48 protein-coding genes and 1 pseudogene (1 of these 49 cut by a window edge) are annotated in these 56,614 nt (G+C 73.5%); 26 read left to right on the forward strand and 23 right to left on the reverse strand.

Annotated elements, in window-relative coordinates:
- The 4 genes from AB0L45_RS32725 to AB0L45_RS32740 form a co-directional block, all read left to right on the forward strand.
- Positions 1 to 573 (forward strand): NAD-binding protein (locus tag AB0L45_RS32725; protein ID WP_365846485.1); only part of this gene is annotated, 573 nt, incomplete at its 5' end.
- Positions 570 to 1,061, forward strand: coding sequence for a hypothetical protein (locus AB0L45_RS32730; RefSeq protein WP_365846488.1), 492 nt, complete (start codon positions 570 to 572; stop codon positions 1,059 to 1,061). The genes AB0L45_RS32725 and AB0L45_RS32730, both read left to right, overlap by 4 nt.
- Before the next feature lie 213 nt (positions 1,062 to 1,274).
- Positions 1,275 to 2,744 (forward strand): catalase, encoded by a 1,470-nt coding sequence (locus tag AB0L45_RS32735; RefSeq protein ID WP_365846490.1) that lies wholly within the window; start codon positions 1,275 to 1,277, stop codon positions 2,742 to 2,744.
- Between the two features lie 501 nt (positions 2,745 to 3,245).
- Positions 3,246 to 3,980 (forward strand): hypothetical protein, encoded by a 735-nt coding sequence (locus AB0L45_RS32740; protein WP_365846492.1) that lies wholly within the window; start codon positions 3,246 to 3,248, stop codon positions 3,978 to 3,980.
- Between the two features lie 157 nt (positions 3,981 to 4,137).
- On the opposite strand, the gene AB0L45_RS32745 is transcribed toward AB0L45_RS32740, so the two are convergent.
- The 6 genes from AB0L45_RS32745 to AB0L45_RS32770 all read right to left on the reverse strand — a co-directional run bounded on the left by AB0L45_RS32745 (position 4,138) and on the right by AB0L45_RS32770 (position 9,124).
- Positions 4,138 to 4,362 carry a ferredoxin gene (locus AB0L45_RS32745; protein ID WP_365846494.1) on the reverse strand — a complete coding sequence of 75 codons (225 nt, stop codon included), beginning with the start codon at positions 4,360 to 4,362 and terminating at the stop codon, positions 4,138 to 4,140.
- Between the two features lie 4 nt (positions 4,363 to 4,366).
- On the reverse strand, positions 4,367 to 5,614 hold the full coding sequence (locus AB0L45_RS32750) for a cytochrome P450 (protein WP_365846496.1): 1,248 nt from the start codon (positions 5,612 to 5,614) through the stop codon (positions 4,367 to 4,369).
- Between the two features lie 86 nt (positions 5,615 to 5,700).
- Positions 5,701 to 6,492 carry an ABC transporter permease gene (locus AB0L45_RS32755; protein WP_365846498.1) on the reverse strand — a complete coding sequence of 264 codons (792 nt, stop codon included), beginning with the start codon at positions 6,490 to 6,492 and terminating at the stop codon, positions 5,701 to 5,703.
- Entirely contained in the window at positions 6,492 to 7,496 is a 1,005-nt protein-coding gene (locus AB0L45_RS32760) for an ATP-binding cassette domain-containing protein (RefSeq protein WP_365846500.1), read from the reverse strand. The genes AB0L45_RS32755 and AB0L45_RS32760 overlap by 1 nt, the downstream gene beginning before the upstream one ends.
- Positions 7,497 to 7,537: 41 nt before the next feature.
- The gene (locus AB0L45_RS32765) at positions 7,538 to 8,428 is read right to left on the reverse strand and encodes a DUF4097 family beta strand repeat-containing protein (RefSeq protein WP_365846502.1); all 891 of its coding nucleotides are present in this window, start codon (positions 8,426 to 8,428) and stop codon (positions 7,538 to 7,540) included.
- A gap of 165 nt (positions 8,429 to 8,593) precedes the next feature.
- A complete protein-coding gene (locus AB0L45_RS32770; protein ID WP_365846504.1) occupies positions 8,594 to 9,124 on the reverse strand; it encodes a toxin-antitoxin system HicB family antitoxin in 531 nt (176 codons plus the stop codon).
- Positions 9,125 to 9,434: 310 nt separating this feature from the next.
- On the opposite strand from AB0L45_RS32770, the gene AB0L45_RS32775 reads away from it, so the two are divergent.
- The 4 genes from AB0L45_RS32775 to AB0L45_RS32790 all read left to right on the forward strand — a co-directional run bounded on the left by AB0L45_RS32775 (position 9,435) and on the right by AB0L45_RS32790 (position 13,042).
- Positions 9,435 to 10,139 (forward strand): ABC transporter ATP-binding protein, encoded by a 705-nt coding sequence (locus AB0L45_RS32775; RefSeq protein WP_365846506.1) that lies wholly within the window; start codon positions 9,435 to 9,437, stop codon positions 10,137 to 10,139.
- Positions 10,136 to 11,881: a hypothetical protein gene (locus AB0L45_RS32780; RefSeq protein WP_365846508.1), complete on the forward strand. Its 1,746-nt coding sequence runs from the start codon at positions 10,136 to 10,138 to the stop codon at positions 11,879 to 11,881. The genes AB0L45_RS32775 and AB0L45_RS32780 overlap by 4 nt, the downstream gene beginning before the upstream one ends.
- 80 nt (positions 11,882 to 11,961) lie before the next feature.
- Entirely contained in the window at positions 11,962 to 12,489 is a 528-nt protein-coding gene (locus AB0L45_RS32785) for a GNAT family N-acetyltransferase (RefSeq protein WP_365846510.1), read from the forward strand.
- Positions 12,490 to 12,667: 178 nt separating this feature from the next.
- Positions 12,668 to 13,042: an MmcQ/YjbR family DNA-binding protein gene (locus tag AB0L45_RS32790; protein ID WP_365846512.1), complete on the forward strand. Its 375-nt coding sequence runs from the start codon at positions 12,668 to 12,670 to the stop codon at positions 13,040 to 13,042.
- A 40-nt stretch (positions 13,043 to 13,082) separates the two neighbouring features.
- On the opposite strand, the gene AB0L45_RS32795 is transcribed toward AB0L45_RS32790, so the two are convergent.
- Entirely contained in the window at positions 13,083 to 14,831 is a 1,749-nt protein-coding gene (locus AB0L45_RS32795; protein WP_365846514.1) for an AMP-binding protein, read from the reverse strand.
- Positions 14,828 to 16,573, reverse strand: coding sequence for an AMP-binding protein (locus AB0L45_RS32800; RefSeq protein ID WP_365846658.1), 1,746 nt, complete (start codon positions 16,571 to 16,573; stop codon positions 14,828 to 14,830). Before AB0L45_RS32800 ends, AB0L45_RS32795 begins: the two co-directional genes overlap by 4 nt.
- A 189-nt stretch (positions 16,574 to 16,762) precedes the next feature.
- Here AB0L45_RS32800 and AB0L45_RS32805 point away from each other — a divergent pair, with 189 nt between their 5' ends.
- The gene (locus AB0L45_RS32805) at positions 16,763 to 17,605 is read left to right on the forward strand and encodes a LuxR C-terminal-related transcriptional regulator (protein ID WP_365846516.1); all 843 of its coding nucleotides are present in this window, start codon (positions 16,763 to 16,765) and stop codon (positions 17,603 to 17,605) included.
- Positions 17,606 to 17,648: 43 nt separating this feature from the next.
- The gene (locus AB0L45_RS32810; RefSeq protein ID WP_365846518.1) at positions 17,649 to 18,110 is read left to right on the forward strand and encodes a MarR family transcriptional regulator; all 462 of its coding nucleotides are present in this window, start codon (positions 17,649 to 17,651) and stop codon (positions 18,108 to 18,110) included.
- A gap of 76 nt (positions 18,111 to 18,186) precedes the next feature.
- Here AB0L45_RS32810 and AB0L45_RS32815 read toward each other — a convergent pair whose 3' ends face one another.
- The 3 genes from AB0L45_RS32815 to AB0L45_RS32825 all read right to left on the reverse strand — a co-directional run bounded on the left by AB0L45_RS32815 (position 18,187) and on the right by AB0L45_RS32825 (position 20,796).
- Positions 18,187 to 18,534 carry a PRC-barrel domain-containing protein gene (locus AB0L45_RS32815; RefSeq protein ID WP_365846520.1) on the reverse strand — a complete coding sequence of 116 codons (348 nt, stop codon included), beginning with the start codon at positions 18,532 to 18,534 and terminating at the stop codon, positions 18,187 to 18,189.
- Between the two features lie 126 nt (positions 18,535 to 18,660).
- Positions 18,661 to 19,872, reverse strand: coding sequence for a GNAT family N-acetyltransferase (locus AB0L45_RS32820; protein WP_365846522.1), 1,212 nt, complete (start codon positions 19,870 to 19,872; stop codon positions 18,661 to 18,663).
- A gap of 33 nt (positions 19,873 to 19,905) precedes the next feature.
- A complete protein-coding gene (locus AB0L45_RS32825; protein ID WP_365846524.1) occupies positions 19,906 to 20,796 on the reverse strand; it encodes an MgtC/SapB family protein in 891 nt (296 codons plus the stop codon).
- A gap of 590 nt (positions 20,797 to 21,386) precedes the next feature.
- Here AB0L45_RS32825 and AB0L45_RS32830 point away from each other — a divergent pair.
- Complete coding sequence (locus AB0L45_RS32830; protein ID WP_365846526.1) at positions 21,387 to 22,388, forward strand: endonuclease/exonuclease/phosphatase family protein; 1,002 nt, start codon at positions 21,387 to 21,389, stop codon at positions 22,386 to 22,388.
- Between the two features lie 13 nt (positions 22,389 to 22,401).
- Here the strand turns inward: AB0L45_RS32830 and AB0L45_RS32835 are convergent, their stop codons facing one another.
- From AB0L45_RS32835 to AB0L45_RS32855, 5 genes are all read right to left on the reverse strand, one after another.
- Positions 22,402 to 23,601, reverse strand: coding sequence for an XdhC/CoxI family protein (locus AB0L45_RS32835; protein ID WP_365846528.1), 1,200 nt, complete (start codon positions 23,599 to 23,601; stop codon positions 22,402 to 22,404).
- 34 nt (positions 23,602 to 23,635) lie between these two features.
- Positions 23,636 to 25,093, reverse strand: a complete 1,458-nt coding sequence (locus tag AB0L45_RS32840) for an NCS2 family permease (protein WP_365846530.1) — start codon at positions 25,091 to 25,093, stop codon at positions 23,636 to 23,638.
- 165 nt (positions 25,094 to 25,258) lie between these two features.
- Entirely contained in the window at positions 25,259 to 27,643 is a 2,385-nt protein-coding gene (locus tag AB0L45_RS32845) for a molybdopterin cofactor-binding domain-containing protein (protein ID WP_365846532.1), read from the reverse strand.
- A gap of 2 nt (positions 27,644 to 27,645) precedes the next feature.
- A complete protein-coding gene (locus AB0L45_RS32850) occupies positions 27,646 to 28,263 on the reverse strand; it encodes a (2Fe-2S)-binding protein (RefSeq protein WP_365846534.1) in 618 nt (205 codons plus the stop codon).
- Positions 28,254 to 29,141 carry a xanthine dehydrogenase family protein subunit M gene (locus AB0L45_RS32855; protein ID WP_365846536.1) on the reverse strand — a complete coding sequence of 296 codons (888 nt, stop codon included), beginning with the start codon at positions 29,139 to 29,141 and terminating at the stop codon, positions 28,254 to 28,256. The genes AB0L45_RS32850 and AB0L45_RS32855 overlap by 10 nt, the downstream gene beginning before the upstream one ends.
- Before the next feature lie 318 nt (positions 29,142 to 29,459).
- Here AB0L45_RS32855 and AB0L45_RS32860 point away from each other — a divergent pair, with 318 nt between their 5' ends.
- The 3 genes from AB0L45_RS32860 (at position 29,460) to AB0L45_RS32870 (ending at position 33,474) form a co-directional block, all read left to right on the forward strand.
- Positions 29,460 to 31,139, forward strand: coding sequence for a PucR family transcriptional regulator ligand-binding domain-containing protein (locus AB0L45_RS32860; RefSeq protein ID WP_365846538.1), 1,680 nt, complete (start codon positions 29,460 to 29,462; stop codon positions 31,137 to 31,139).
- A 389-nt stretch (positions 31,140 to 31,528) separates the two neighbouring features.
- Complete coding sequence (locus AB0L45_RS32865; RefSeq protein ID WP_365846540.1) at positions 31,529 to 32,377, forward strand: hypothetical protein; 849 nt, start codon at positions 31,529 to 31,531, stop codon at positions 32,375 to 32,377.
- Positions 32,378 to 32,598: 221 nt separating this feature from the next.
- On the forward strand, positions 32,599 to 33,474 hold the full coding sequence (locus AB0L45_RS32870; protein ID WP_365846542.1) for a hypothetical protein: 876 nt from the start codon (positions 32,599 to 32,601) through the stop codon (positions 33,472 to 33,474).
- Between the two features lie 72 nt (positions 33,475 to 33,546).
- Here AB0L45_RS32870 and AB0L45_RS32875 read toward each other — a convergent pair whose 3' ends face one another.
- Positions 33,547 to 34,524, reverse strand: a complete 978-nt coding sequence (locus AB0L45_RS32875) for a GntR family transcriptional regulator (protein ID WP_365846544.1) — start codon at positions 34,522 to 34,524, stop codon at positions 33,547 to 33,549.
- Between the two features lie 130 nt (positions 34,525 to 34,654).
- Here AB0L45_RS32875 and AB0L45_RS32880 point away from each other — a divergent pair, with 130 nt between their 5' ends.
- Both AB0L45_RS32880 and AB0L45_RS32885 read left to right on the forward strand, forming a co-directional pair.
- Entirely contained in the window at positions 34,655 to 35,494 is an 840-nt protein-coding gene (locus AB0L45_RS32880; protein ID WP_365846546.1) for a (2Fe-2S)-binding protein, read from the forward strand.
- Between the two features lie 196 nt (positions 35,495 to 35,690).
- Positions 35,691 to 36,812 (forward strand): DUF2637 domain-containing protein, encoded by a 1,122-nt coding sequence (locus AB0L45_RS32885; RefSeq protein WP_365846548.1) that lies wholly within the window; start codon positions 35,691 to 35,693, stop codon positions 36,810 to 36,812.
- 94 nt (positions 36,813 to 36,906) lie between these two features.
- Here AB0L45_RS32885 and AB0L45_RS32890 read toward each other — a convergent pair whose 3' ends face one another.
- From AB0L45_RS32890 to AB0L45_RS32900, 3 genes are all read right to left on the reverse strand, one after another.
- Positions 36,907 to 37,365, reverse strand: coding sequence for an ATP-binding protein (locus AB0L45_RS32890; protein ID WP_365846550.1), 459 nt, complete (start codon positions 37,363 to 37,365; stop codon positions 36,907 to 36,909).
- A gap of 164 nt (positions 37,366 to 37,529) precedes the next feature.
- Complete coding sequence (locus tag AB0L45_RS32895; protein WP_365846552.1) at positions 37,530 to 39,272, reverse strand: pyruvate dehydrogenase; 1,743 nt, start codon at positions 39,270 to 39,272, stop codon at positions 37,530 to 37,532.
- A gap of 136 nt (positions 39,273 to 39,408) precedes the next feature.
- Entirely contained in the window at positions 39,409 to 40,929 is a 1,521-nt protein-coding gene (locus tag AB0L45_RS32900; RefSeq protein WP_365846554.1) for a protein phosphatase 2C domain-containing protein, read from the reverse strand.
- Positions 40,930 to 41,148: 219 nt separating this feature from the next.
- Here AB0L45_RS32900 and AB0L45_RS32905 point away from each other — a divergent pair.
- A pseudogene (locus AB0L45_RS32905) lies at positions 41,149 to 41,622 on the forward strand (DUF456 domain-containing protein); the annotation flags it as partial.
- Here the strand turns inward: AB0L45_RS32905 and AB0L45_RS32910 are convergent.
- A complete protein-coding gene (locus AB0L45_RS32910) occupies positions 41,508 to 43,100 on the reverse strand; it encodes an AlkA N-terminal domain-containing protein (RefSeq protein WP_365846556.1) in 1,593 nt (530 codons plus the stop codon). The pseudogene AB0L45_RS32905 and the gene AB0L45_RS32910 overlap by 115 nt on opposite strands.
- A gap of 462 nt (positions 43,101 to 43,562) precedes the next feature.
- Positions 43,563 to 44,657 (reverse strand): ribosome small subunit-dependent GTPase A, encoded by a 1,095-nt coding sequence (rsgA, locus tag AB0L45_RS32915; protein ID WP_365846660.1) that lies wholly within the window; start codon positions 44,655 to 44,657, stop codon positions 43,563 to 43,565.
- A gap of 666 nt (positions 44,658 to 45,323) precedes the next feature.
- Here rsgA and AB0L45_RS32920 point away from each other — a divergent pair.
- Entirely contained in the window at positions 45,324 to 45,728 is a 405-nt protein-coding gene (locus tag AB0L45_RS32920; protein WP_365846558.1) for an STAS domain-containing protein, read from the forward strand.
- Positions 45,725 to 46,111, forward strand: coding sequence for an ANTAR domain-containing protein (locus AB0L45_RS32925; protein ID WP_365846560.1), 387 nt, complete (start codon positions 45,725 to 45,727; stop codon positions 46,109 to 46,111). Before AB0L45_RS32920 ends, AB0L45_RS32925 begins: the two co-directional genes overlap by 4 nt.
- An 82-nt stretch (positions 46,112 to 46,193) precedes the next feature.
- Here AB0L45_RS32925 and AB0L45_RS32930 read toward each other — a convergent pair whose 3' ends face one another.
- Positions 46,194 to 47,150 (reverse strand): LLM class F420-dependent oxidoreductase, encoded by a 957-nt coding sequence (locus AB0L45_RS32930; protein ID WP_365846562.1) that lies wholly within the window; start codon positions 47,148 to 47,150, stop codon positions 46,194 to 46,196.
- 358 nt (positions 47,151 to 47,508) lie between these two features.
- Between AB0L45_RS32930 and AB0L45_RS32935 the strand changes: the two genes are divergently transcribed.
- From AB0L45_RS32935 to AB0L45_RS32965, 7 genes are all read left to right on the forward strand, one after another.
- Positions 47,509 to 48,699, forward strand: coding sequence for a zinc-dependent alcohol dehydrogenase (locus AB0L45_RS32935; RefSeq protein WP_365846564.1), 1,191 nt, complete (start codon positions 47,509 to 47,511; stop codon positions 48,697 to 48,699).
- Between the two features lie 55 nt (positions 48,700 to 48,754).
- Positions 48,755 to 49,750, forward strand: a complete 996-nt coding sequence (locus AB0L45_RS32940; RefSeq protein ID WP_365846566.1) for an SDR family NAD(P)-dependent oxidoreductase — start codon at positions 48,755 to 48,757, stop codon at positions 49,748 to 49,750.
- A 64-nt stretch (positions 49,751 to 49,814) separates the two neighbouring features.
- Positions 49,815 to 50,498, forward strand: coding sequence for an HAD family hydrolase (locus AB0L45_RS32945; RefSeq protein WP_365846568.1), 684 nt, complete (start codon positions 49,815 to 49,817; stop codon positions 50,496 to 50,498).
- Between the two features lie 160 nt (positions 50,499 to 50,658).
- Positions 50,659 to 53,763 (forward strand): FAD-linked oxidase C-terminal domain-containing protein, encoded by a 3,105-nt coding sequence (locus AB0L45_RS32950; RefSeq protein ID WP_365846570.1) that lies wholly within the window; start codon positions 50,659 to 50,661, stop codon positions 53,761 to 53,763.
- Between the two features lie 124 nt (positions 53,764 to 53,887).
- Positions 53,888 to 55,693: a thiamine pyrophosphate-requiring protein gene (locus AB0L45_RS32955; protein WP_365846572.1), complete on the forward strand. Its 1,806-nt coding sequence runs from the start codon at positions 53,888 to 53,890 to the stop codon at positions 55,691 to 55,693.
- Positions 55,694 to 55,774: 81 nt separating this feature from the next.
- Positions 55,775 to 56,407 carry a diguanylate cyclase gene (locus tag AB0L45_RS32960; RefSeq protein ID WP_365846574.1) on the forward strand — a complete coding sequence of 211 codons (633 nt, stop codon included), beginning with the start codon at positions 55,775 to 55,777 and terminating at the stop codon, positions 56,405 to 56,407.
- A gap of 180 nt (positions 56,408 to 56,587) precedes the next feature.
- Positions 56,588 to 56,614, forward strand: the beginning of a protein-coding gene (locus AB0L45_RS32965; protein WP_365846576.1) for a plasmid stabilization protein. The gene runs 306 nt beyond the window's last position; 27 of the gene's 333 nt are visible here — the first part of the coding sequence; it begins with the start codon at positions 56,588 to 56,590; its stop codon lies off the right edge, out of view.

A 56,614-nucleotide genomic window follows, 5' to 3' on the forward strand; every position in this document is an offset into this window, starting at 1 on the left:
CTGGCCGCCGCCGCGGCCGAGCGGGGCATCAGGGTGCTGGACGCGCCGGTCTCCGGCGGCGAGGCCGGTGCGATCGAGGCGGTGCTGTCCATCATGGCCGGCGGCGCCCAGGAGGACTTCGACGCCGCGTACCCGCTCTTCGAGGCCCTGGGCACGACCATCGTGCGCTGCGGTCCGCACGGCGCCGGGCAGACCGTCAAGGCCGCCAACCAGCTCATCGTCGCCGTCAACCTCCAGGCCTGCGCCGAAGCGGTGGTCTTCCTGGAGAAGTCCGGCGTGGACCTCGCGGCCGCCCTGGACGTCCTGAGCGGCGGGCTGGCCGGCTCGACCGTCCTGACCCGCAAGAAGGAAAATTTCCTCACTCGCAAGTTCACGCCCGGCTTCCGCATCGACCTGCACCACAAGGACATGGGCATCGTCACCGACGCCGCCCGCGCCGTCGGCGCCGCCCTGCCCGTCGGCACCCTGGTCGCCTCCCTGGTCGCCGCCCTGCGCGCCCAGGGCGACGGCGGCCTGGACCACTCCGCCCTCCTGCGCGGCGTCGAACGCCTCTCCGGCCACACCACCGTTTGACGGCCTGTCAGGTCATCGACGAGGCCGTCGGCGCGGACGCGCGTATCGTCACCGATGCCGGACTCCGCCGGCTGTGCGGCTTCCCGCACCGGTCTTCGTGGCACCACGCACACCGCTATGTGGTGTGCGGCCGGAACGGGCCGCCCGGCCGGCACGTGCCGGTCACGATCGGCGTACGGGTGGCGCTGGACGCCCTGGGCTGCCGGGACACCGCGGTCGTCACACTCGTACGTACCCATGAACTCCCGCATGCGGCCGACGCGTTGACCGTCGCCGTGCGCCACGAGACGCCGTTCGTGCTGGCCGCGATCGGCTCCGGCGGCCGGAGCGGTGAGCAGGCTCTGGACCTGATGCGGGCGTACGGTTGCTCGGCGCACCGGGTGAACGATCCCGACGAGCTGCGCTCGGCGACCGTCTGGGCCCGCAAGGAAGCCGTGACCACCGCACGACCGGTCCTGCTGCTGGCCATCACGCACCCCGAGGCGTGAACCCCCGCACCTCCCCCAGGCTTCCCGGCGGCGGCGCCGACACCTGTCCTGTCGCGCCCAGGCGCCGCCGCCGGGAACACCCTCCGAGCGGGCCGAACGCCGCTCCTCAGCACCGCCCCGCAACTTTTCAACAAAGTGTTGACGATGGTGGGGGTGCTCCCTACGCTCCAACATGCGGAAGCCGACTTCCGCGTTCTCGTACGGAAGGTCACCATGCCGAAGCCCACGACGACGCGCCGTCTCACCACGGAGGCCGGCGCTCCGATCGCCGACAACCAGAACTCCGCCACCGCCGGCGTCGGTGGCCCGCTGCTCCTCCAGGACCAGCACCTCCTGGAGAAGCTCGCCCGCTTCAACCGCGAGCGCATCCCGGAGCGCGTCGTGCACGCCCGCGGCTCCGGCGCGTACGGGTACTTCGAAGTGACCGACGACGTCACCGGGTTCACCCGCGCCGACTTCCTGAGCGCGGTCGGCCGGCGTACCGACCTGTTCATCCGCTTCTCGACCGTGGCCGACAACCTCGGCGGCCCGGACGCCGCCCGCGACCCGCGCGGCTTCGCCGTCAAGTTCTACACCGAGGAGGGCAATTACGACCTCGTCGGCAACAACACCCCGGTCTTCTTCATCAAGGACCCACTGAAGTTCCCGGACTTCATCCACTCGCAGAAGCGCGACCCGTTCACCGGCAAGCAGGAGCCGGACAACGTCTGGGACTTCTGGGCCCACTCCCCCGAGGCCACCCACCAGATCACCTGGCTGATGGGCGACCGCGGCATCCCCGCCTCGTACCGGCACATGAACGGGTACGGCTCGCACACGTACCAGTGGACGAACGCCGCCGGCGAGGCCTTCTTCGTCAAGTACCACTTCAAGACCAACCAGGGCATCCGCTGCCTGAGCAGCGACCAGGCCGCCGAGCTGTCCGGCAAGGACCCCAACAGCCACCAGACCGACCTGCTGCAGTCCATCGAGCGCGGGGTGTACCCCTCCTGGACGCTGTACGTGCAGGTCATGCCGGCGGCCCAGGCGGCGGACTACCGCTTCAACCCGTTCGACCTGACCAAGGTGTGGCCGCACGCCGACTACCCGCTCCAGCGCGTCGGCCGCCTCGTCCTGGACCGCAACCCGGACAACGTCTTCGCCGAGGTCGAGCAGTCCGCGTTCTCGCCGAACAACTTCGTGCCCGGCATCGGCCCGTCCCCGGACAAGATGCTCCAGGGCCGGCTGTTCGCCTACGCCGACGCGCACCGCTACCGCCTGGGCGTCAACCACACCCAGCTGCCGGTCAACGCCCCGAAGGCGACCGTGGCGGACAACTACGGCCGGGACGGCCTGATGGCGTCCAACGCCTACGACCGGCACGCCAAGAACTACGAGCCCAACTCCTACGGCGGCCCGGTCCAGTCGGACCAGCCGCTGTCCGCGCCGCTCGCGCTCACCGGCCACACCGGCACCCACGCCGCCCCGGCGCACGCCAAGGACGACGACTTCTTCCAGGCCGGCGAGCTGTACCGGCTGATGTCCGAGGACGAGAAGAACCGCCTGGTGGCGAACATCGCCGGGGGCCTGGCCCAGGTCTCCCGCGACGACGTGGTCGAGAAGAACCTCGCCCACTTCCACGCCGCCGACCCGGAGTACGGCAAGCGCGTCGAGGCCGCGGTGCACGAGCTGCGCGAGGACTGAAAGCCTGTGTCATGACCCAGGTCAGCGCGAGGGCCCGACGGGAGGTCCGGTCCTCGCGCGTCCGCGCCGGCCGGTCCGCTGAGGGGTGGCCGGCCGGCGCGGACAGGCGGCGCCGGGCTCCGCGGCGCACGGTCACGGGAGTCCGCGGCCGGTGCGGCCCGGCCTCCCGGGAGACACCAGTGCGGTGGCCGTGACCGTCCGCGGGAAGGACGGTCCGTCTCCCCGGAAGCGCCACGGAGCCCGCGTCCCGCCTTCTTCCTCCGCACCCCTCCCCCGAACCCGCCCGGCGGTGCGAATGTCCTGTCGCGCCCATCTCCCGTGCCGCCGGGCGGCACCACCGCACACGGGCCCGGCTCTCCGGGCCGATCCCCGGAAAGCCGGGTCCGCGCGCATATGTCTGCGGTAATGTCGGCACCGCACTGTGAATGTCCCCCCACGCGAGCCGCTGGAGGGGACCATGGACGGCAGCACTGCCCGCCGACCTACCTGCCAGGAGCCGCCATGGCCGACAGCGTGCCGGTGCGCTGCCCGACCTGCCGCCGTGAGAACGCCTTCACCCCGCCCACCTTCCCGTGCGCGTGCGGTGCCCCGTTGACCATGCCGGTGCTGCGCGGCGGCATACCGGTGGAGATCGTGCACCGTACCTGGCAGAGCTCCTGGGTCGAGGTGCGCTGCGACACCTGCGGACGGCTCGACGAATGGCCGGCGCCGGAGTCCGGCTGCGCGTGCGGAACGGTGGTACGCGTCCCCGTCGTCCCCGTACCGACCCCGCCGCCGCCCAACCCGCCGGCGCCCGGCAGCCCCGCCGCGGCACCGGCCGGCGGACCGCCGCGCCGCCCGCCGGTACTGCGTCCCGCCTTCCGCCCCGTCACCATCCGTACGGCCGACGACTGTGTCACCGCGGCGGCCCAGTACCTGAAGTGGCTGGGCTTCACCGACGTCGCGCGGGCGCCCGAGCTCACCGCGTCCGGTGTGGACCTGCGCGGCAGCGGCGTGGTGGCGCAGGTCGACCCGACGACCCGGGCGACGAAGCTGCGCGAGGTCGAGTGCCTGTGGCTCAACGCGCTCAACGACTCCGCGGTCGCCGTCTGCTTCTCCCTGGCGGGCTACTCCCGCGACGCCCGCGCCCGCGCCGACGAACTCCACCTCCCCCTGTTCGTCATGGACCTCACGGGCACCCCGCAACCGGTCAACGACCCGGCCGACGAACTGATCAGGGACGGTACGGAGCGCTGAGGCGCCGGACGGCTGCCGCGCAGGCGTACAGCCTCGGCAACCGTTGCGTGGCCCGGCACGCGAGAGCCCCCCACCGGCGCGCGGTGCGGGGGTCTCGGTCCTGGGTGGGCCACGCGGCGCTCTGTGTCGCGTGGCCTCCGGGAAGGGGCGGTGGAGGCTACTGGCCCGGCGGGTCGAGGGTGATGGCTCCGGCGGGGCAGAGGCCGGCGGCCATCCGGGCCGCGGCCCGCCGTTCGGGGGCCGGTGCCGGGTCCAGGAGTGTCACCAGGCCCTCCTCGTCGTCCTGGTCGAAGACTCCGGGTGCCGTCAGGGCGCACATGCCGGCGCCGACACAGCGGTCACGGTCGACGCCGATCCGCAGCGGTTCTCGTTCGTCGCTCATCGGGTCACTCCTTGTCCCAGGTGACGGGCAGACTGATCACGCCGTAGATGTTGGCACGGTCGCGCAGCGGTACCTCCTGCGGCGGCACCGCGAGGCGCAGGGTGGGGAAGCGGGCGAAGAGCGCCGGGAACGCGACGGTCATCTCGACGCGGGCGAGCTGCTGGCCGATGCACTGGTGGGGGCCGTGGCCGAAGGAGACGTGCCCGGTGGCCTTGCGGTGGATGTCGAACCGGTCGGGGTCGGGGAACTTGAGCGGGTCGCGGTTGGCGGCCTGGACGGACACCGTCACCGTCTCACCCGCCTTGATCAACTGGCCTTCGATCTCGACGTCTTCCAGGGCGGCGCGCGGGATGGGGTCGGCCACGCTGAGGTAGCGCAGCAGCTCCTCGACGGTCTGCTCGGCGAGGCCCGGATCGGCCCGCAGGGCGTCCAGCTGGCCGGGGTTGCTGAGCAGGGCGAAGGTGCCGAGGCCGAGCATGTTCGCGGTGGTGTCGAGCCCGGCGGCCAGCAGCACCCCGCCGACTCCGATCAGTTCCTCCTCGGTGAGGTCGGAGCTGGTCAGGTCGCTGAGCAGGTCGTCGGTGGGCTCGGCGCGCTTGGCGGCCACGAGTTCGCCGATGAACTGTCCGACGGCGGCGAACGCCGCGCCCCTCGCCTCCGCGTCCGAGGTCTGGTCGAAGACGGTCGCCACATGCTCCTGGAAGCGGTCCCGGTCGGCGTACGGCACGCCGAGCAGCTCGCAGATCATCAGCGCGGGCACCGGCCGCGCGAACGCCTCCACCAGGTCGACGGTGGGTCCGGCCTGCTCCATGGCGTCCAGGCACGCGGTCGTGAACTGCTCCACCCGCTCGGCGAGCTGACGCATCCGCCGGACCGTGAACTTGCCGGTGAGCAGCCGCCGGAAGCGGGTGTGATCCGGTGCGTCGAGACCGAGGAAGTCGCCGGGCATCGCCGGCGGCACCTCCGTCATCCCCTCCATGCCCGGCATCGGTACCGGCAGGTGCAGGAGTTCGTAGCGGGAGCTGAAGCGCGGGTCGGACAGCACCGCGCGGGCCGCGGCGTGTCCGGTGACCAGCCAGCCTATGTGGCCGTCGGCGTAGCGCATGCGGCGCAGCGGCCGGTCGCTCAGCGCGGTGAGTTCGGCGGGCGGGTCGAAGGGGCAGCCGGTGCGCCGGTCGGTGGGCAGGGTGGGCAGCTCGTCGGCGCCCACGTCGGCGGTGCGGGCCCCGGAGGTCGTCGGGTCGTGCGTCATGGGGTTCTCCAGTGATCGTCGTTGCTGGTGAACGTGCGTACGGCCAAGGCGGGTCGCCGCTCAGAGCCGGTGGTGCGGGGGCGGCGTCACCGCTTGGCCCCGGTCTTGAAGGTGCGGCGCGCCCATACGTAGCCGACCAGGCTGAGGCCGAGGCACCAGGCGAGGGCGATGACCGCGCTGGAACCGATCTCGGTGCCGAGCCACAGACCGCGCAGGGTCTCGATGACCGGTGTGAACGGCTGGTACTCGGCGAACCAGCGCAGGCCGGCGGGCATCGACTCGGTCGGCACGATGGCGCTGCCGAGGAACGGCAGGAAGGTCAGCGGCATCGGGATGTTGCTGGCCGTCTCGACGTTCTTGGCGACCAGGCCGATACCGGCGCAGATCCAGGTCAGCGCCAGGGTGAGCAGGGTCAGCAGGCCGATCGCGGCGAGCCATTCGAGAAGCGTGGCGTCGGGCCGGAAGCCCACCAGGAGCGCGACGCCGACGACGAGCGCGACGCTGGTCATCGTCTGGATCACGCTGCCGACGACATGGCCGGTCAGGAACGAGGACCGGGAGACGGGCATCGTACGGAAGCGGTTGACGATGCCCTCGGTCTTGTCGGCGCAGACGCTGATCGCGGTGGTCAGGGAGCCGGACGTGGCGGCCATCAGGATGATGCCGGGCGCGAGGTAGTCGATGTACTCGCCGCTGCCGGTGGGCGTGCCGCTGATGCCGGTGCCCAGGGCGCTGCCGAAGACGTAGTTGAACAGCAGCAGCATCATGATCGGCATGATGACGACGGTGAGGGTCAGGGACGGGTAGCGCAGGGCCTTCTTGAGGTTGCGCCGCAGCATCGTCCGGGAGTCCTTGGCGGCGTAGGACACGGTGGCCATCAGGCGTTCTCCTTGGTCGGTGCGGCGGTGCCGGCGGGGCGGGGCTGACCGGTGAGGGTCAGGAAGACGTCGTCGAGGTCGGGGGTGTGCACGGTCAGCGACTCGGCCTGGGCTCCGGTGCTCTCCAGGGTGTCCAGGACGGCCCGCAGGGTGGGCAGGGAGCCGTCGCTGGGGATCTGCAGGGTGAGGGAGTCCTCGTCGCGGGTGGCGGTGCCGAAGATGCCGGCCGCGGCGCCCAGGGCCCCGGCGTCGGCGAACCGCACCCGGATGTGACCGCCGGGGATGCGCTGCTTCAGCTCGTCGGCGGTGCCTTCGGCGATCAGCCTGCCGTGGTCCAGTACGGCGATACGGTCCGCGAGTTGGTCGGCCTCTTCGAGGTACTGGGTGGTCAGGAAGATGGTCACGCCGTCGTTGGCGACGAGATCCCGGATGATCTCCCACATGGTGCGCCGACTGCGCGGGTCGAGTCCGGTGGTGGGCTCGTCGAGGAAGATGATCCGCGGGTTGCCGACCAGGGTCATCGCGAGGTCGAGCTTGCGCCGCATGCCGCCGGAGAAGGCGACGGCGCTCTTGCGCGCGACCTCGGACAGGTCGAAGCGGCGCAGCAGGTCCCTGGCCCGCCGCTTGCCCTCGCGCCGGTCGAGGTGGTGCAGGTCCGTCATCAGGAGCAGGTTCTCCTCGGCGGTCAGCAGGTTGTCGACGGCCGAGAACTGGCCGGTGACGCCGATCGCGGCGCGTACCGCGTCGGCGGACCGGGTCAGGTGGCGGCCCGCGACCCAGGCCTCGCCCGCGTCGGCGTCGATGAGCGTGGAGAGAATTTCCACGGTGGTGGTCTTACCGGCGCCGTTCGGCCCGAGCAGCGCGAAGACGGTGCCTTCGGCGATGCTCAGGTCGACGCCGTCGAGTACGAGCTTGTCGCCGTAGGACTTGCGCAGTCCGGTGGCGGTGATCGCCTGCGCCGTCGCGGGTGCGGCGGTCGGCGCGGACGTCCGGGTGGCGGTCATGCCGCTGTCCTTTCGAGTGCGGTGCGTCGGGGTACGTCGGGTCAGGCGCGGTGGATGATGATGTCGCCGGTCGCGGTACGGGCGTGCACCTCGACGGTCTCGTCGGAGTCCGCGGGTCCGTCCGCGGTGCCGAGCGAGTTGCGTACGGTGCCGAACTTGGTGTGCGTGTCGAGCCAGGCGGCGGTGCCCTGGTGGATGCCGACTTCGAGGTCGCCGACGGAGGTGCGCAGGTCGATACGGCCGCGGGTGACGTCGCCGACGCGGATGCCGCCGCTGGCGGAGGAGGCGTCGACCCCGGCGTGGGCGACGGCGATCACGGTGCGGCCGTTGGCGCACTTGGCGCTGACGTCGCCGTGCGCGATGCCGACGGAGATGTCGCCGTTGGCCGCGTTGGCCTTCAGTTCGCCGGTGACCTCGCCGATGTCGGTGGCGCCGTTGCTGTTCTTGACGCGCGCCGTGCCGGTGACGGTGCCGATCTCGATCCGGCCTGAGCCGACGGCTTCGAGGTCCCCGGTCGAGCGGGCCAGCCGGATGTCGCCGTGGTCGGTCCGGAGGTCGGCGCCGGCCGCCTCGTCGACCTGGAGGTCGCCGAGCGAGGTCTTGAGGGTGACGTCCCCGAAGCGGCCCTCGCAGAAGAAGCCGCCCAGCGCCGAGGAGCCCCGGACGTCCGAGCCTGCGGGCAGTTCGATGCTCACCTCGATGGCGCCCGGCTTGCCGAACAGGGACCGCTTCCTGGGCGTCTTGACCGCGAGGCGGCCGCCCGAGCAGGTGACCTGGGTCTGCTGTACGGCCTGGACGTCCCTGTCGTCGGCTCCGTTGCGCGGCAGCACCTCGACGACGGTGTCGGTGCGCTTGCCGGCGGTGATGCGGGCGGTGCCGCACTCCAGTTCGAGGGTGGCGATGATCGGTTCGGGGGTCTCGTAAGCAGGCATGGGTGTCCCGTCCTCGTGGCTTGGGTGAGTGGTCCCGCCGGTGCGGCGGGTGATGCATGGTGGCGGCGGGACCGCGATGCGGGCGGTCCGCCGGTGTGGGGTGGGCCGGTGGCCCTGGGCCCGGCCGCCGGGCTCCCGGTGTACGTACGGAGTCCGACGGCGTGCTCAGCGGGTCCAGCCGGTGAAGCCCTGGTCTCCCTGGGCCGCGGCGCGGCCCGGTGGGCTCGCGCGCTCACCGCCGTCGAGGGCGGTGGCCGCGGCCCGGACCAGCCAGGCGTTGACCGACAGCCCCTCCGCCGCCGCGGCGTGCTCGGCGCGGGCCTTGAGGTGGGCGGGGAGGCGGAAGTTGATCCGTGCCGTGGCGCCGTCGTCGGTGTCCGTGAGCGGCGGTGGCGGGGCGGCCACGGCGGGTTCGGTGACCGGCGCGCGCCCCGCTCGGAACGGCTCGGGTGCGGGCGGCGCGGTCACCATGAACTCCGGGTCGAGTCCGCGCAGCCGTACGTCGACCGAGCCCGGTGCCAGCTCTCGCGTGACCTCGCCCATGGCGGCGGACAGCGCGTTCAGGAGGGTCAGGCGGACGGCGGACTCCAGCGGCGCGGTGAGCCGCTCGGCGAGGGCGCGGGCGTCGTCACCGCCGGCGTCCGCGGCGGCAGCCAGTTCGCGCCGAAGGTCTTCGACGTAGGGCGTCAGGTCCATGGCGTCATCATGGCACTTCTTTGGCGCCTTGGCGAGCCAGTTTGGCATTGAATTGGCGCGCACGCCTCTGACCTGCGACTTTCCTGGAAAATTGCCGATGTCCAACCCCCCGGCGCCACCACTGCGGCCCGCAGTGGCACCGCAGTGACGCCACGGCGGCACCACTCGGATCGCGCGGAATCGCGGCGGATCGCAGGGCTGTGCGCCACCGCGCTGCCGGTCTGGCGCCACGGCCCGGGCGTCGGTCAGGCCCCGTACCCAGGGCCTTAAGGTCGGGAGCGACCCATCCGGCGTACGGAAAGCACTCCCCATGAAGGCCAGGACCAGCGCGAACGCGCTGCTGCAACTGCGCGGCGTCAGCCGCCGTTACGGCGACCGGCAGGCACTGCACCCGATCGACCTCGACCTGGCCGCCGGCAGCTGCACGGCCCTGTTCGGCCACAACGGGTCCGGCAAGTCCACGCTGCTGCGCATCGCGTGCGGCCGGGACGCGCCGACCACCGGTACGGCCCGGTTCGCCGGCCGCAAGGTCGCGGAGGACGACCCGGAGGTACGGGCGCGGGTCGCGGTGGTCGGCGACAGCGTCGCCTGTTACCCCGACCTGACCGTCCGCGAGCACCTGGAACTGGTCACCGTGGCCCATGCCGTGGACGACGCCCAGGCCTGGATCGACCAGGTGCTCGCCGACCGGCGGCTGGCCGGGCACGCGCACGCGCTGCCGGGCTCGCTGTCCTCCGGCCAGTTGCAGTCACTGTTGCTGGCCGCCGCGCTGGTACGGCCGCGTGACCTGCTCGTCCTCGACGAACCCGAGCAGCGGCTCGACCCCGACGCCCGCGCGCGCCTGGCCGCCCTCCTGGTCGCCGAGAAGGCGGACGGCGTGGCCGTCCTGCTCGCCACCCACCAGGCGGAACTGGCCCTGGAGGTCGCCGACCGCATGATCGCGCTGGAGGACGGCCGGGTCGTCGAGCAGGGCAGCCCGGCGGAGGTGCTGGAGAAGCTGGGCGTGCGCTCATGACCGCACGCGACACGGAACGCGGTGCGGAGGAGGGCTCCCCTGCCGAGGACGGCTCCCCGGCGGCCGCCGGCTCGCCGTACGAGGCCGAGGAGGAGGCTGCCGTCTGGACCGAGGCCGACGACGACCGCACCCCCGAAACACTGCGCTGGCTGCGCGCCAAGCGCCGCGCCCACCACCGGCAGCGCCGCCGCGACCAGGCCGTCCTCGTGTACTGCGTCGTCCTCGCGGCCCTCGGGTACGGCAGCGGCTACGCCCACCGCTTCCTGAGCGAACTCAAGCTCGGCGCGGACCACGGCACCCTCGGCGCCGACCTCCAGCGCGCCCTGCCGGCCGCCTTCGTCGCCGGCACCCTCGGCCTGGCCGTCCTCGCCGCCCGGGACGCGCTGTGGCGCGGGCCGGTCGTGGTGTCCGGGCCCGCCGCCGGCTGGCTCCTCGCCCAGCCCGTACGGCGCGGGGCGGTGCTGCGGCCCGCCTTCCGGGTCTCGGCCGGGCTGGCCGTGGCCGCCGGGCTGCTGGTGGCGGTGGCCGCGGCCGTGATCCTCCAGGTCACCGGCCTGGCGTCGTTCGGCGGCGGACTGGCGGCCCTGCTGCCGGCGGCGCTCTGCCTGCCGCTGCTGGCCGTGTCGCTCGGCATGGTGGTGGAGCGCAGACCGCACCTGGCGCGCTCCGTACGGCGATCGACCGCGCCGGTCACCCTGCTGCTGGCCCTGAGCGCCGGGCAGGCCGCCCTGGCCGGCACCGGTCACCGCTGGGCGCCGCTGGAACTGGCCGAACTGTGGTCCGGTCCCTGGGGCTGGGCAGCGCAGCCGGTCGTGGCCGCGACAGGCGGACCGGCGCCGGCCTGGCCCGCCGCGACCGCGCTCCTGGTGGCCGGCACCGTGGCGGCCGTCCTGTACGCCCACCGGGACGCCGGGTACGTACCCAACGCGCAGCTGCGCAGCCGTGCGGCGACGGCCACGGCCGTCACGTCCGGGGTGTTCGCCCTGGAACTGCGGGCCGCGAAACTGGCCGTCATGGAGGCGGGCGGTGACGCGCCGAAGCGCCGGTTCCGTCTGCCGCCGCCGCGTCACCGGTACCTGGTCGTCGTCCGGCGCGACCTGCTGGCCCTGTTGCGCTCGCCGGGCCGGCTGGGCCGCGCCGTCACCTGGACGGCCGCTGCCGCCGCGGCGGCGGGGCTCGGCGCGGCGACGGCGGGCGAGAAGCGCGTACTGGGCCTGGCCGTGGGGCTGTTGTGCGGGTACGCGGCGGTCGGCGCCCTCGCCGAACCGGCCCGCCTGGAGACCGACGACGTACGGCGGGCGGCCTGGTCCCCGTTCCGGCTGCGGACGCTGATGCTCCAGCACGCGGTCGTGCCCGCGGTCCTCGGCGTGCTGCTCGGACTGCTCGCGGCCGTGCCGTACGCGCTGGCCGGCGCGGGGTGGACGCTCCTGCTGATGCCGCTGTGCGCGGTGCCGTTCGCGGCGGCGGCGGTCTTCGGCGCGTGCCGCGGACCGGCGCGCACGGACCTGCTGTTCGCCGGTGGCGCCACGCCGATGGGCGGCCCCGGACCGTTCCTGTTCGCCGCGTGGTACGCCGCCGGCCCCCTGGTCTCGGTCACCGGGCTCACCCTCGTACTGAACGCGGCCCTCGCGCACGGCCCCGACGCGCGGTCCGTGGCCCACGTGGCCGTCATGGCGGCGCTGCTCACCGCCGGCCTGCTGTTCTTCGTGACCCGCTCGGCGGACCGCCTCCTCAGACACTGACCCCGCGAGGGACGGCCCGGCCCCGGCAGACCACCCGAAATTCGGCTGCCGGGCGCCGGCCGGCCTGCGACGGTGCTTCCATGAACGCAACTGAGCCCCGCCCCGTCATCCGTGCGGCCGTACCCCGCGACCTGCCCGTGTTGCAGGACATCGAGCGGGCGGCCGGGGAGGCGTTCCGGGCGGTGGGGATGGACCGGATCGCGGACGACGAGCCGCCGTCGCTCGCGGAGTTGACGCGCTACCAGGAGGCGGGCCGGGCCCTGGTCGCCTGCTCCGGGGCGGCGCCGGATGCCGCGCCGCTCGCGTATCTGCTCTGGGAGCCGGTCGACGGCTGCGCGCACATCGAGCAGGTCTCCGTGCATCCGGACGGCGCGCGGCGCGGGCTCGGCCGGGCGCTCATCGAGCGGGCCCGGCAGGACAGCGGGCTGCCGTCGGTCACGCTCACCACCTTCGCTGGCGTGCCGTGGAACGCCCCGTACTACGCCCGGCTCGGCTTCCGGGTCCTGGCCGACGCCGAGATCACCCAGGGCCTGCGCGGGATCCGCCGCCGGGAGGCGGAGCTGGGGCTGGACCGGTGGGAGCGGGTGTGCATGCGGCGGGACGGCTGATCCGGCGCTCCGGTGGGCGGTTCGGGTGGCCTGCGGGCGCTCCTCGCTTGCCCGGGGCCGGGGCCACCGCTGCGGGGCTGCCCCGGGGCTGGCCGGTGCGTGCGGCATGGGTGGGAGTGACCGCGGCCGTGGGCCAGTTGCTGCTGGTGGCGGGTTCCGGCCGCGCGATAATGGCCGTATGTTCGACGCGAAACGGCTGCGGGCCGTCTGCCTGGACTTCAACGGGGCGACCGAGGAGTTCCCGTTCCCCGGCCACCGTGAGGTGTGCACGTTCAAGGTCGGCGGGAAGATCTTCGCGTTGAGCAGTCTGGACGCCGAGCCGCTGAGCGTGAGCCTGAAGTGCGACCCCGACCTGGCGGAGCGGCTGCGGGCCGCGCATCCCGAGATCGTGCCGGGCTACCACCTCAACAAGCGGCACTGGAACACCGTCTCGCTGGCGGGGGCGCTGGACGACCGGCTGGTCCTGGACCTGATCGAGGATTCGTACGACCTGATCGTGGCCCGGCTGCCGCGGGCGCAGCAGCTCGCGCTGGACTGGCCGGGCCGCGCCTGACCTCACGGCGCGCGGCCCGGCCGTACCGCTCCCGGCGGCGCTACGCCTGGGCCGCCTCGACCGGGCCCGCTGCGCCCGCGTCCGCCGGCCGTGCCGGCTCCAGCGCCGCTTCCGCCGCCAGCCGGGCCGCCAGCCGCTCCCGCAGCTCGACCTTCCTGACCTTGCCGCTGACCGTCATCGGGAAGGTGTCGAGGACGTGGACGTACCGCGGCACCTTGTAGTGCGCGAGGCGCGAGCGGCAGAAGCGGGTCAGTTCGTCGCGGGTGAGTCCGTCCGCGGTGTCGCGCAGGATGACGCAGGCGGCGATCTCCTCGCCGTACTTGGCGTCCGGGACGCCGACCACCTGGACGTCCGCGATCTTCGGGTGGGTGTGGAGGAACTCCTCGATCTCGCGCGGGTAGACGTTCTCCCCGCCCCGGATGATCATGTCCTTGATGCGGCCGACGATCCGCAGGTAGCCGTCGTCGTTCATCACCGCGAGGTCGCCGGTGTGCATCCAGCGCTCCGCGTCGATCGCCTCGTCGGTGCGCTCCGGCTCCTCCCAGTAGCCCAGCATCACGCTGTAGCCGCGGGTGCACAGTTCGCCCGGTTCACCGCGCCGTACGGTCGCGCCGGTCGCCGGGTCCACCACCTTGACCTCGATGTGCGGCAGTACCCGGCCCACCGTGCCGGTGCGGTGCGCCAGGTCGTCGTCGCGCCGCGTCTGGGTGGAGACCGGTGAGGTCTCGGTCATGCCGTAGCAGATGGAGACCTCGGCCATGTGCATCTCGGAGACGACCCGCCGCATCACCTCCTCCGGGCACGGCGAGCCCGCCATGATCCCGGTGCGCAGCGACGACAGGTCGTACGTGGCGAAGTCCGGGTGGTCGAGTTCGGCGATGAACATCGTCGGTACGCCGTACAGGGAGGTGCAGCGCTCGTCCTGGACGGCGCGCAGGGTGGCCGCCGCGTCGAAGGCGGGCGCCGGGATGACGATGCAGGCGCCGTGCGAGGTGGCGCCGAGGTTGCCCATGACCATGCCGAAGCAGTGGTAGAAGGGCACCGGCAGGCAGACCCGGTCGTGCTCGGTGTAGCCGACCGTCTCGCCCACCCAGAAGCCGTTGTTGAGGATGTTGTGGTGGGAGAGGGTGGCGCCCTTGGGGAAGCCGGTGGTGCCGGAGGTGTACTGGATGTTGACCGGGTCGTGCGGCGACAGCTCCTTCGCGCAGGCCGCCAGCCGCTCGTGCGGCACCCCGGCGCCCGCGGCCAGCAGCCCGTCCCAGGTCGGGTCGTCGATGTAGACCACGTCGCGCAGGGCCCGGCTCTCGGCCCGGACCTGTTCGATCATCCGCCGGTAGTCGCTGGACTTGTGGGCGACGGCGGAGACCAGCACGCTCATCCCGGCCTGCTTGAGCACGTACGCCAATTCGTGCACGCGGTACGCGGGGTTGATGTTGACCATCACGGCGCCGATGCGGGCGGTGGCGTACTGCACCAGCACCCACTCGGGGCAGTTGGGCGCCCAGATGCCGACCCGGTCGCCCTTGCGCACGCCCTTGGCGAGCAGGCCGAGCGCGACCTCGTCCACCGCCCGGCCCAGCTCGGCGTACGTCCAGCGGCGCCCGCCCGCCACGTCGACCAGCGCCTCGCGGTCGCCGAACCGGCCGATGGCGCGTTCCAGGTCGGCGCCGATGGTGCGGTCGAGCAGCGGCCGGTCGGTCTCCCCCCGCGCGTACGCCTCCCGGGGGTGCTCCGCGCCGCTCTCCAGGGGGCCCGGTGGGTGGCTCGGTGACCTGCTCATGTCGGTCATCGGTGGTCTTCCTCTCGGTACTCGGCGGAGCCACCGCCCGCTGCGGCGGTGCGCTCACGCAGTTCCACACGGCGGATCTTGCCCGAGACCGTCTTGGGCAGGTCCGCGAACTCCAGCCGCCGCACCCGCTTGTACGGGGCGAGCACCGCACGGGAGTGCGCGAAGAGCACCGCCGCGGTCTCCGGCCCAGGCTCCCAGCCGGCCGCCAGCACCACGTACGCCTTGGGCACGGCCAGCCGTACGGGGTCGGGCGCGGGGACGACGGCGGCCTCGGCGACCGCCTCGTGCTCCAGGAGTGCGCTCTCCAGCTCGAAGGGTGAGATCTTGTAGTCGGACGCCTTGAAGACATCGTCCGCGCGCCCCACGTAGGTGAGGTAGCCGTCGCCGTCGCGCGCGCCGATGTCGCCGGTGCGGTAGTAACCGCCGGCCATCGCCTCGGCGGTGCGCTCCGGGTCGCCGTGGTAGCCGGTGGTCAGGCCGACCGGACGGGACGACAGGTCGAGGGCGATCTCACCCTCCTCGGCGGGCTCGCCGGTCACCGGGTCCAGCAGGACGACGTCGAAGCCGGGCAGGGGGCGGCCCATGGAGCCTGGCTTGAGGGGCTGACCAGGGGTGTTGGCCACCTGGACGGCGGTCTCGGTCTGTCCGAAGCCGTCCCGGACGGTGACGCCCCAGGCCTCCCGCACCCGCTCGATGATCTCCGGGTTGAGCGGTTCACCGGCCGCGACGATCTCCCGCGGCGGGTTCTTCAGGGCCGTCAGGTCGGCCTGGATGAGCATCCGCCACACGGTCGGCGGGGCGCAGAAGCTGGTGACGCCCGCCCGGTCCATCTCGGTCATCAGCCGGGCCGCGTCGAAGCGGGTGTAGTTGTGGATGAAGACGGTGGCTTCGGCGTTCCAGGGGGCGAAGAGGTTGGACCAGGCGTGCTTGGCCCAGCCGGGCGAGGAGATGTTCAGGTGCACGTCGCCGGGGCGCAGGCCGATCCAGTACATCGTCGCCAAGTGGCCGACGGGGTAGGAGGTGTGGGTGTGCTCGACGAGCTTGGGGCGGGCCGTGGTGCCGGAGGTGAAGTAGAGCATCAGGGGGTCGTCAGCCCAGGTGGGGCCGGTGGGCTCGTACGTCTCCGAGGCGGTGTACGCGTCCTCGTAGGTGAGCCAGCCGGTGGCGGCCGTCCCCGCGTCGCCGCCGACCGCGATCCGGGTGTAGTCACCGGGGACGTCCGCGAACTTGCCGGTGTCCGCGGCGCGTACGAGCACGTGCCGGGCCCGGCCGCGGGCGACGCGGTCGGCGAGGTCGAGCGGGCCCAGCAGGGGCGTGGCGGGGATGACGACGGCGCGCAGCTTCATCGCGGCCAGCGCGGTCTCCCACAGCTCCACCTGGTTGCCCAGCATGACCACGATCCGGTCACCGTCCCGGACGCCCTGCGCGGCCAGCCAGTTGGCGGCCTGGTTCGAACGGCGGCGCAGCTCGTCGAAGGTGCGGCGGGTGTGGGTGCCGTCCTCCTCGACGATGTGCAGGGCGGTGCGCCCGTTGCCGTCGGCGATGCGGTCGAACCAGTCCAGCGCCCAGTTGAAGTGCGCGGGGCGGGGCCAGGTGAAGCCCGCGCGGGCACCGGCGTAGTCCGCACGGTGGCGGAGGAGGAAGTCACGCGCCGCGCGGAACTCCGCGGTCGGGTCGGCGGCCGCGGCGCCGGTGCCGGTCGTGGGTTCCGCCCCGTTCGCGGCGGCCTCCGTCGCGTCCACAGCGTTCACCGCTCCTCCCGCCGCTTCCGGAACAGGGACAACCTCCCTCATACCGTCCGTACCACCCGTCGCACCTGTCGTATCCGTGTCCGCCATGTGTCCTCCTCATTGCCGCACCGCCTACCGCCATCGTGTAATCAGTGACGCAGGTCTCACCACCCCCGAACGGGGGGAAGCGGAGGTTTCGGCGTGCGGGTCGAATCGGAGTGCGGCGGATCGGTCGACGTACGGGCGGCACTGTCGCGGCTGCGGCGGGCGAGCGGACTGCCGGTGGCGTTCGGCGGTTTGCGGTACGGCACCGGCCGCTACCGCATCAGCGAGCTGACGGGCGCCAGGTCCGCCGCGCTGCACGGGCTCGCCGTCCGGCACGGCAACGGCCTCGGCGGCAAGGCGGCCGTGCTCACCCGGCCCTTCGCGGTGACGGATTACCACTCCTCCGCCGTCATCAGCCACGAGTACGACGCCGCCGTGGCGGCCGAGGGCCTGTTCTCCGTACTCGCGGTGCCGGTCGTCGTCCGCCGGCGGGTGCGCGGAGTCCTGTACGGGGCCCTGCGCCACCCCGTGCAGCTCGGCGACCGCCCGCTGTCCGCCGCCATGCAGGCCGCCCGGGAGCTGGAGCAGGCGCTGCTCCTCCAGGACGAGGCCCAGCGGCTCCTGTCGGTCGCCCGGCAGCCGACCGCCGCCGGCCCGGCGGCCTGGGAGGAGGTACGGGAGGCCCACGGCGACCTGCGGGCCCTGGCGCAGCGCATCGCGGACCCGGTGCTGCGCCACGAGATGCTGGCGGTGTGCGGCCGGCTGGCGGCGGCGTCCGCTCCCGGGTACGTCCGGGCGGACGGCGCGGTGCTGGCGCCGCGCGAGGTGGACGTCCTGGCGTGCGTGGCCACCGGCGCGACCAACGCGGTGGCCGCGGACCGGCTGGGGCTGCGCCCGGAGACGGTCAAGAGCTATCTGCGCTCGGCCATGCGCAAGCTGGGGGTCCACTCCCGGCTCCAGGCGGTGGTGGCCGCGCGCCGGGCGGGGCTGCTGCCGTGAGGGGCGGGCGCCGGGCCGCCCGCGCATGTGTCAGCATGCTGACATGATGGAGAGCACGCCGGCCGAACCGCCGCACCCCGCGGAGGACGTCACCCACCACGTGGGGTACCTGCTCAAGCGCGCCCAGGCGGCCCTGCGTGGCGCCATGGACAAGGTCCTGCGCGAGCACGGGCTGACCGTGCCGCAGTACGCCACTCTCGAACTCCTGGCGCTGCGCCCCGGCATGTCCAACGCCGACCTGGCCCGGGCCACCTTCGTCACCCGGCAGTCCGGGAACGTCGTCCTGCGGGGCCTCCAGGAGGCGGGGCTGATCACCCGCCCCGCCACCGCCGACCACGGCCGCGCCCGGCCCGCGCACCTGACCGAGGAGGGCCACGCACGCCTCGCCACCGTCCAGGCCGCCGTCTACGCCGTCGAACAGCGCATGGTGGAGGCGGTCCCGCCGCACCGTATGCCGGCGCTCCTCGCCGACCTGGACCGCATCGCGGCAGCCCTGGAGGAGTGACCCGCCGGCCCGTCGGGCGTACGACGAGGGCGGGGCCCGGAGGCCCCGCCTCAGGAAGCCGGCCGCTGAGGGCCCGTCACTTGTGATGCGGCTGGTAGTACGACCCCAGCTGCTGGTGGTAGTCCGGGTTGCCGAGGTGCTTCTCCTTGTCGAACTCCGGGGAGTTCTTGATCTCTTCCTTGGTGCGGGAGACGTAGATCTTGCGCTCGGCGGTGTCGACGGACGTGACGACACCGGCCGGCAGCAGGACGTGCTTGCCGAAGATCCACACACCGGTGTCGACCACGATCCAGGCGGAGCCCACCTCGTCGGAGTGCTTGTCGACCTTGCCGATGCTGCCGTCCGTGGCCTCGACCTTGAAACCCGTGAGGTCCGTGCCGGCCGTGTGGCCGGCGGCGGCCGGGTAACCCCAGATGTCGGTCATGGAACGCTCCTTCGCACGATCGGGACTCGGAACACGGCGGCGGGTGCCCGGCCGCACCGCGCCCAAACGGTGCGGTGCGGCACGGTGCACCGCTTCCGGCCACCGCGCGGCCCCGCAGCGGTCCGCTCAGAAGTCGTCGCCGGCGAACGGCAGGTACTCCGTCTCCAGCGCGGCATCCAGCGACCGGGCCGCACCCGGCGTACGTTCCTCGGCCAGCCCGGCGCGCACCAGCCGCCGCAGCGGCACGCCGCCGAGGTAGCAGGCCGCCAGCTCCCGTACGTCCAGGGCCAGGTCGGCCGGGTCGCCCGAGGGCTCGTACGTGGCGCCGGACGGGTCCGCGGTCAGCCGGAAGCGGCCGGCGTTGGCGGGCAGGGCGGCGTCGCGCACCTCCAGGACGAGATCGGCGGGTACGGCCCAGGAGCGGGCGGTCAGCGCCCGGGCCACGTCCACCAGCCGGAGCCACAGCGCGGGCAGCCGGCCGGTGACGCGTACCTGGTCGCGGTCGGCGGCGAAGTGCAGCAGCGGGTCGTCGGGGGCGACCGCCCAGGCCCGCACCTTGCGGGTCAGGTCGATGGCGGCGAGATAGGACCACAGCGCCGCGGCGGCCGGCGCGTCGGGCGCCTCCATCTCCCCGACGGTGACGACGCCCTTCTCCCCCACCCGGTACACGACGTATCCGGCGGCGGGTGCGCCCTTGTCGCCGAGGACGACGATGCGCGACGGGCCGTCCTTGCCGTCGTCACCGTCCTCGTCGCCGGAGAGCAGCGCGCGCCGCCACCACGCCTCGTCGCGGGAGAGCCGTCCGCCGCGCCGCGCCCGGCCCGCCTCGTACAGCGGCGCGAGGACGCCGACGGCGTCCGCCGGGGCGAGCAGCCGCAGCGGACGCCGGTCGGGCGTGATGCGCAGGCCCAGGGGGCGGGTGGTGTCGATCTCGACGCTGTACGCCTCGGTGGCGGGGGCGAAGCCGAAGCGGCCGTAGATCGCGTCCTCCGACGCCCACAGGCAGGCCAGCGGCCGGCCGTCGGCGGCGCAGCGGCGCCACATCCCGGCCATCATGCCGGTCAGTACGCCGCGCCGCCGGTGGGTGGGGGCGACGGAGACGAAGTCCAGTTCGGCGACGGGCAGTTCGCCGCCCGGGACGGAGAGGCCCAGGCGGTGCGCCGCGGCGAAGCCGACGATCTCCCCGTCGTCGTACGCGCCCACCCGCTCGCAGCGCAGCAGCGCTTCGCGGTGGCGCTTGCGGGTGGCGTCGCCGGTCTTCTCGTGGAACGCGAGATAGGCGAGATCGAGGGCCCGGTCCACATGCGCTTCAGGGATGTCACGTATGTCCGTGCTCACAGGGAAGACGCTAGCCGCGGGGTCCGCGCGCCGTCACCCGGTTTTACGTGACGGGCCGCCGGAGCCGCGGGGGCCGCCGCCGGAGCCGCCCGGTCCCGAGAAGAAGTCCCGCACCCGGTGGCGGCGCCGGTTCCGCGCACGGTCGTCGTAGTCCTCGCCGTACGGCTCGCCGTAGTCCCTCTCCCCGCCGTCCGGGTTGTTCAGCACCGTCCAGCTCACGGCCGACACCGCCGGCTCCAGCGACAGCCTGCTGACCGCCTCTTCGAGCAGGCTGTCGTCGCGCCGCTCGGTGGTCAGCTCGGCGGCGACGGTGACCTTCGGCGGCGTACCGTCGTCCTGCCGCGCGGCGCCGTCGTCGCGGCTGTGCACCGCCCGCAGCCGGAAGCCGGGGCGGCTGACGGCCTGGACGACGAGCGTCCTGATGTGCGCTTCCTCGGGCTCGGTGCACACCGCCTCGAAGTAGTAATCGGTCGCCACCTCCGCGCCGCCGCCGGGCTCCCGGTCCAGCCGCCGGCCGAGCGGCCGCAGCACCAGGTTCGCGCCGACCACACCGGCCGTGCCGAGCGCCGCGACGACGTACAGGCCGGTGCCGGCCAGGGCACCGACCGCGGCCGAGCACCACAGGGTGGCCGCGGTGTTCAGGCCGCGTACGTTCAGCCCGTCCCGCATGATGACGCCGGCGCCGAGGAAGCCGATGCCGGAGACGATCTGCGCGGCGACCCGCGACCCGTCGTAGCCCGTGGTGCTGGTCGCGGCCGCGAAGCCGTACTGCGACAGCAGCACGAACAGTGCGGCTCCGGCGGCGACCAGCGCGTTGGTGCGCAGCCCCGCCATCCGGGCACGCCACTGCCGTTCCAGGCCGATGACCGCGCCGAAGCCGAGGCCGGCGGCGATGTTGCCGGCCAGCTGCCACTCGTTCACCATGATCCGCGCTCCTCTTCCATCCGTCGGTGCGGGGCCGCCCGCGGGCGGCCCCCTTGTGTTCGACAGGTTCGACAGCGCCCCCGGATACGGGGAATTCGACGCGCGACGAGTGAAATCGATCGCGAGTGACCGGCGATTACGCTATTACCGGACGTGCGGGAATGCACGCATGCCGAAATGCGCCGTGGTACGGCCGCGCGTTTTCCCACGCACGGGACCAGGCGTACGGCACACGAAAAGGCCACACGAAATGGAGGGAGCACCGGACCCATCGGGCCCGGCCGGTCGGAACACGGCGAATTCCGCGGTCAGCACACCGCGACGCTGCGGCAAGGACTTCCTTCGGGACTCATCCCGATCACCTCCTCGCTCGCGCGGACACACACCGGACGCCGCTCGTTCCGGCATCCTCGTCAACCGGATGCCGCACGTTCCGGCACCTTCATCAACCGGATGCCGTACGTCCGGCACCCACATCTCCGCATAATGCCACACCCACCCCGCCGCCCCCTCCCCCATTCGGCCAAGAATTCCCCAAGCACCCGCGCGAAACGCCTCGCACCCGGCCATCGGCAGGGCACCATCGTCCTATGGCGACGGGGAATGCATCGGCCGCCGCGACCGGTGCGGCACCACGGCGGCGCAGGCGGGCGGCCCCGGTCGCGGCGGCCGTGCTGCTGCTCGTCGCCACCGTCCCCCTGCTCTTCCGCGCCGCCGGTTCGGACGGCGTGACGCCCGTACCCCAGCTGCTCGCCTTCCTGCCCTGGCTGCTGGTCCCCGCCGGTCTCGGCCTGGCTCTCTCCCTGGCCGCCCGCTGGCGTCCCGGCCTGTTCTGGGCCGCCGCCGCCCTGATCGGCACGGCCGCGTTCCTCCCCGCGTACGGCACCGACCCACAGCCGCCGCGCGGCCCGGCCGTCGCCCGGCTCCGCGTCCTGAGCGCGAACCTCGAATTCGGCCGGGCGACCGACGGGCTGCTGGCCACGCTGCGCCGGGAGCGGCCCGGTCTCGTCGCGGTCCAGGAGTGCGACCCGGACCGCTGCGCCGCGGCCCTGGACTCCCCCGCCGTCCGCGCGGCCTACCCGTACCGTCTGCTCGCCGGGCACGGCGCGTCCGAAGGCTCCGCCGTACTGAGCCGGTACCCCCTCACCCAGGACGGCGAGGTCACGGGCGAACTCGCCATGCCCCGCGCGGCCGTCACCCTCTCGGACCGGCGCATCCGCTTCCAGGTGGCCCACCCCATGCCCCCGCTGCCCGCCTCCCTGCCCGCCTGGCGCGCCGAACTCGGCCGCCTCCGCGACCTGGCGGCAGCCCGCGGCCCCGACCCGCTGGTCATCGCGGGCGACTTCAACTCCTCCCAGGACCACGCCGCGTTCCGGTCCGTCCTCGCCACCGGCCTACGCGACAGCGCGGCCCTGGCCGGCCGCCCCCGCACGCCGTCGTGGCCGTCCCGCACCACCCCCGTACTGGGCGCCCAGATCGACCACATCCTGATCAGCGCAACGCTGTGGCCCCGCACGGCACGCTTCCTCGACCTGCCCGGCACGGACCACCGGGCACTCCTCGTGGACCTGGAGCTGTACGCGGGGCGTTGAGGCCCGCTCCCCCTCAGGCCACCGAAGCCGGCCCGATCCGGTCCAGGGAGGCGGGGCCGTCGTGATGGATGGGCGTGTGGGCGCCGGTGAGGGGGGTGCCGGTGCCGCCGTGGCGGTTGGCGACGATTTCGGCGGCGATGGACAGGGCGGTCTCCTCGGGGGTGCGGGCGCCGAGGTCGAGGCCGATGGGTGAGCGCAGGCGGTTGAGTTCGAGTTCGGTCAGGCCGGTGTCGCGCAGGCGGGCGAGGCGGTCGAGGTGGGTGCGGCGGGAGCCCATGGCGCCTACGTAGGCGACGGGCAGGCGCAGGGCGCGTTCCAGGAGGGGGACGTCGAACTTGGCGTCGTGGGTCAGGACGCACAGGGCGGTGCGGGCGTCGAGGTCCTGGGTCTCCAGGTAACGGTGCGGCCAGTCGACGACGATCTCGTCCGCGTCGGGGAAGCGGGCGCGGGTGGCGAAGACGGGGCGGGCGTCGCAGACGGTGACGTGGTAGCCGAGGAACTTGCCGGCGCGTACGAGGGCGGCGGCGAAGTCGATGGCACCGAAGACGATCATGCGGGGGGCGGGGACGGCGGACTCGACGAGGAGGACGACGGGTTCGCCGCAGCGGGAGCCGTCCGCGCCGATCTCGACGGTGGCGGTACGGCCCGCCTCCAGGAGGGCGCGGGTCTCGTGGGCGGCGGTGCGGTCCAGGTCCGGGTGGCCGCCGAGGGTGCCGGTGACGGTCCCCTCGGGGCGTACGAGCAGGGCGCCGCCCAGGAGGCGGGCCGGGCCGCTGACGACCCGGGCCACCGCCGCCGCCTCGCCGGAGGCCGCGGCGGCCAGGGCGGCGGTGAGGGTGGCGGCACGGTCCGTGTCGTCCCGCGTGCGGGTGCCGTCGTCCTCCGGTGCGTCCGGGCCGTCCGGCCGTACCGGAGTGATGAGGATGTCGATGACGCCGCCGCAGGTCAGGCCGACCGCGAAGGCGTCCTCGTCGCTGTAGCCGAAGCGTTCGAGGAGGGTTTCACCGGTCCGGAGCGCTTCCTGGCAGAGTGCGTAGACCGCCCCTTCCACGCACCCGCCGGAGACCGACCCGATCGCCGTGCCGTCGCGGTCGACGGCCAGTGCGGCGCCCGGCCGGCGGGGCGCGCTGCCGCTGGTGGCCACGACGGTGGCCACCGCGAAGGGGCGGCGCTGCCGGGCCCACCGGTGCAGCTCGTCGGCGATGTCCAGCATGTCGGTCTCCTTACGGGTGGGAGCGGGGCAGGTGTTACTTGACGCCCAGCCAGTTCTCGATCGGGTGCAGCGAGAAGTAGACGAGGAAGATCACAGCGAGTACCCACATGAAGGCGCCGACCTCCCGCCACTTTCCCTGGGCGGCCTTGATCGCGGTGTAGGCGATGACGCCCGCGCCGACGCCCGCGGTGATGTTGTACGTGAAGGGCATCAGCGCCACGGTGAGGAACACCGGGATGGACACCGACCGGTCGCTCCAGTCCACGTGCTTGGCGGCGCTCATCATCATCGAGCCGATGACGACGAGGGCGGCCGCGGCGACCTGGGCGGGCACGAGCTGGGTGAGCGGGGTGAAGAAGAGGCAGGCGGCGAAGAACAGGCCGGTGACGACCGAGGACAGGCCGGTGCGGGCGCCTTCGCCGACGCCGCTGGCCGACTCGATGAACACGGTCTGGCCGGACGCGCCCGCGACGCCGCCGATGGCACCGCCCGCGCCGTCCACGAACAGCGCCTTGGACAGGCCGGGCATCCGACCCTTGTCGTCGGCGAGCTTCGCCTCCGTGCCGACGCCGATGATGGTCGCCATGGCGTCGAAGAACCCGGCCAGCACCAGGGTGAAGACGATCACGCCGACGGTGATCGCGCCGATCTGGTCCCAGCCGCCGAGCTCCACGTGCCCGAAGAGCCCGAAGTCGGGCATGGCGACGGCGCTGCCGTGCAGTTCGGGCGAGGTGCCGCCCCAGTCCTTGTCGGTGAGGCCGCCGAGGGTGGTGGCGAGCACGGACAGGACGGTGCCGATGACGATGCCGATGAGGATGGCGCCGGGGACGTTGCGGGCCTGCAGCATGAAGATCAGCAGCAGGGTGACGGCGAAGAAGAGCACCGGCCAGCCGGAGAGTTCGCCGGTCAGACCGAGCTGTACGGGGCCGCCGGCGCCCTTGCCGACGAAGCCGGCCTTCACCAGGCCGAGCAGGGCGACGAACATCCCGATGCCCATGGTGATGGCGTGCTTGAGGGCGAGCGGGATGGCGTTCATGATCATCTCGCGTAGGCCGGTGACCACCAGGAGCATGATCACCACGCCGTACAGCACGCACATGCCCATCGCCTGCGGCCAGCTCATGTACGGCACGACCTGCGAGGTCAGCGCCGCCGAGACGTTCAGCCCGGCGGCCAGGGCCAGCGGCACCTTGCCGACGAAGCCCATGAGCAGGGTGCAGGCCGCCGCGCCGAACGCCGTGGCGGTGACCACGCCGGCGCTGGACAGGGTGTGCTTCCCGGCGTCCGGGACGGACAGGATGAGGGGGTTGAGCAGGAGGATGTAACACATCGCCATGAAGGTCGTGATGCCGCCGCGCACCTCGCGCGCGACCGTCGACCCTCTGTCGGATATGTGGAAGTACCGGTCGAGCCAGGACCGGCCGGCGGGCTGCCGCGTGCCTGCGCCCGCGTCTTCCGCCGTGGTCTGCGGCTCCAGGAACTGCTGGGTCATGGTGCCTTACTCCCAAGGTTCATAGGGGCCCTCGCGTCACGCGCGCACCGCGCCGCGAGATTTGGGATGGAACATCGGCCGCACGACCCGGGGGACGGCCCAGGTGCCGGCGGCGGTCCGGCCGTACGGGGGTGGGGCCCGCGTACGGCCGTACCGCCGGTACGGTCAGGTGCCGGTGAGGTGCTCCGGACGGACCGGAGTCTTGTTCAGTTCGAGCCCGGTCGCGTTCCGGATCGCCGCGAGGACGGCCGGGGTGGACGACAGGGTGGGGGCCTCGCCGATGCCGCGCAGCCCGTACGGGGCGTGCTCGTCGGCGAGTTCGAGCACGTCGACCGGGATGGTCGGCGTGTCGAGGATGGTGGGGATCAGGTAGTCCGTGAAGGAGGGGTTGCGCACCTTCGCGGTCTTCGGGTCGACGATGATCTCCTCCATCACCGCGACACCGAGGCCCTGTGTCGTACCGCCCTGGATCTGGCCGACGACGGAGAGCGGGTTGAGCGCCTTGCCGACGTCCTGGGCGCAGGCCAGTTCGATGACCTTGACCAGGCCGAGCCCGGTGTCCACCTCGACGACGGCGCGGTGCGCGGCGAAGGAGTACTGGACGTGGCCGTTGCCCTGGCCGGTGCGCAGGTCGAACGGTTCAGTGGGGCGGTGGCGCCACTCCAGCTCCAGGTCGACCGCCTCGCCCTCCAGGACGTCCACGAGGTCGGCGAGCACCTCGCCGCCGTCGGTGACCACCTTGCCGCCCTCCAGCAGGAGTTCGGCGGTGGCCCACGCCGGGTGGTGGGTGCCGAACTTGCGCCGGCCCAGCTCCAGCACCTTCTCGCGGACGTGCTCGCAGGTGTTCTTCACCGCGCCGCCGGTGACATAGGTCTGCCGGGAGGCGGAGGTGGAGCCCGCCGAGCCGACCTGGGTGTCCGCGGGGTGGATGGTGACCTGCTCGACGCCCAGCTCCGTACGGGCGATCTGGGCGTGGACGGTGACGCCGCCCTGGCCGACCTCCGCCATCGCCGTGTGCACGGTCGCGACCGGCAGGCCGCCGACGACCTCCATCCGGACCCGGGCGGTGGAGTAATCGTCGAAGCCCTCGGAGAAGCCGACGTTCTTGATGCCGACGGCGTAGCCGATGCCGCGGACGACGTCCTCGCCGTGGGTGGTGTTGGACAGCCCGCCGGGCAGCGCCCGGACGTCGGCGCCCTCGGTGGTCTCCCACTGGTTCTCCGGCGGCAGCGGCATCGCCTTGACGCGGCGCAGCAGCTCGGCGACCGGCGCCGGGGAGTCGACCACCTGCCCGGTCGGCAGCAGGGTGCCCTGCTCCATGGCGTTCAGCTGCCGGAACTCGACCGGATCCATGCCCAGCTTCTTGGCCAGCTTGTCCATCTGCGCCTCGTACGCGAAGCACGCCTGGACGGCACCGAAGCCGCGCATGGCGCCGCAGGGCGGGTTGTTCGAGTACAGGGCGATGGCCTCGATGTCCACGTTCTCGACCACGTACGGGCCGACGGACAGGGAGGAGGCGTTGCCGACGACGGCCGGGGAGGCGGACGCGTAGGCGCCGCCGTCCAGCACGATGCGGCACTTCATGTGGGTGAGCTTGCCGTCCTTGGTGGCACCGTGCTCGTACCAGAGCTTGGCGGGGTGCCGGTGGACGTGCCCGAAGAACGACTCGAACCGGTTGTAGACGATCTTGACGGGCTTGCCGGTGCGCAGCGCCAGCAGACAGGCGTGGATCTGCATCGACAGGTCCTCGCGGCCGCCGAAGGCGCCGCCGACGCCGGACAGCGTCATCCGGACCTTGTCCTCGGGCAGGCCGAGGACGGGCGCGATCTGGCGCAGGTCGGAGTGGAGCCACTGGGTGGCCACGTACAGGTCGACACCGCCGTCCTCGCCGGGCACCGCGAGACCGGACTCCGGGCCCAGGAACGCCTGGTCCTGCATGCCGAAGACGTACTCGCCGGAGACGATCACGTCGGCGCGGCGGGCCGCGGCCTCGGCGTCGCCGCGCACGATCGGCTGGCGGTGCACGATGTTCGGGTGCGGTACGTGTCCGGCGTGGTGGTCGTCGCGGTGTTCGTGGACCAGTGGGGCACCCTCGCGGGTCGCCGACTCCTCGTCGGTGACCAGCGGCAGCTCGCGGTACTCGATTCTGATCCTGGCGGCGGCGCGGCGGGCGGTCTCCGGGTGGTCGGCGGCGACCAGCGCGACCGGCTCGCCGTGGTGACGGACCTTGCCGTGCGCCAGGACGGGCGTGTCCTGGATCTCCAGGCCGTAGTGCTTCACGTCCGTGGGCAGGTCGTCGTAGGTGAGGACCGCGTAGACGCCGGACTGGGCGAGCGCCTCGGAGGTGTCGATGGAGACGATCTCGGCGTGCGCGACGGTGGAGCGCAGCGTGAAGCCCCACAGCATGTCCTCGTGCCACAGGTCCGAGGAGTACGCGAACTCGCCGGTCACCTTCAGGGTGCCGTCCGGGCGCAGCGTGGAGGCGCCGATGCCCGCGTCGGTCGTGCCGCCCTGGGTGAGGTGGGCGGGTGTGCGGGTGACTCCGCTCATGGTCAGGCCCCCGTTCCGGTGGTCCGCGCGGCGCCGCGGGCGGCGGCGAGCCGGACCGCGTCGAGGATCTTCTCGTAGCCCGTGCAGCGGCACAGGTTGCCGGACAGCGCCTCGCGGATGTCCGCGTCGGACGGCTGGGCGTTGCGCTCCAGCAGTTCGTCGGCGGCGACCAGCAGTCCTGGCGTGCAGAAGCCGCACTGGACGGCGCCCGCGTCGACGAAGGCCTGCTGGATCGGCGACAGCCTGACCTGTTCACCCGTCCGGCCGTCGGCGCCCGCCGGCTCGGCCTGCCAGCGCCGGGCCGCGTCCAGGCTCGTACCGGACGCCGAACCGCAGGCGCCGGTGCCGCAGCCGCCGCGCTGGGCGCGCTGCTCGGCGAAGTCCGCGAGCCCCTCGACGGTGACCACCTCGCGGCCCTCGGCCTGCCCGGCCGCGACCAGGCAGGAGCACACCGGCACGCCGTCCAGGCGGACCGTGCAGGAGCCGCATTCGCCCTGCTCACAGGCGTTCTTCGAGCCGGGCAGGCCCATCCGCTCGCGGAGTACGTACAGCAGGCTCTCGCCTTCCCATACGTCGTCGGCCTGCTGTTCGCGGCCGTTGACGGTGAACTTCACGCGCACTGGGCGCTCCTCTCGTTGCCGCGGTAGGACTCCCAGGTCCAGCCGAGGGTGCGGCGCGCCATGATCCCTACCGCGTGGCGCCGGTACTTCGCGCTGCCGCGCACATCGTCGATCGGGTTGCAGGCGCCCGCCGCCAGCTCGGCGAACTGCTTCGCCACGGACGGCGGAACGGGCCGCCCCGATTCCCAGTACCCGCCCTCCTCCAGGGCCGCCGTCAAGAACTCCTCGGCGGCCTTGGCCCGTACGGGGGTGGGGGCGGCCGAGCCGATGCCGGTCCGTACCGTGCGGGTGCGCGGGTGCAGCGCGAGGCCGAAGGCGCACACCGCGATGACCATCGCGTTGCGGGTGCCGACCTTGGAGAACTGCTGCGGCCCGTCCGCCGTGGGCAGGTGCACGGCGCGGATCAGCTCGTCCGGCTCCAGCGCGTTGCGCTTGACGCCCAGGTAGAAGTCGTCGATGGGAATCATGCGGCGGCCGCGCACCGACTCGGCCTCGACCTCGCCGCCGGAGGCGAGCAGCGCCGGGTGCGCGTCGCCCGCCGGGGAGGCGGTGCCCAGGTTGCCGCCGACGCCGCCGCGGTTGCGGATCTGCGGGGAGGCGACGGTGTGCGAGGCGAGCGCCAGGCCGGGCAGCTCGGTGCGCAGGTGCTCCATGATCTGCGTGTACGGCACGGACGCGCCCAGCCGTACGGTCTCCTCGCCCACCTCCCACTCCCGCAGGTCATCGATGCGGTTCAGGTCGAGCAGGTACTCCGGGCGGCGGTGGTCGAAGTTGATCTCGACCATCACGTCGGTGCCGCCCGCGATCGGCACAGCGGTGGGGTGCTCGGCCTTGGCGGCGAGCGCCTCCTCCCAGCTGGCGGGGCGAAGGAAGTCCATCCGGGGCTCTCTTCCACGTCTCTTCGGCGCGCGTCGCGGCGCCGGGCCGGCCGGGCGCCGGCACCACTCGCGCATTCGGGTCGTCCGTTCCCCGCGGCCGGGACCTGTGGCCCTGGACCCGCGGAGCTGTTCCTGTCCTGTCAACGCGGTGGGGCCCAGTGAACGCGCCCGGCGCCCACCGGGTGCAGTCACCGAAACCATGAAGCGGTTGGCTGGCCACGGCGCCTGTCTTGTAGATTCGAACGAAAGGCGAGGCGCAGAAACCTCGCGGCATTCCACCGGCAACACCAGACAGAAAAGAACGGCGGGCGAGAGACCATGCGGCTCCGCGCACTCCTGGACACCGGCACTCTCGGCCTGCGGCTGCTGGGCGGCGAGGAGGAACTGGACCGTACCGTGCGCGGCGTGATGACCACCGACCTGCGCGACCCCAGCCGCTATCTGTCCGGCGGTGAGCTGGTGCTCACCGGGCTGGCCTGGCGCCGCGAGCCGGAGGACTCCGAACGCTTCGTCCGCATCCTGGCCGCGGCCGGGGTCGCCGGGCTGGCGGCCGGCGAGGCGGAGCTGGGCTCGGTCCCCGAGGACCTGGTCGCGGCCTGCGCCCGGCACCGCCTGCCGCTGTTCTCCGTCGTCGAGGCCGTCTCCTTCGCGTCGATCACCGAGTACGTCGTACGGCAGGTCTCCGGCGAGCGGGCGGGCGACCTGGCCGCCGTGGTGGACCGGCACCGCCGCCTGATGACGTCCGGGCCGGCCGGCGGCGGCCCCGAGGTCGTCCTGGACCTGCTCGGCTCCGACCTGGACCTGCGCGCCTGGGTACTGTCCCCCACCGGCCGGCAGATCGCCGGGTCCACGCTGGCCGGATCAGGCCCCGAGCTGCCCGCCGAGGTGGGCGCCCGGCTGGCGGGCGAGCACCTGGCCGCGTCCCGCGGCGGCCGCCGCGGCCCCTACCGGCTCCCGCTCGGCGGCACCACGTACTCCCTCTTCCCCATCCGCGGCACCGGCCGGGACCTGCGCGAGACCGTGCTGTCCGACTGGCTGCTGGCCGTCGAGGCGGACGCGGGCGACTGGGCCGAGGAGCGCCTGGACCTGCTGCACGGCGTCACCCAGCTGATCGCCGTCGAACGGGACCGCCGCGACGCGGCCCGTACGGTCCGCAGACGCCTCGCGCAGGAAGTCCTCGAACTGGTCCAGACGGGCGCCGCGCCCGCCGAGATCGCGGCCCGGCTGCGGGTGGCCGCGCCGGTGCTGCTGCCCGGGCTGGGCACCGCCCCGCACTGGCAGGTGGTCGTCGCCCGCGTCGAGTGGGAGGGCGGCGACGTGCCCGGCGGGCCGGTCGCCCAGACGCTCCTGGAAGAGGTGCTGGTCGACCCCGGTACGTTCGGGCCCGACCCGTCCGACCGGATCGCCGTCGCGCACACCGGTGACGAGGCGGTGGCCCTGGTGCCGCTGCCGGCCGTGCCGGAGGACGGTGACGCGCGGGACGGCCGGGACGCGTCCGCCGCCGGCCTCCAGGCCGACGCCCTGCTCTCCGTCGTCCAGGAGCCGCTGACCCGCGGCCTGGCCGACGACGGGCGCCTGACCCTCGGCGTCAGCGCCTCCGTCCACTCGGCGGAGGGTCTGCGCGGCGCCCTGGAGGAGGCCCGGCACGCCCGCCGGGTGGCCGCCGCCCGCCCCGGCCGGGTCTGCGCGGCGGGCCACGAGGAGCTGGCCTCGCACGTCCTGCTGCTGCCCTTCGTCCCGGACGACGTACGCCGCGCCTTCACGGCCCGCCTGCTGGACCCGCTGCGCGACTACGACCGCCGGCACCGCGCCGAACTGATCCCCACCCTGGAGGCGTTCCTCGACTGCGACGGCTCCTGGACGCGCTGCGCCACCCGCCTGCACCTGCACGTCAACACCCTCCGCTACCGGGTCGGCCGCATCGAGCAGCTGACGGGGCGGGACCTGGCGCGCCTGGAGGACAAGCTGGACTTCTTCCTGGCGCTCCGGATGAGCTGAGAGTCCGTGTCATGGCCCGGCCGGCTGCCGGACGGCAGGGCACGCATCCGGCCATGCCGGAATGGCGCGTACTCGCCGGTCCGGTGGCCGACACGCAACTGATCGCGACTGCCGCTCAGTTGACTTCGCGTCAGGAGGGGGCGGTGCGGGCTGCGGCGGCGTCACCCGTTCGGAGGTTTCCCGGCAGCTCCGCCGTACCGTGCCCGTGGCACGCCGCTCCCCCGGCGCACCGCGCCCTGCCCGTTTTCCCGGCGCGCCGTCAACCCCGCGAGGCGTCCAAGAGATTGTGAAATCATTCACCTTCCCCCTTGGCCGGGCGCCGGAATCCGTGCTGAGATGCGCCCACTGCTTCTCAGAACCAGCTCGACGGTGCGCTCGGGGAGGGCAATGTGGCGGACACCGCCATGTCAGGAGCCGCGGAGTCCGCGGGAACCGCGGAACCCGTGGAATCGGTGCCGGAGATCCCGGCGGCGAGATCGGCGGCCGGGGCGGACGCCCTGGACCGTGCCGTGTGGCGGCTGCGCTCACGGGGCTGCTGGGACGACGCGGCGGCACTGCTGGAACCACACGCGGCGGGGTTCCCCCCGTACGCGATCCGCCGCGCCGCACTCCTGGTGGAGCGCTGCATGTTCACCGCCACCGGATGGGCCGCGGCCGAGGACGCGCTGCGCGCCGCCGAGGCACTGGCGGGCGACGACGACGAGCGGGGCGCCGCGGCCTGCGAGCGCGGCCAGCTGGCGTACGCGGCCACCGTTCTGGGCGTACGGGACCGCGCCGACGAGGCCCGCTCCGCGCTCGGCCGGGCGGCGGCGCTGCTGGCACCGGCGGCGCCCGGCCGCCCGCTGCTGGACTTCCGGCGCGGCCTGATGGCCGAACACATCGCCGACAGCCCGGAGGCCGCCCGCGCCGCCTACCGGCGTGCCCACGCGGGCGCGACCACGCACGGCGACACCCTGCTGCTGTCCTTCACCTGGCGCCACCTCGCCGGGCTGGCCCTGCGCGACGGCGAACTGGCGGAGGCCCGGCACGGCTTCGCCGAGTCGCTGCGGATCCGCGAGGAACTGGGCTTCCTGGTCGGTACGGCGCCGGCGCTGGTCGCCCTCGCCGACGCGGCGCCGCCGGAGGAGGCGGAGGGACTGCGGACCGAGGCCGCCCGGCTCTTCCGCCTCATGGGCGGTGTGCCGACCTGGCTGGCCGAGCACCTGGCCGACGTGCCGGTGGCGCCCGCGCCTTCGTAGGGCACGGCCGTCCGGCGGCCCGCGGGCGGGCCGCCGGAGGGCGGGGGCGGGTGGCGGCCCGGAGCCGCCGCCGGCCGGGCGCGCGACGGGGCATGGGCGGCTCCGCGGGCCCCACAGGCCCCGAATTTGGCCTCAAGTCGCACTGTCCGTACGGGACTTGGCCCTGGATGCTGGTGCGGTCGACTCCCGACCTACGGCAGCGCCTTCTAGGAGGCCACACCTTGGCAGCAGGAGCACCGCACTCATCGGCCGGCCCGGACTGGGGAAAGGCGGACTTCGAGGCCATCTACGACTGCCCCGACCCCCGCACCTACTTCCGCACGCTGCACCCGCTCGACTACCAGATACCGCACCACGGCCAGGCCGTCTTCCGCACCCTGACCGAGTCGCTGCAACGGCGCCACCCCGGGCGGCCGCCGCTCCAGGTCGTCGACCTGTGCTGTTCCTACGGGGTCAACGCGGCGCTGCTGAACCACAAGCTGGGCCTCGCCGACCTGTACGACCGGTACACCGACGCGCAGGAGACCGGCGGCCTGGCACCCGGCCGGCTGGCCGAGGAGGACCGGGCGTTCTTCGACGAGCTGCGCCGGCCGGAAGCGGTACGGATCATCGGCATCGACGCGGCCCGCCGCGCGGTCGGCTACGCCGAGCGCGTGGGCCTGCTGGACGCCGGGTTCGCCGAGAACCTGGAGGCCGCGGAGCCCACCGCCCGGCTGCGCGCGGCCCTGGCGGGCACCGGCCTGATCACCGTGACGGGCGGCGTGGGCTACATCACCGCCACCACCTTCGGCCGGCTGCTCGCCTGTACGCCCGCCCCGCCCTGGATCGCCGCCTTCGTGCTGCGGACCGTCTCGTACGAGCCGGTCGCCGCGCTGCTCGCCGACGCGGGCCTGGTGACCGAGCGGCTGCCCGCCCGCACCTTCCGCCAGCGCCGGTTCGCCGACCTCGCGGAGCGCCGGGCCGCCTTCGCCGCACTCCAGGCCCGGGGCCTGGGCACCGCGGGCAAGGAGTCGGACGGCTTCTACCACGCGGACCTCTACCTCTCCCGGCCCGCGGCGGACGTGGCGGCGCTGCCCTTGGAGCGGCTGCTTCCCTGAAGACGGCGCCATGTGCCCGGTGCCGGCGGAGGGCGCGCCTCCGGCGGCAGGCGCGCCCCGGCGGGGCGCGCGCTAGCGGCGGGCCGGTGCCAGGTGTTCGCGGGCGATCCGCTCGACGACCGCGTACTCCCGGGCCATCAAGGCGTCCAGCAGCGCCGTGTGCTCGGACGCGGCGGCGAGCAGGTCGGCCGTGCGGGGCCCGGGCGCGCCGGGCACCGGCCACTGCGTACGGCGGTGCAGGTCGTCGGCGACCAGGAGGAGCTGGCGGTTGCCGGTGAGCGCGAGCAGCGCGTGATGGAAGGCGTGGTCGGCCTCCGCGTACCCCGCGCGGTCGCCGCGGGCGGCGGCGGCGACGCCGGCGGCGGCCAGCGGGCGCAGCTCCTCCCACCGCCCGGCCGGCAGCGCCCGCGCCAGCCGCAGCAGCGCCGGCACCTCCAGCATCGCGCGCACTTCGGCCAGCTCCGCGAGGTCGCGGTGGGTGCGCCGGGCGACGCGGAAGCCGCGGTTCGGGGCGACTTCGACCGCGCCCTCACCGGCGAGGGTCTGCATGGCCTCCCGTACGGGCGTGGCGGAGACGCCGTAGCGGACGGCGAGCGCGGGGGCCGAATACACCTCGCCGGGGAGCAGTTCGCCGGATATCAGGGCTTCGCGGAGGGCGGCGAGCACCTGTCCCCGTACGGAGTGCCGCTGCGGCTGCTTGCGCGGCACCGCACCGGCCACACCCTCGGCAACCTCATGGGCATCGTCCTCGGCATCGACAGCGGCAGCGGGCGCGGGCGCCGGAACCGCTCCGCCTCGTACACCGCCGGGCACCGCCCCGGGGACGGGCCCGAACGGGGACAGGGGCGCGGGCACGAACGCCGTGGCGGGGTCGGGCACGCCGGGACGGTGCTCGTACGCGGCGTCCGGCGCGCCGGGGCCGGCGTGCGCGGCGGGGCGCCCCGCGGGCACGTCATGACGGGTGTGCTCGCCCCGCACGGGCTGCGAGCCGCCCTGCGCGGGCACCTGTGCGCGCAGGCGCGGCGCCGGTTCCGCTCTGCCCTGCTCCATGCGGGTTCCTCCTCACGTTCTCCAGCACCATAGGCGCCCCCTGTGACAGTGCAAACCCGGCTCAAAACCACCGAAGATCGGGTAAGGTAAGCCTTACCTGCTAACGACCGCGACATCGGTGGTGTCCCGCATGGCCCCTCTGCTCGCCGACCGGCCGCGTACCGAGCCCCTCGCCGGGGCGTACGCCCGGCTGACCGAGGTGTTCCCCGGACTGACGGTGTCCGCCTGGGAGACGACGGCCCCGCGGGGCGAGGGCTGGGTGACGGCCGCCGAGCTGGCCACCGACCCGGCGGCCCTGGACGCGTTCCTGGCCTGGGACGACGCGCAGGTCGTCCGGGACTACGGGCAGCGGGCCCGCCCCGACGTCGTCGCCGCCTTCGCCCTGCACCGCTACGCCTGGCCCGCCTGCCTGCTGATCACCATTCCCTGGTTCCTGCACCGCCGGGTGCCGCGGCTGCCCGTCGAGGCCGTCGCCCACCACCGCGAGCAGGGCCGGATGGCCGTACGCGTGCGCTCGTTCGCGTGCCTGCCCGGCGACCCGGCGGCCGGGCTGCCCGGCGCCCGCGTCGTACCGGACGAGGAGGCGCTGCGCGCCGAGGTGCGGGAGGCCGTCGCCGAGCACCTCGGACCGGTCCTGGAGGGCTTCCGGCCGCGGCTGCGGCGCGGGCCCCGGGCCCTGTGGGGCATGGTGTCGGACGAGATCGCCGAGGGACTGTGGCACCTGGGCCACCTGCTGGGCGAGGAGCCGCGCGCGGTGGCCGAACTGAAGCGGCTGCTGCCGGGCGGCACGGCCCCGTATCCGGGCGGCGCCGCCTTCCGCGAGCTGACCGGCCCGGACGGCGCGGCACTGCCCACCCGGGACCGGGCGAGCTGCTGCATGTTCTACACGCTGCGCCCCGAGGACACCTGTGTGACCTGCCCGCGTACGTGCGACGCGGATCGCATCAAGCGCCTCACCGCAACCACCTGACACCCACACCACCCGATCGAGTTCCCGGATTCGAACCCAACCCCACTGTTCCCTACGGGAGTTCGGATCGAACACACCTATCCGTAGGCCCCCGCACCTCCCTTGCGGTCCTCTTGCCCGGAAACCCCCGGCGGAGCGGACGGATTCCGCCAGGATGTCGCGCGAAACCGCGTTCGCCGAAGCAAGGGAACCCAGGATGAGAATGACCGATATATCGCTCAATTGGCTGGCTCCGGGGGTCCTGCTGCTCGTCGGCATCCTCTCCACCGTGTTCGTGATCCTGCGCGGCAAGCGCTCGGCCGACGCGGCGGCGGGCGGCGAGGACTCCTGGGAGCGCAGCGAGGAACGCCGGCGCCGGAAGGAGGCCGTCTACGGCACGGCCTCGTACCTGCTGCTGTTCTGCTGCGCCGCGGTGGCGGCGGCCCTCTCCTTCCACGGGCTGGTCGGCTTCGGCGTCACCAACCTCAACCTCTCCGGAGGCTGGGAGTACCTGGTGCCCTTCGGGCTCGACGGGGCGGCGATGTTCTGCTCCGTACTCGCCGTGCGCGAGGCCAGCCACGGTGACGCGGCACTCGGCTCGCGGCTGCTCGTCTGGCTGTTCGCGGGCGCCGCCGCCTGGTTCAACTGGGTGCACGCGCCCAGGGGCTTCGGCCACGACGGCGCGCCGCAGTTCTTCGCCGGGATGTCGCTGTCGGCGGCGGTCCTCTTCGACCGGGCGCTCAAGCAGACCCGGCGGGCCGCGCTGCGCGAGCAGGGCCTGGTACCGCGTCCGCTGCCGCAGATCCGCGTCGTACGGTGGCTGCGCGCCCCCCGGGAGACCTTCGGCGCCTGGTCGCTGATGCTGCTGGAAGGCGTGCGGACCCTGGACGAAGCGGTCGAAGAGGTACGTGAGGACCGGCGGCAGAAGGAGCAGAACCGTCACCGCAGGCGGGAGCGGGACAAGCTGGACCGTGCCCGCATCAAGGCGATCAACCGCCAGCACCGGCACTGGAGCCGCGGCCGCGGCGGCCGGCAGGTACCGCTGACGGCGGGCGTGCCCACCGCACACGGCTCCCCCACCGCCGCGCAGCAGGCCGGCGCGGAACCTGCGATAGCCGGCGGCCCGGAACCCCTGCCGCCCGGACCGCTCCCCGCGGGGTCCGACCCCCTGCAGCCGGCCTCCCGCCCGGCGCTGAAGGCCGTGCACGGCCCCGGCGCCGATCCCGCGGGCCCGTACCAGCGGACCGTGGACCTGACCGCCGAGGACGACACCCAGGCGCTGCCCCGGCTGGACTCCCTGGAGGAGAAACTGGCCCAGATCGAGAAGCAGTTCGGCTGACCCGCGGCGGACCGTGCCCGCACCCCCGGCCTTTTCGTCAGGCCGGTCCGCCGCCCAGCTCGCATCGTCAGGCTGGTCTCCCCGGCCGGACCCGTCAGGCGGCCCCGCCGCCCAGCTCGAACCAGACGCACTTGCCCACGCCGTGCGCCGTGACCCCCCACGCGTCCGCGAGGGAGTGCACCAGCATCAGCCCCCTCCCCGAGGTGCCGTCCGTCGTCGGCGGGCGCAGCCTGGGCCGTCGCCCGACGAAGTCCCGTACCTCCACGCGCAGCCGGTCGGTGACCGTGGCGGTCACGACGGCTCCCCCGTTCGTGTGCACGAGGGCGTTGGTGACCAGCTCGCTGATGAGCAGTTCCGCTATGTCGGCGTCCTGGGACTCCCCCCACTGGCGCAGCAGCTGACGCAGTTCGGCGCGTACGCCCGCCACCGCCGTCAGGTCCGCACGCCGCAGTGTGCGCTCAATCTTCCCCGGCAGCCGGACCCCGTACCGGACGTCACCGCGTCCGTCCACCACTCCGGCTCTGTCCTCGCGCCGCACAGACTGACGCTTCATCCTCCCCGCCCTGTACGCTTTCCGTGCCGTAGCCTCGAACAGCTTCACGGTCATGCATGCCCATCCGCCCCGGCGCCATGCTTCGGCCCGCGAGACGGCGCGACAGCAGACCGCAGGCATGTGCCTGCGGCTCACCTCGGAGAACGCCCGTCAGACGCGGGGTTTCAAGGTCGCGGGATGTTGCGGAGGTTGGAGCGCGCCATCTGGAGCATCCGGCCGACACCACCGTCCAGCACGATCTTGCCGGCCGAGAGCGCGAAGCCCTGCACCATGTCCTTGCTGATCTTCGGCGGCATGGACAGCGCGTTGGGGTCGGTGACGATGTCGACCAGGGCCGGGCCCTTGTGCTTGAAGGCGTCACGCAGCGCGCCGCGCAGTTCCTTGGGCTTCTCCACCCGTACGCCGTGTGCCCCGGCCGCCCGGGCGATGGCGGCGAAGTCCGGGTTGTGGTTGTCCGTCCCGTACGCGGGCAGCCCGGCGACCATCATCTCCAGCTCGACCATGCCCAGCGAGGAGTTGTTGAAGAGGACCACCTTCACCGGCAGGTCGTACTGGACGAGGGTGAGGAAGTCGCCCATCAGCATGGAGAAGCCGCCGTCGCCGGACATCGAGACGACCTGGCGGCGGCGGTCGGTGAACTGCGCGCCGATCGCCTGCGGCAGGGCGTTGGCCATCGATCCGTGGGTGAAGGAACCGATCACGCGGCGGCGGCCGTTGGGGCTGATGTAGCGCGCCGCCCAGACGTTGCACATCCCCGTGTCGACGGTGAAGATCGCGTCCGCCGCCGCCTCCTCGTCCAGCACGGACGCGACGTACTCCGGGTGGATCGGCGTGTGCTTGTCGACCTTGCGGGTGTAGGCCTTGACGACGCCCTCCAGCGCGTCGGCGTGCTTCTTCAGCATCCGGTCGAGGAACGTGCGGCTCTTCTTGGGCGTGATACGCGGATTCAGGCAGCGCAGCGTCTCGCGCACGTCGCCCCAGACCGCGAGGTCCAGCCTGGAGCGGCGGCCCAGCCGCTCCGGCCGCACGTCGACCTGCACGATCTTCACGTCGTCCGGCAGGAAGGCGTTGTACGGGAAGTCCGTGCCCAGCAGGATCAGCAGGTCGCACTCGTGCGTGGCCTCGTAGGCGGCCCCGTACCCGAGCAGGCCACTCATCCCGACATCGAACGGATTGTCGTACTGGATCCATTCCTTCCCGCGCAGCGCGTGCCCCACCGGGGCCTTGAGGCGCTCCGCGCACTCCATCACCTCGGCGTGCGCCCCCGCCGTGCCGCTGCCGCAGAACAGCGTGACCTTCCCGGCGTCCTCGATCATCCGGACCAGCCGGTCGATCTCCGCGTCACCGGGGCGCACGGAGGGGCGCGAGGTGACCAGTGCGGTCTCGATGGAGCGCTCGGGCGCCTCCTCGTCGGCGATGTCACCGGGCAGCGAGACGACCGCGACGCCGCTGAGGCCGATGGCGTTCTGTACGGCGGTCTGCAGCACCCGTGGCATCTGGTCGCGGGTGGAGATCAGCTCGCTGTAGTGGCTGCACTCGGTGAACAGCCGGTCGGGGTGGGTCTCCTGGAAGAAGCCGGTGCCGATCTCGCTGGAGGGGATGTGCGAGGCGAGCGCGAGCACCGGGGCCATCGAGCGGTGCGCGTCGAAGAGGCCGTTGATCAGGTGCAGGTTGCCGGGGCCGCAGGAGCCGGCGCAGGCCGCCAGCCGGCCGGTGACCTGCGCCTCGGCACCCGCCGCGAAAGCGGCCACCTCTTCGTGGCGGACCTGGATCCAGTCGATCGCGGCGTTGCGGCGGATCGCGTCCACCACGGGGTTGAGGCTGTCACCGACGACTCCGTAGAGCCGTTGCACGCCGGCGCGCACCAGAATGTCGACGAACTGCCCCGCCACGGTCTGCTTCGCCATGTCGCCTCGCTCCTCGGGTGCCGGACCGAGGGCAGGCGCATGCCCGACAATGACCCGGCGTGCCGCCCGTTTTGCGGCATTCCTCTGGTTCTATCACTCCCCCGGTCCGCTGTCCGGCCGGACTACGCCTGCCGCGTCATTCCGGGGTGGCCGCGTCCGGGCCCTCCCAGACCGCCACGGCCGTACGGTCCTGCCCGTACCCCTCCGCGTACAGCCGGACGTCGGTCAGGAAGGCCGCGAGCCCCGGCGGCCCGGCACCCGCCCAGCGGGCCGCCAGCCGCCCCGCGAACCCGGCCGCCTCGGTCAGCGGGCCCGCCAGCCCCGCACTGCACAACAGCAGGGTGTCACCGGGCCGCGTCACACAGGCCCGGAAGCGGAACGGCTCCGGCCAGGCCCGGGACGCGGCTTCGTACGGCGGACGCCACTGCTGCCCCGACGGTGAACGGGGCAGGCCGGGGAGGGTTCCGCCCGGGCCCGGCGCGGGCGGGACGAGACCGGGACCGGCTTCGGAACCGGAACCCCAACCAGCACCGGACCCGGACCCGGCACCGGCACCAGGCCCGAACCCGGCATCGAACGGCCGCCGCGCGTCAGGCCGGACGTCGGAAGGCCGCCGCAGATCAGACCGGGTGTCCGACGGCAGGTGCGGGTCAGGCCGGGTGCCGGACGGTCGGCGCAGATCAGGCCGGGTGCCGGACGGCCGCGGGACGCCCTGGCGGAGCGCGTCCGTGGCGGGGTCACCGGGGACCGGCCATGGCGGCGCGGCGCCGGATCCCTCCTGCCCGCGCGCATCGCTCCCGGCGTCCGCCGCACCACCCGCCGCCCCGTCCGCCACGTCCTCCTGGGGCGGCGGAGGCTCCAGGTCCTGCCAGGCGCCGTTGCGCAGCCGGAAGAAACCGCCCGCGCCGACGCCGAAGAACACCCGGGTGCGGCAGGCCGGGTCGGCGGGCAGCAGCAGGCAGCGCAGCGCGGCCGTGTACTGCCCGGGCTCCAGGCCGCGCTCCCCCGCGTACGCGCGGAGCTTGCCGTAGCTGCGGTCGGTGAGGCGGTGCAGGCCGGACTTGAGGGCGCAGCGGTCCCCCGTACGGACGTCCTCGGCCAGCCGGGTGTAGCTGCGGCCGACGGCGCCGCCGATCCAGTGGCACACGTCGCGGGCCGCACGGTGGGCGCCCCCGTACGCGTACGTACCGCCGTCGCCGGCCGCGGTGGCCACGGCGACCAGGATCAGCGCGTGCTGTCCCGCACCGAACCGGGCGGTGAGCAGCGCGTCCCCGCGCGGCTCGGCCCGGCGACGCGCGGCTTCACCCCGCAGCGAGGCCGCCCGCAGCGTGAGCGGGCCGTACCCGGCGCCGTCCAGCTCCGTATCGGCCACGAGGTCGTCGAGCGCGGCCGGATCCGCGGCGGGCAGGGCCATCGGCTCGGGCACGGAACCGGGACCGGCTCGCCCGTCGCAAAGCCCGGCGCCGGCCGCCTCCCCCTCGCCTGCCGGCTCGCCCCCAGGCGTGCGCCCCACCACGCGGAAGGCGGAGTCCACACGGTCGTCGAGCGAGTCCGGGGCCGGCGCGGGGCCGGTGTCCCGCGCCGCTTCGCTGTCGTCCTCGTACAGCTCCCGCCACCAGGAGTTCTCGTGGTGGCGCCGATCCCCCTGTGGGTTCATGCGCCGTATTGTCCACCGGCCCGCGACCCGGAAACAGGGCCCGGGGAACCACCGGACGGGCCGCCCGGCGGGTACACGCCACGGAGGGGGCGGGGGGCGGCCGGCCGGTATGCGCCACGCCCCGCCCGCAAGGGCCCCGGCCGGGGCCGTCCGAGGCGGGCCGAGCGGACCGGCCCCGGCCGAGAAGCGCTCCGGCCCCGCTTCCGGCACGCTGGGGCCATGGGCGTGTGGCAGTTGCTCGCGGTCGGTCTGGTCTTTCTGTTCGGCCTGCTCGGCGTGCTGGTTCCCGGGGTGCCGGGGCCGCCGATCGTCTGGGCGGGTGTGCTGTGGTGGGCGATGACCGAGCAGACCGCTCCGGCCTGGTACGTCCTGTTCGGCGCGAGCGCGGTGCTGCTGCTCAACCAGGCCCTGAAGTGGCTGCTGCCGCCGCGCGACCTGGCCGCCGCGGGCGCGCCGTACCGCACGCTGTTCCTGTCGGGCGTCGCGGGCATCGCGGGGTTCTTCGTCGTACCCGTGGTGGGGGCCGTCCTGGGCCCGGTCGGTGTGCTCTACCTGCTGGAACGGGCGCGGCTGGGCAGTCACGGCGATGCGTGGGCCGCCACCCGTACGGTCATGCGGTCGATCGGCTTCGGTGTGCTGGTGGAACTGTTCGCCTGCCTGCTGGTGGTCGGCGCGTGGACGGGCGCGGTCATCGTCAGCTGATCCCCGTGCGGGCCGGTGCCCGCCGCCCGCCACAGGTGGTGCAGGGCGTACGACCGCCACGGGCGCCACGCCTCCGGGGACGCCGCGCCGCTGTCCCCGCCCACCGGCCCCACGTCCGGGTCGCCCAGCGCCCGCATCCTGATGTACGCGGCAGCCGCCGGGCGCACCCCGGGCAGTCCGCGCAGCGCCCGTTCGGCGGCCTCCCGGTCCGCGCCCGCGTCCAGCGTGACCGCGCCGTCCGCGAGCGCGACGCACAGCGCGCGCACCGCGTCCGGCACCCCGTCGCCGGTCAGCGCGGCGGGCTCGGGGAAGAGGTGGGTCAGCGCGCCGTCCGCCGCGTCCAGCGGCTTCCCGTACGCCCGTACGAGGCCGGCGGCGCGCTCGGGCGGCCCGCCGAGGACGGCGCGTACGGCCAGTTCCTCGGGGTCGGCGGCGCCCGGCGACCGCAGGCCGGGGCGGGCCGCGACGAGCGGGCCGAGCAGCGGGTCCGCGCCCAGCCGCTCGGCGACGGCGAACGGATCGGCGTCCAGGTCGAACAGGCGGCGCATCCGCTGGACGGCCGTGGACAGGTCCCGCAGGTCGGTCAGGTGCAGGCGGCACTCCAGCCAGCCGCCGTCCGCGCCCAGGGCGGCCGGGCGGGCCGGCCCGGAGCGCGGCCGGCGCGGCTGCCGGGCCCCGGTGTGCTCGTGGACCTCGGCGGTGCCGCTGCCGTGCGCCAGGCGCAGCGTACGGCGGTACGTACGGGCGCCCCGGCCACCGCGTACCTCCTCCACGCCGGGCACCGCGCGCGCCTGGAGAAAGTCGAACATCTCGGCAGCCGCGTACGGCCCCCGGTAGGCCAGCCGCAACGGCACCCCGGCCGGCTGCGCCTGCCGCCCGGCACCGGACCCGCCCTCCCCCCTGCTGACACAGGTCCCCGCCGCGGCACGCAGCTCACTCGGCGTACTGGCGTAGATCTCCCGCATCGTGTCGTTGAACTGCCGGATGCTGGCGAACCCGGCGGCGAAGGCCAGGTCGGTGACCGGCAGGCCGGTGGTCTGGAGCAGCAGCCGCGCGGTGTGCGCACGCCGGGCCCGCGCCAGGGCCACCGGCCCGGCACCCAGCTCGGCGGTGAGCTGCCGCTGCACCTGCCGCGCGCTGTAACCCAGCCGCCGCGCCAGCCCGCCGACGCCCTCCCGGTCGACCACCCCGTCACCGATGAAGCGCATGGCACGGCCGACCAGGTCCGCCCGGACGTTCCACTCCGCCGACCCCGGCACGGCGTCCGGCCGGCACCTGCGACAGGCCCGGAACCCGGCACCCTGAGCCGCCGCCGCGGACGCGTAGAACCGCACGTTCGCGCGCTTGGGAGTGACGGCCGGGCAGCTCGGACGGCAGTAGATCCCGGTCGTCACGACGGCGAAGAAGAACTCCCCGTCGAAACGCGCGTCCCGGCTGGACACCGCCTCGTACCTGGTCTCGTCATCCATCACACGATCCAGTGTGCGCCACCGCCCGCACAGCATCTGGCGGAAAACGGACATCACGCTGGGGCAGCGCCCCGGTCCGGTTCACCCGCCAAGACCCGGAACCAGACCCGGAACCAGACCCGGCGCGAAGAGCAGCACGGATGCCACGCCGGCGATGGCGAGAACGATGATGACGGCGGTGCTTCGACTTCCGGCCCGGGTGTTGCCGTATTCCGGTGTTGCCCTGCCTGTCAGCCGGGCGTATGCGACTCGCACCGATCGGGTACGGCAGCTCCAGCACCGCACCACACCGCACCCAGTCATCAAGGCTGACGTTGCCTGCCCTCTCGCATCACCGGGGCGTGCAGGCACGCGGGGCCGATGGCCCACTGCCACTGACGGTACTCCACACGGGGCGGACGCAAGCCGCGACAGGGCCCCGCCATCCGCCAGTTGATGGCGGGGCGCTGTCGGTTCACGGGCTCACAGGCCCCGCTGGATGCCCCGCTTCCTCTCCACCATGTGGCGGCCCAGGGCCTGCTTCTGTTTCCAGTCCCTGCGGAGTTCCGCGCGCAGTCGGGCGTCCGTCTTGGCCACGATGCGTTCGTTCTCGCGCAGGAGCTTGCGGTAGCTGTCCAGGCGCCGTTGCGGCAGGGCGCCGCTGTCGACGGCCGACAGCACCGCGCAGCCCGGTTCCGTAGCGTGCGCGCAGTCGTGGAAGCGGCAGTGCGCGGCCAGTTCCTCGACGTCCGAGAAGGCGCGCGCGAGGCCCGCGTCGGCGTCCCACATGCCGACGCCGCGCAGACCGGGGGTGTCGATGAGCACGCCGCCGCCGGGCAGGACCAGCAGGTCGCGGGTGGTGGTGGTGTGCCGGCCCTTGCCGTCCCGGTCACGGGCTGCCCGTACGTCCTGGACGTCCTCGCCCAGCAGGGCGTTGGCGAGCGTGGACTTGCCCGCGCCGGACTGCCCGAGCAGCACGGACGTGCCTCCGGCCAGTACCGCGGCGAGGACGTCGAGCCCTTCACCGTCGGTCGCGCTGACCGCCAGCACCTGCACCCCGGGCGCGGCGGTCTCCGCGTCGGCGATCAGGTGGGCCAGCACGTCCGGGTCGCCGGCCAGGTCGGCCTTGGTCAGGACGAGCAGTGGCTGGGCGCCGCTCTCCCAGGCCAGGGAGACGAAGCGCTCGATGCGCCCGAGGTCCAGCTCCACGGCGAGCGAGACCGCGACCACGGCGTGGTCCACGTTCGCCGCCAGCACCTGCCCCTCGGACCGTTTGGAGGAGGTGGACCGTACGAACGCGGTGCGCCGCGGCAGCAGCGCCCGCACCGCACCGTCCCGGCCCGCGCCGACCTCGCCGAGGTCGATCACGGCCCAGTCGCCGGTGCACGGCACGCGCATGGGGTCGCTGGTCGCCACCAGCGCGGTGTCCGCCAGTACGGTCCGTACGCCGTCCCCGTCGGGGACCACGGCGTCCACCCGCCCGCGGTCGACGCGGACGACCCGGCCGGGTACGTACCCCTGCCCGGCATACGGAGCGAAACTCTCCGCGAAGCCGTCGTCCCAGCCGTAGCCGGTCAGCGGGCGCGGCGAAGCGGAGGAAGAAGAGGAAGAAGAGGAAGGAAAGGAGAAGGAAGGGGAAGAAGCGGAAGACGGTTGCAAGGGGAACCCTTCGCAAGGGTGGCCCCGGCTCCACGCGTCCAGCGCGCGGCGTAAAGGTGAGGGTTCGTCAGCCGGAGACCACGGAGGTGGAATTGATGGTCTTCTGATTGCGGGCAGCGCCCAGCGCAATGACAGCCATCGGGTCACACCTCCTGGTTCTTCCACAGCCGGCCACGGCGGCCGACGGCCACCGCGAGGAACGCCGTCACTCTAGCCGGACCGCGAGACGCGGCGCACCTGATTTACGGGCGGCTCCTCGCGTCCGTCGGCGCGGACCCGCCGCACCGGCCCGGTGCCGCGCGGGATCAGCATCGGCCGGGAGAGCGTGGCGCCGCGCTCCAGGGCGATGTGAACGCACTTCAGGCCGCGCGCGGCCGCGTACTCCTCCAGGTCGGCGGCCGCGCCCGGTGGTCCCGCGCCGGTGCCGGCCCCCGGGCCCGTCCCCGTGCCTGACGCGCTCCGGATGGGCTCCGGGCGCACTCCGGGCGGGCTCCGACGTGCGCGAACGCAGGGGTGCGCCCCCTCCCCCCGGCAGCCTCCGTGAGGGCGTGGACAGACCGGTTTGACTCCTGTCACGATGGGGTCATGTCCCTACAGACAGACCGGTCTTCTCTGGCCGGTCCGGATGCCCTGGGGGTCCGTACCCGGCTGTTCGGTTCCTGTGCCGTGCTGACCGTGCGGGGCGAGATCGATTACGGCACCGTGCCGGTGCTGGACGAAGCCGTCGAAGCGCTGCCGTCCGGCCTGGGCAGTGTGGTGCTGGAGATGACCGGTGTCACGTTCATGGACGCGGCCGGGCTGCACTTCCTGCGGCGGCTGGACGCCTACGGGCAGCGGCGGCGCATTCCGGTGCGGGCGCTGAACCTGCGGCGGCAGCCTCAGCGTGTGATGGAGCTGGCCCGTAAGTGGCCGGGCACGCCGCAGCGGGACAAGTTCTTCGGCTGTGCGGCGCCCGCGGGGGTGCCGACGGCGGTTCAGGAGCCGCAGTGAGGCGGCGTTCTCTCGCGGTGCTGCGGCTCGTCGCCGCTTCGGGTGCGCGGCGTGTGAAGCCGCGGGAGGTGTCCGGCGGGCCGGACGACGCGGTGGTCGATCAGCTGCGGGCGGAGAACGCGCGGTTGCGGCAGGCACTGGAGCGCCGGCCGGTGATCGACCAGGCCCGCGGCGTCCTCATGGCCACCGAGTCCTGCACCGCCGAGCAGGCCTGGGACATCCTGCGGCAGACCTCGCAGCACACGAACGTCAAGGTGAGCGAGGTCGCCGGTGAGGTGGTCGCGGGCGCGACCGGGCCGGTCGCGCCCGGACCGGTGCGTACGGGACTGCGGGCGGCGCTGGCCCGGCACCGGGCGACGGCCGCCGCCCGGCGGAAGGCCTGACAGGGGTTCAGGCGGAAGGCCTGACGGGGGTTCAGGGCACACCGGGGGCGCGGATACGGGGGCGGACGTCCAGCCCGCCGCCTCAGTCCGTCAGCTGCGGCAGAACCTTCGTGCGGTAGAAGTCGAAGAAGCCGCGCTGTTCCGGGCCGATCTGGTTGACGTAGACGGTGTCGAAGCCGGCCTCGCCGTACGCGCGGAGGGCGGACACGTGGGCGTCCACGTCGTCGCCGCAGGTGACCGCCTCGGCGACGCGTTCGGGAGTGACCAGTTGGGACGCCTGCTCGAAGTGGCGGGGGGTGGGGAGGATCTGCGGCAGTTCGCCGGGGAGCTGTTCGTTGGCCCACAGGCGGTGTGCGGTGCGTACGGCCTCGTCGCGGTCCTGGTTCCAGCAGACCTTGACGCCGCCCAGGACGGGCTTGTTGCCGCCGCCGCCCCGCCGGAAGCGTTCGACGGCGTCCGCGTCGGGGGTCATGGTCACGAAGCCGTCGCCGACGCGGGCGGCCAGTTCGGTGGCGTTGGGGCCGAACGCGGAGACGTCGATGGGCACCGGCTCGGCGGGGACGGTGTAGAGGCGGGCGTTCTCCACGGTGTAGTGCTTGCCGTGGTGGCTGACCTCGCCGCCCTCGAAGAGCTGCCGCATCACCTGGACGGCCTCCTCCAGCATCTCCAGGCGTACCGAGGCCTGCGGCCAGTGGTCGCCGAGCACATGCTCGTTGAGGGCCTCGCCGCTGCCGACGCCGAGCCGGAAGCGACCGCCGAGGAGGACCGCGCTGGTGGCTGCCGCCTGGGCCGTGATGACGGGGTGCAGCCGCATGATGGGGCAGGTCACCGCGGTCTCCACGGGCAGCGAGGTGACCTGTGACAGTGCTCCGATCACCGACCAGACGAAGGGGCTCTGGCCCTGTGCGTCGTTCCACGGGTGGAAGTGGTCGGAGATCCACAGTTTGGTGAAGCCGGCCTGCTCCGCCATGCGGGCCTGTTCGACCAGTTCCGCCGGGCTGTGCTCCTCGCAGGAGAGGAAGTATCCGTAGTCGGTCATCGGGGCTCCGTGCGGTCTCGACGGCCCGCGGAGGGCCGGGGTGGGTGGCTGGTGGGTCGCCCCCGTGGGTGATGCGCCGGGTAACCCTTTCGCCGCCGGGAAAACCCGCGTGGAGGCGGTGCGGGCGCGGACCGGTGGCGTACGGCCAGGGGCGGTACCGGGCGGCGTACGCCCGTACCGCGGCGCACGGCCCGTACCGGGCGTGCGGAAACGATTCGGGCCGGGCGATGCGGGTACTGGAGCTGCCACGACGGAGAACACCGCTTTAGACTCAAAAGCGGCTTTTGCGCCACCGGCGGCCGGCGATTCCCGGCCGGGGCCGTCCGGCGGGCCGGCCGCCAGGACAAGGAGATCCGCGATGCGAGCGAACGTCTGGCACGGCAAGCGTGACGTCCGCGTGGAGAACGTCCCCGACCCGAAGATCGAGAAGCCGACCGACGCGGTCATCAAGGTCACGTCCAGTGGTCTGTGCGGTTCCGACCTGCATCTGTACGAGGTCCTCACCCCGTTCATGACGCCCGGCGACATCCTGGGGCACGAGCCGATGGGGGTGGTGGAGGAAGTCGGCCCGGAGGTGACGGGCCTCAGCCCGGGCGACCGGGTGGTGATCCCCTTCCAGATCGCCTGCGGCACCTGCCGGATGTGCCGCGACGGCCTCCAGACGCAGTGCGAGACGACGCAGGTCCGCGAGCACGGCTCGGGGGCGGCGCTGTTCGGGTACACCAAGCTCTACGGTTCGGTGCCCGGCGCGCAGGCCGAGTTCCTACGGGTGCCGCAGGCCCAGTACGGGCCGATCAAGGTGCCGCACGGGCCGGCCGACGACCGCTTCGTCTACCTGTCGGACGTGCTGCCCACCGCCTGGCAGGCGGTCAAGTACGCGGGTGTCACCAAGGGCAGCAGCGTCGCCGTCCTGGGGCTGGGGCCGATCGGCGCGATGTCCTGCCGGATCGCCCGGCACCTCGGCGCCGAGCAGGTGATCGGCATCGACCATGTGCCGGAGCGGCTGGCGCGGGCCCGCCGGGACGGGGCGACCGTCTTCGACCTGGACGCCTTCGACGACGAGGACGGGCTGCTGGACGCGGTCAAGGACATCACCGACGGGCGCGGCCCGGACGCCGTCGTCGACGCGGTGGGCACCGAGGCGCACGGCAGCCCCGCCGGGAAGCTGGCGCAGCAGGCCGCCGGGCTGATGCCGTCGCGCTGGGCGGAGAAGCTGATGAGCAAGGCGGGGGTGGACCGGCTGAGCGCGCTGCACCTGGCCATCTCGATGGCGCGGCGCGGCGGCACGATCTCCATCAGCGGGGTGTACGGCGGGATGAGCGACCCGATGCCGATGCTGGTGATGTTCGACAAGCAGCTGACGTTCCGGATGGGGCAGGCCAACGTACGGCGCTGGGCGGACGACATCCTTCCGCTGCTCACCGACGAGGACCCGCTGGGCGTGGACGACTTCGCCACCCACCGGCTGCCGCTGGACCGGGCACCCGAGGCGTACGAGATGTTCCAGAAGAAGACCGACGGCGCGATCAAGGTGCTGTTCACCCCGTGACGGGGCGGCACGGGGCGCGCCGGAGTACCCACGGGGCGAGGTGAAAGGACCGGTCATGCCGCATTTCGCTGCCGCGCCGCCGATCGCGGGGCTGACGGCCCTGGTGACGGGCGGGTCGCGCGGCCTGGGGCTGCTGATGGCGCGTCAACTGGCGGCGCGCGGCTGCCGGGTGACGATCCTGGCGCGCGACGGGAAGGAGCTGGCGGAGGCCGCCCGGTCGCTGCGGCGCCCCGGCGGGCCGCCGGTCGCCACGGCGGTGTGCGACGTCCGGGACCGGGCGGCGGTCGAGGCGGTGGCCGAGGAGGTCGCGGCGCGCGAGGGCGGCTTGGACATCGTCATCGCCAACGCCGGGATCATCCAGGTGGGCCCGTCGGCCTCGCTGGGGCACGAGGCGTTCCACGACGCCATGCGGACGATTTTCGAAGGGGCGCTCAACACGTCCCTGGCCACCCTCCCCCACCTGCGGCGCAGCCCGGCCGGCGGGCGGCTGGCGCTGATCGGCTCGGTCGGTGGTCTGCTGGCCGTACCGCATCTGCTGCCGTACTCCTGCGCCAAGTTCGCCGTCGCGGCGCTGGCCGAGGGGCTGCACACGGAGGAGAGCGCGTACGGCGTGTCGGTGACGGCGGTGCACCCGGGGCTGCTGCGGACCGGGTCGCATCTGCACGCGCAGTTCGGCGGGGACGCGCCGCGGGAGTTCGCCTGGTTCTCGGCGCTGGCGGGCACGCCGGTGCTGTCGATGAACGCCGGGCGCGCCGCCGAGCGCATCGTCTCCGGGGTGCAGCGCCGCCGCCCGCGCGTGGTGCTGACCCCGGCCGCCCACCTGGCCGCCACCGCGCACGGCCTGGCCCCCGTCTTGACGACCCGCCTGTCGTCGGTCCTGGCGCGGGTCCTGCCGCGGGACGCGGTGGGCGCGCCGGGCGTGACCGAGGGCGTCGCGGTGCAGAGCGGCGGGCCCGCGCCCGCCTCGCGGCTGCGCAAGGTGTTCAGCGCGCTCAACGACCGCGCCGCCGGGCGCTTGAACCAGCTGGGGAGGGCGGCGCCGCCCTCCTGACGTGATCACAGCGACATGAACTCTGCGCCGGCAGCGGCCGGCCCTCGCGGAAGGAAGGACACGGGTGAGCCCACGCGGAGCCGCACTCTTCGATGTCGACGGAACGCTGGTCGACAGCACCTACCTGCACGCCGTCACCTGGTGGGAGGCGTTCCGGCAGTCCGGCCACCGGGTGCCCATGGCGGAGATCCACCGGACCATCGGCATGGGGTCCGACCACCTGATCGGCCGGCTGCTCGGCGAGGACCGGGACACCGACGAGGACGAGACCATCCGGACGGCGCACGGCACGCTCTTCGCCCAGTACTGGGAGCGGCTGGCTCCGCTCGACGGCGCCGCCGAGCTGCTGCGGACGTGTGCGCAGCGCGGCTGGACGGTGGTGCTGGCCAGTTCGGCGCACGGTCCGGAGCTGGCGGCGATGCGGCGCGCGCTGGACGCGGAGGACGCCATCACCGCGGTGACCAGCTCCGACGACGTGTCGGCGAGCAAACCGGCGCCCGATCTGGTACAGAGCGCCCTGGAACACAGCGGCGTCGACGCCGGCTCGGCGGTGTTCATCGGCGACACCGTCTGGGACGTACGGGCCAGCCACCGCGCCGGTGTGCCGTGTCTGGCGGTGCTCAGCGGCGGCTACCCGGAGCGCGACCTGCGGGAGGCGGGCGCGCACGAGGTGTACGAGGGCCCGGCCGACCTGATGGAGCGCCTGGACAGCAGTCTCCTGGCGGAGCCGGGCACCCGGGGCGGGTGACCCGCGGCCGGCCGCCGGACCGGCCAGGACGGCCGCGTACGGCGCGGATCAGCACGTCGCCGTACGTGTGAAGGCGGCCTGGTCGGGCACCCGGCCGGGCGGGCATGAGGGCGGCCGCACCAGCGGGCCGGCCGCCCGGCCGCGCGGAAGGAGGTTGTCCATGACCACGACGCACCGGACGGCAGCGGAAGCCGGCGGGCGTTCACCGGCACCGTGGCCACGGGAGCGGACCGCGGCGCTGGAGGCGGCGCTGCGCGCCCGGGTGGACGGTGAGGTGCGGTTCGACGCGGGCAGCCGGGGCGCGTACGCCACCGACGGGTCGAACTACCGCCAGGTGCCGGTCGGCGTGGTCGTGCCGCGGACCACCGACGCGGGCGCGGCGGCCGTCGCGGTGTGCGCGGAGTTCGGCGCGCCGGTGCTGTCCCGGGGCGGCGGTACGAGCCTGGGCGGCCAGTGCACCAACGCCGCCGTGGTCATCGACTGGACCAAGTACTGCAACGCGCTGCTGTCCGTGGACGCCGAGCGCCGTACGTGCGTGGTGGAGCCCGGCATCGTGCTGGACGAGCTGAACCGCCTGCTGGCCCCGCACGGGCTGAAGTTCGGGCCGAAGCCGTCGACGCACAGCCACTGTGCGCTGGGCGGCATGATCGGCAACAACTCGTGCGGCGCGTCCGCGCAGGCGTACGGCAAGACCGCGGACAACGTGCGGCGGCTGGAGATCCTGACGTACGACGGGCTGCGGTGCTGGGTCGGCCCGACGTCCGAGGACGCGTACGAGGAGGCGGTCGCCGAGGGCGGGCGCAAGGGGCAGCTCTACGAAGGGCTGCGGAGCATCGCCACGCGCTACATGGCCGACGTCCGGCGCGGCTTCCCCGACATTCCCCGGCGGGTCTCCGGCTACAACCTGGACGCGCTGCTGCCCGAGCACGGCTTCAACCTCGCCCGCGCGCTGGTGGGCAGCGAAGGCACGCTGGTCACCGTCCTGCGCGCGGAACTGGAGCTCGTACCCGTACAGCCTGCCGAGGCGATGCTCGTCCTCGGCTACCCGGACATCTGCACGGCTGCCGACGACGTGCCGCGACTCCTGAAGCACGGCGATCCGACGCAGCTTGAGGCCATAGACGGCCGGATGGCGCAGCTGATGCGCGAAGAAGGCGCCTACCTGGATTCGCTGGAGAACTTCCCCGAGGGTGACAGCTGGCTGCTGTTGCAGTTCAGCGGCAGCAGCACGGACGAGGTGGACAGCCAGTGCCAGGCCCTGCTGGACGGGATCGGCCGCTCCCAGGACGACGCGTCGGTGGCCTTCTCCGACGATCCGGGCCGCGAGCAGAAGATGCTCAAGGCGCGGGAGGCGGGGCTCGGTGTGACCGCCCGGCCGCCCGACGACCGGGAGACCTGGGAGGGCTGGGAGGACTCCGCCGTGCCGCCGGACCGGCTCGGTGACTACCTGCGGGACCTGCACACGCTCTTCGCGGAGTTCGGGTACGACCACGCGGCGCTGTACGGGCACTTCGGGCAGGGCTGTGTGCACACCCGCGTCCCGTTCGACCTCAAGAGCGCCGACGGCGTGGCGGACTTCCGCGCGTTCCTCTTCCGCGCCGCCGACCTGGTCGCCTCGTACGGCGGGTCGCTGTCCGGCGAGCACGGGGACGGGCAGGCGCGCGGGGAGCTGCTGCCGCGGATGTTCGGCGAGCGGCTGGTGACGGCGTTCGAGGAGGTCAAGGGGCTGTTCGACCCGGACGACCGGATGAACCCCGGCAAGGTCGTGCACCCGGCCAGGGTCGATGAGCACCTGCGGCTCGGTGCCGGCTGGCGCCCGCAGAGCCTGGAGACGCGCTTCGCCTATCCGGACGACGACCGCAGTTTCACGCAGGCCGTGATGCGCTGTGTCGGTGTCGGCAACTGCCGTACGCAGGAGGGCGGCGTGATGTGCCCCTCGTACCGGGCGACCGGCGAGGAGGAGCACTCCACGCGCGGCCGGGCCCGGCTGCTGTTCGAGATGCTGGGCGGGCACGCGGACTCCCCGGTCACCGACGGCTGGCGCTCCACCGAGGTACGGGACGCGCTCGACCTGTGCCTGGCGTGCAAGGGCTGCAAGTCGGACTGCCCGGTCGGTGTCGACATGGCGACCTACAAGGCGGAGTTCCTGTCCCACCACTACGCGGGGCGGCTGCGGCCCGCCGCGCACTACTCGATGGGCTGGCTGCCGCTGTGGGCGCGCCTGTCCCGGCTCGCGCCGGGGCTGGTCAACGCCGCGCTGAGCGCGCCGGGGCTGGCCCCGCTCGGCAAACGGGTGGCCGGGGTGGCCGCCGAGCGGGACGCGCCGGTCTTCGCGCCGGAGTCGTTCGTGCAGTGGTGGCGGGCGCGCGGCACCCCCGAGCCGGACCCGGCCGACCCGCGGACGGTCGTGCTGTGGCCGGACACGTTCAGCACGTACTTCCACCCGGGCGTCGCGAAGGCGGCGGTACGGGTGCTGGAGGACGCCGGGTTCCGGGTGGCCGTGCCGGAGCGGGCGGTGTGCTGCGGGCTGACGTGGATCTCCACCGGCCAGCTGGACACCGCCGGGCGGGTGCTGCGGCGGACCCTGGACGTGCTGCGGCCCTGGATCGAGGCCGGCACCCCGGTCATCGGGCTGGAGCCGTCCTGCACCGCCGTCTTCCGGGCCGACGCGCCGGAGCTGATGCCGGACGACGAGGACGTGCAGCGCCTGGCGAAACAGTTCCGCACCTTCTCCGAGCAGCTGGTCAACCACGCCCCCGAGGGCTGGCGGCCGCCGTCGCTGGGCCGGTCGGCGACCGTGCAGACGCACTGCCACCAGCACGCGGTGCTGGCCTTCGACGCCGACCGGGAGCTGATGCGCCGGGCCGGGGTGGCCGCCGACGTGCTGGACGCCGGGTGTTGCGGGCTCGCCGGGAACTTCGGCTTCGAGCGCGGGCACCACGGGCTCTCGAAGGCCATCGCGGAGCAGGGCGTGCTCCCGGCCGTACGGGACACTCCGCCCGGCTCCCTCGTGCTGGCCGACGGCTTCAGCTGCCGTACGCAGATCGAGCAGGGCGGCACCGGGCGGCGGCCGGTGCACCTGGCCGAAGCACTGGCCCTGGCGCTCGACCGGCGGCTGCCCACCGACCACCCGGAGCGGACCGCCGACCGCCCCACGCCGCCCGCGGCCGGCTCCGGACGCCTGCTGACCGCTGCCACGGCCGTGGCGGCGGGCGGCGCGCTGGCGGCCGCCACCCGTTTGCTGGTGCGCAGGCTGCGCCGCTGACCTGGCCGGGAACCGTAGCCCCGGCGGAGAACCGTCCGGCGGCCGTGCATCCGCGCAGCCGGGACGGGCACACGGACAGTCGGGCCGGCACCCGCCGTCGCGATTTGTGAGAGGAAAGAACCGCATGACCACCAAAGTTTCCGACCACATCCTCCAGCGCCTGCGCGAATGGGACGTCGACCATGTCTTCTCCTACGCGGGGGACGGCATCAACGGCCTGCTCGCGGCCTGGGGCCGGGCGGCCAACCAGCCGAAGTTCGTGCAGGCCCGGCACGAGGAGATGGCCGCGTTCGAGGCCGTCGGATACGCCAAGTTCTCCGGCAAGGTGGGGGTGTGCGCGGCGACCTCCGGGCCCGGCGCGATCCACCTGCTGAACGGGCTCTACGACGCCAAGCTGGACCACGTGCCCGTGGTGGCCATCGTCGGGCAGACCGCGCGCAGCGCCATGGGCGGCTCCTACCAGCAGGAAGTCGACCTGATGGCGCTGTACAAGGACGTCGCCTCGGAGTTCTGCGAGATGGTGACCGTCCCGGAGCAGCTGCCGAACGTCATCGACCGGGCGATCCGCACCGCGTACGCCAAGCGCACCGTCACCGCGGTCATCGTCCCCGGCGACGTGCAGGAGCTGGAGTACAGCGCGCCGACACACGAGTTCAAGATGGTGCCGTCCAGCCTGGGCGTGTCGCCGTACGCGCCGGTGCCGGCCGACGAGGAGCTGCGGCGCGCCGCCGAGGTGCTCAACGCGGGCGAGAAGGTGGCGATCCTGGTCGGGCAGGGCGCCCGGGGCGCCCGCGCGCGGGTCGAGGAGGTCGCCGAGCTGCTCGGCGCGGGGGTGGCCAAGGCGCTGCTCGGCAAGGACGCGCTCTCCGACGAGCTGCCGTACGTGACCGGCGCCATCGGCCTGCTGGGCACCCGGCCCAGCTACGAGCTGATGCAGGAGTGCGACACGCTGCTGGTGATCGGCTCCAGCTTCCCGTACTCGCAGTTCCTGCCGGAGTACGGGCAGGCCCGCGCCGTGCAGATCGACATCGACCCGTTCATGGTCGGGCTGCGCTACCCCTTCGAGGTCAACCTCGTCGGCGACGCGGACCGGACGCTGGAACGGCTGCTGCCGCTGCTCAAGCACAAGAAGGCCCGCAAGTGGCGTGAGCAGATCGAGTCGAACGTCAAGCGCTGGTGGACGGTCATGGAGCGGCGTGCCGCCGTGGCGGCCGACCCGGTCAACCCCGAGTACGTGGTGCACGCGCTCGACGCGCTGCTGCCCGAGAACGTGATCCTGGCCGCGGACTCCGGCTCGGCCGCCAACTGGTACGCGCGCCACCTGCGGCTGCGCGGGTCGATGCGCGGTTCGCTGTCCGGGACGCTGGCGACCATGGGGCCGGGGGTGCCGTACGTCATCGGCGCCAAGTTCGCCCATCCGGAGCGGCCCGCGCTGGCGATCGTCGGTGACGGGGCGATGCAGATGAACGGCATGGCCGAGCTGATCACCGCGTCCAAGTACTGGCGGGAGTGGAGCGACCCGCGCATGATCGTCGCGGTTCTGAACAACGAGGACCTCAACCAGGTGACGTGGGAGATGCGGGCCATGTCCGGCGCGCCGCAGTTCGAGGAGTCGCAGCGCATCCCGGACGTGCCGTACGCCGACTTCGCGCGCTCCATCGGCCTCGGCGGCGTCCGGGTCGAGCGGCCCGAGGAGGTGGAGAGCGCGTGGCGGCAGGCGCTCGCCGCCGACCGGCCGTTCGTCATCGACTTCCGTACCGATCCCGACGTGCCGCCGATCCCGCCGCACGCCACGCTGGACCAGATCGAGGCGGCGGCCACCGCCATCCTCAAGGGCGACCCGGAGACGGCCGGGGTGCTCAAGCAGGGCGTCAAGGCGAAGATCCAGGAGTTCCTGCCGGGCAAGGGCCACGGGGACAGCCAGAAGTGACCGGCCGGTCCGGGCCCGGCGCGCCCACCGCCGGGCCCGGACCGCGGCCGTACCCAACGATGCGCATCGCAAGGAGGACCCGTGGCCAGGTTGACGGCACTGAAGGACTGGCGGCACTGGCGGCGGGGGAAGGCCCTGCGGCCCTCCCCCGGCGCGGACGACGTGGAGAACGCGACGCAGCGCGTGCTGATGTACGGCGTACTGCCCATGTGGTTCGTGCCCGCCGTGGCCGACTGGGTGATGCACCGGCGTACGGACATCGAGAAGACCACCGGCGTCAAGGAGTCGGCGATCCACGCGCTGATGATGGCCGAGGCCGGGGTGCCGGTGCTGGCCGGGCTGGTCGCCCGCGTCAACCCGCTGGTGCTGTCCCTGATGGGCGGTGCCGCCGCGGTGCACAGCGCGACCGCCATCTGGGACGTGACGGTGGCCACCGAGGACCGCGAGGTGCGCCCGGTGGAGCAGCACATCCACAGCTTCCTGGAGGTGCTGCCGCTGGCGGCCGTCGTCATCACGTCCTGCCTGCACTGGGAGTCCGTACGCGACCTCGCGCACGGCGGGAAGCAGCCGGACGCCTGGAAACTGCTGCCCAAGGAGCGTCCGCTGCCCGGGAAATACCTGGCCGGTATCGCGGCGGGGGTGGGCGCCTGTGTCGCCCTGCCGTACGCGGAGGAATTCATCCGGTGCGTACGGGCCCGTAAGTCGGGCGCGTGAATGCCGGGCGGGAGCGCCGTACGGGAATCGCCGCGTTCGGCCCCTCGGGGCAGTCGCGGCGGCCGTTCGTTACGACTTTCCGTCGACGGGTAGCCGTAAGGGCGAGAAGCGGTATACGGCAGGCCCGGGACAGGTACGCCGTACGTGTCCGGGGCGTGTGCGAGACGAAGGAGAAGCATCATGCCCGCAGGTTCGAACGCCAAGCGT

The organism is Streptomyces sp. NPDC052496, assembly GCF_040679095.1.
Classification (GTDB): domain Bacteria; phylum Actinomycetota; class Actinomycetes; order Streptomycetales; family Streptomycetaceae; genus Streptomyces.

Excerpts from the sequence above, each read along its gene's own strand:
- AB0L45_RS32825 (WP_365846524.1), bottom strand. The coding sequence starts at position 20,796 with ATGGTGAACGAGTGGCAGCTGGCCGGCAACATCGCCGCCGGCCTCGGC.
- AB0L45_RS32755 (WP_365846498.1), bottom strand. The coding sequence starts at position 6,492 with ATGGCCACCGTGTCCTACGCCGCCAAGGACTCCCGGACGATGCTGCGG.
- AB0L45_RS32955 (WP_365846572.1), top strand. The coding sequence starts at position 53,888 with ATGACCACCAAAGTTTCCGACCACATCCTCCAGCGCCTGCGCGAATGG.
- AB0L45_RS32810 (WP_365846518.1), top strand. The coding sequence starts at position 17,649 with ATGATGGAGAGCACGCCGGCCGAACCGCCGCACCCCGCGGAGGACGTC.
- AB0L45_RS32885 (WP_365846548.1), top strand. The coding sequence starts at position 35,691 with ATGAGAATGACCGATATATCGCTCAATTGGCTGGCTCCGGGGGTCCTG.
- AB0L45_RS32765 (WP_365846502.1), bottom strand. The coding sequence starts at position 8,428 with ATGCCTGCTTACGAGACCCCCGAACCGATCATCGCCACCCTCGAACTG.
- AB0L45_RS32845 (WP_365846532.1), bottom strand. The coding sequence starts at position 27,643 with ATGAGCGGAGTCACCCGCACACCCGCCCACCTCACCCAGGGCGGCACG.
- AB0L45_RS32790 (WP_365846512.1), top strand. The coding sequence starts at position 12,668 with ATGTTCGACGCGAAACGGCTGCGGGCCGTCTGCCTGGACTTCAACGGG.
- AB0L45_RS32860 (WP_365846538.1), top strand. The coding sequence starts at position 29,460 with ATGCGGCTCCGCGCACTCCTGGACACCGGCACTCTCGGCCTGCGGCTG.
- AB0L45_RS32935 (WP_365846564.1), top strand. The coding sequence starts at position 47,509 with ATGCGAGCGAACGTCTGGCACGGCAAGCGTGACGTCCGCGTGGAGAAC.
- AB0L45_RS32770 (WP_365846504.1), bottom strand. The coding sequence starts at position 9,124 with ATGGACCTGACGCCCTACGTCGAAGACCTTCGGCGCGAACTGGCTGCC.
- AB0L45_RS32950 (WP_365846570.1), top strand. The coding sequence starts at position 50,659 with ATGACCACGACGCACCGGACGGCAGCGGAAGCCGGCGGGCGTTCACCG.
- AB0L45_RS32900 (WP_365846554.1), bottom strand. The coding sequence starts at position 40,929 with ATGAACCCACAGGGGGATCGGCGCCACCACGAGAACTCCTGGTGGCGG.
- AB0L45_RS32830 (WP_365846526.1), top strand. The coding sequence starts at position 21,387 with ATGGCGACGGGGAATGCATCGGCCGCCGCGACCGGTGCGGCACCACGG.
- AB0L45_RS32940 (WP_365846566.1), top strand. The coding sequence starts at position 48,755 with ATGCCGCATTTCGCTGCCGCGCCGCCGATCGCGGGGCTGACGGCCCTG.
- AB0L45_RS32835 (WP_365846528.1), bottom strand. The coding sequence starts at position 23,601 with ATGCTGGACATCGCCGACGAGCTGCACCGGTGGGCCCGGCAGCGCCGC.
- AB0L45_RS32895 (WP_365846552.1), bottom strand. The coding sequence starts at position 39,272 with ATGGCGAAGCAGACCGTGGCGGGGCAGTTCGTCGACATTCTGGTGCGC.
- AB0L45_RS32795 (WP_365846514.1), bottom strand. The coding sequence starts at position 14,831 with ATGACCGACATGAGCAGGTCACCGAGCCACCCACCGGGCCCCCTGGAG.
- AB0L45_RS32855 (WP_365846536.1), bottom strand. The coding sequence starts at position 29,141 with ATGGACTTCCTTCGCCCCGCCAGCTGGGAGGAGGCGCTCGCCGCCAAG.
- AB0L45_RS32920 (WP_365846558.1), top strand. The coding sequence starts at position 45,324 with ATGTCCCTACAGACAGACCGGTCTTCTCTGGCCGGTCCGGATGCCCTG.
- AB0L45_RS32930 (WP_365846562.1), bottom strand. The coding sequence starts at position 47,150 with ATGACCGACTACGGATACTTCCTCTCCTGCGAGGAGCACAGCCCGGCG.
- AB0L45_RS32750 (WP_365846496.1), bottom strand. The coding sequence starts at position 5,614 with ATGACGCACGACCCGACGACCTCCGGGGCCCGCACCGCCGACGTGGGC.
- AB0L45_RS32775 (WP_365846506.1), top strand. The coding sequence starts at position 9,435 with ATGAAGGCCAGGACCAGCGCGAACGCGCTGCTGCAACTGCGCGGCGTC.
- AB0L45_RS32840 (WP_365846530.1), bottom strand. The coding sequence starts at position 25,093 with ATGACCCAGCAGTTCCTGGAGCCGCAGACCACGGCGGAAGACGCGGGC.
- AB0L45_RS32785 (WP_365846510.1), top strand. The coding sequence starts at position 11,962 with ATGAACGCAACTGAGCCCCGCCCCGTCATCCGTGCGGCCGTACCCCGC.
- AB0L45_RS32880 (WP_365846546.1), top strand. The coding sequence starts at position 34,655 with ATGGCCCCTCTGCTCGCCGACCGGCCGCGTACCGAGCCCCTCGCCGGG.
- AB0L45_RS32760 (WP_365846500.1), bottom strand. The coding sequence starts at position 7,496 with ATGACCGCCACCCGGACGTCCGCGCCGACCGCCGCACCCGCGACGGCG.
- AB0L45_RS32875 (WP_365846544.1), bottom strand. The coding sequence starts at position 34,524 with ATGGAGCAGGGCAGAGCGGAACCGGCGCCGCGCCTGCGCGCACAGGTG.
- AB0L45_RS32910 (WP_365846556.1), bottom strand. The coding sequence starts at position 43,100 with ATGGATGACGAGACCAGGTACGAGGCGGTGTCCAGCCGGGACGCGCGT.
- AB0L45_RS32780 (WP_365846508.1), top strand. The coding sequence starts at position 10,136 with ATGACCGCACGCGACACGGAACGCGGTGCGGAGGAGGGCTCCCCTGCC.
- AB0L45_RS32735 (WP_365846490.1), top strand. The coding sequence starts at position 1,275 with ATGCCGAAGCCCACGACGACGCGCCGTCTCACCACGGAGGCCGGCGCT.
- AB0L45_RS32740 (WP_365846492.1), top strand. The coding sequence starts at position 3,246 with ATGGCCGACAGCGTGCCGGTGCGCTGCCCGACCTGCCGCCGTGAGAAC.
- AB0L45_RS32815 (WP_365846520.1), bottom strand. The coding sequence starts at position 18,534 with ATGACCGACATCTGGGGTTACCCGGCCGCCGCCGGCCACACGGCCGGC.
- AB0L45_RS32745 (WP_365846494.1), bottom strand. The coding sequence starts at position 4,362 with ATGAGCGACGAACGAGAACCGCTGCGGATCGGCGTCGACCGTGACCGC.
- AB0L45_RS32890 (WP_365846550.1), bottom strand. The coding sequence starts at position 37,365 with ATGAAGCGTCAGTCTGTGCGGCGCGAGGACAGAGCCGGAGTGGTGGAC.